The organism is Roseateles sp. P2_H4 (genome assembly GCF_056403315.1).
This window is the reverse complement of record NZ_JBFUFR010000015.1, coordinates 1-53,901: the sequence shown is the minus strand read 5'-3', so window position 1 is coordinate 53,901 and position 53,901 is coordinate 1. Positions and strand designations below refer to the sequence as shown.

The following is a 53,901-nucleotide window of genomic DNA, read 5'->3' as shown; positions in this document are numbered from 1 at the left end:
GCTGGACGAAGCCCGCATCCGCACCCGCTTCCCGCCCGAGCCCAATGGCTACCTGCACGTGGGCCACGCCAAGGCCATCTGCCTGAACTTCGGCCTGGCGCGCGACTTCGGCGGTGCCTGCCACCTGCGCTTCGACGACACCAACCCCGAGAAGGAGGAGCTGGAGTACGTCAACGCCATCAAGGAGATGGTGCAGTGGCTGGGCTGGTCCTGGGGCGACAACCTGTTTGAAGCCAGCAGCTATTTCGACTTCATGTACGCCGCCGCGGAAGCCCTGGTCAATGCCGGCCACGCCTATGTGGACGAGCAGAGCGCCGAGGACATGCGCGCCAACCGCGGCGACTTCGGCCGCCCCGGCGTCAACAGCCCCTTCCGGGATCGCACGCCGGCCGAGAACCTGGCCCGATTCCGTGAAATGCGTGATGCGCGACACGCCGATGGCGCCATGGTGCTGCGCGCCAAGATCGACATGGCCTCGCCCAACATCAACCTGCGCGACCCGACGCTGTACCGCATCAAGCATGCGGAACACCACGCCACCGGCAACAAGTGGTGCATCTACCCGATGTACACCTTCGCCCATCCCATCGAGGACGCGCTGGAGCGCATCACCCACAGCATCTGCACGCTGGAGTTCGAAGACCAGCGGCCCTTCTACGACTGGCTGCTCGAGCACCTGGCCGACCTCGGCATGCTGGCTCGCCCGCTGCCGCAGCAGATCGAATTCGGCCGCCTCAACCTGAACTACGTCGTCACCAGCAAGCGCAAGCTGCGCCAGCTGGTGGAAGACAACCACGTCACCGGCTGGGACGACCCGCGCATGCCGACGCTGGTGGGCCTGCGCCGCCGCGGCTTCACGCCAGCCAGCGTGCGCGCCATGGTCGAGGCCACGGGTGCGAGCAAGCAGAACGCCTGGATCGACGACACGGTGCTCGACCAGGCCCTGCGCGCCGACCTCGAGCCGCAGGCGCCGCGCGCCTTTGCCGTGCTGCAGCCGCTGAAATTGAAGCTGACGAACTACGCCGAAGTCTTCGGCTCCACGGAGCACCGCGAGCCCTGCGAAACGGCGGCGCATCCGCACAAGCCTGAACTGGGCCAGCGCAAGTTCTCTCTCGGCCCCGAGCTGTGGATCGAGGCGGAAGACTTCGTCGAGGTGCCGCCCAAGGGCTACTTCCGGCTGTTCCCGGGCAACAAGGTGCGCCTGAAGGCCGGCTACATCATCGAATGCACCGGCGCCGAAAAGGACGCCGCGGGCAACATCACCGCCGCGCTGGCCACCGTCATTCCCGACACCAAGAGCGGAACGCCGGGCGCCGACGCCGTCAAGGTCAAGGGCACCATCGGCTGGGTCGGTGCGCACGAGGCCGTTGCTGCCGAGGTGCGCCTGTACGAGCGCCTGTTCGCCGAGGCGCAGCCCGATGCCGGCGGCCGTGACTTCATCGAATTCCTGAACCCGAATTCGCTGCGCGTTGTGCAGGCCTTTGTGGAGCCTTCGCTCGCGAATGCAGCGTCAGATGTGCGCTGGCAGTTCGAGCGCCACGGCTACTTCGTGACCGACCGGGTGGATCACAAGGCAGACAAGCCGGTGTTCAACAAGATCACCGGGTTGAAGGACAGCTTCGCGAAGTAACGCGGCTCAGGCAGCCAGCAGGCTCGCTCCGCCACCCGTACTGATGACGCGATTGCGCCCTTCGCGCTTGGCCGCATAGCTGCGCGCATCGGCCAGCGCCTGTGCGTCCGCAGCTTCGCTGCTGTGGGCCACGCCGATGCTGGCGGTGATGCGCAGCTCCTGCTCCCCGACGGGGATGCGCAAGGCCTCGATGGCCGCGCGCAACTCGCCGGCCAGCGTGGCCGCATCGGCCGCGGGTGTGTGCGGCAGCAGCACGCCGAATTCTTCGCCGCCAACGCGCGCGACCGCGTCCAGCTTGCGGAAACTTCGCGCCAGCAAAGCGCCAACGGCCTTCAGCACCGCGTCGCCGGCCGCGTGGCCATGCGTGTCGTTGATCTTCTTGAAGTGGTCCAGGTCCAGGGCGATGACGGCATGGCCCTCGCCCCAGCGCTTCTCGCGCTCGCCCTCCAGCGCGTTGGCCTCGTCCCAGGCGCGGCGGTTCAGCAGGCCGGTCAGTGCGTCGGTGAGGGCCAGGCGCTGCAACTCTCCTTGAGCCTGTTGCAGCTCGCGCTGCTTGCGGCGCAGCTCCAGCAAGGCCATGGCCTGCTGGGCGAGTTGCTCCAGCCAGTCGAGCTGGCGGTCGGTCAGGCGGCGTGGGATGGTGTCCAGCACGGCCAGCGTGCCAATCGGATGGCCGCAGGAGGCGCATAGCGGCACGCCGCTGTACATGATGTAGCCCTTGTCCGCCGTCAGCGGCAGATCCCGGGTGCGCGGGTCGGCGCGCAGGTCGGCGATGTGCAGGCCCTCAGGCGCATCGATGACGAGGGAGCAATAGGCTTGATCGCGGCCCATGTCGCCGCGCGGCACGCCCACCGAGGCCTTGGTCCAGACGCGGTCGTTGGCGACCAGGTTGATGACGGCCACCGGGCTGCCGGTCAGTTCGCTGGCCAGGCGGGCGATCAGGTCGAACTGGGGCTCGGCCTCGGTGTCGAGGATGTCGTAGTGCGACAGCGCCGCGAGCCGCTGCGCTTCGGGGCTGGGCGTGGCGGCCACGGGCCGGCTGGGCGCCGTCTCGCCACGGAACCAGCGCAGCGTCGCCGACGTCGTGGGTGTCTGTTGGGGCAATCGGGCGGTGGCGGGCATGGCGTCAGTCCTCGCGGCGGATCACGATGCCGGCATCTTGGGCCTCGGCCGCGCGCCGCGAAAGCCCACCCGGCGCAATTCAGCGGTGCGCCGGCGTCATCAATCGCGGGCCCCGCCGCAGCGCAGCACGATGGGCGTGGCGTATTCGCGGCCGACGACGGCGCGGGCGAACAGATAGTTCTGCCGTGCCCGGTCGCTCAGGGAATCCAGCCGCACGCCGCCCTGCGCATCACAGGGGAAGGTGAGTCCGCGGCCGGCCTGGAACAGGGACTCGAAGCGCAACTCGTAGTTGTCGCTCATCAGGGGCATGGGGCGTGAGTTCATGGGGCACCTCGTCTTGATTGCAGACTAGGCGCCGCACCCCCTCCCTGCGCGTGAAAAGGTCGCAGCTGGACTCGCCGCCCCCCGCAGTTGCCTGCCCGGGCGCCAAGATGTCACGCCTGTAGCAGCTGCTAACGCGGCGCCGCGCGCAGCACGTCCATCTGGAAGGGCCGGTCGTTCATCTCGACGACGGCCGGGCTGGGCACGTTCAGCGTCATCAGGCGGCGCTGTGGCAGGTTGAGCAGGGCCAGTGAAGGCTGCAGATGCTGGCGCATGACGGCCTGCAGCGAGCCGTCGGCAAACGCCTGGCGCAGCCCCCGCGTTATGCGGTCGAGGGCGACGGTGTTGCCCGGATGGGTATAGAGGTATTGCGGCAGGTCATAGGACAGCAGCAGGCTGTCGTCCAGGGCCAGGCCCTTGAGCCCGGCATGGGCCTGCACCTCCTGGCCGATCTCCAGCACGCTGCGGCAGAACAGGTCGGCCCGCCCGAGCGCCACCATCTGGAACAGCGCCTCGTAGGTGTTGATCTCGGCGACGGTGAAGCCGTTGGCGCGCAGGATGTCGGCGTCCGCCCAGCCGCGGCCCTGCACATGGCGCAGCCGGGCCACGGCGCCCAGCGTGTCGGCTTCGCGCACGAGGGCGCGGTGCGGCGCATGCACGAAGCAGGCGCGGTAGCGGTTCACGCCCAGATGGATGGGAAAGAGCACCGGCACCAGGCCGGCGGCGCGGCCGGCGTCGGGCCCGGTGACGACGAGGAAGTTCGGCGCGGCCTGCTGGGCGGCCTCCAGCAGCGCGCGCCGCTTGTTCATGGGTGCAGACAGCTGCAGGCGGTAGGGGCCGTCGGTGGCGCGCGTCTTCTCCAGCGCCAGTTGCACCGCATCGCGGACGTAGGCGTTGCGCAGATCGGTCTCGCTGTCCGGCGCACGCAGCGTCAGCGTCAGCTCCTGCGCATGAGCCACTCCGGCCGCTGCCGCGAGCAGAGCGGGCAGGCCCTTCAACAGGCGGCGTCTTGGCAGGTTCGGCAGGTTGGACACTGGCTGAATGTAGCCCTGCCCGGCGCGCACGGGAATGGTGCCACCCCTGAGTCGACGCGTTATGGCGGCAGCCAGCCGCCGTGACTTTCTCCACGCAATTCGGCCCACCGCGCGGCGCGCTTGCAATTGCTCACATTCCGGCCGCGGCGGCCTCCCTAGCATCTCGTTCGGCCTTTCCAAAGGCTCTCGAACCCCATGCCGACCACCTCCACCACCCCACCCAACCGCCCGGCCCAGGCCCGGCTGCTCAGTGGCGCGGGCGGCCGCAGCGGCACCCGCACGGCGACGGACGCAACCACCTTCACCGCCACCATCCCCTTCACGCGACCCCAGCCGGCGACGGCACGCCCGGCCGTGCCGCCCGCGCCCGCCTCGAACGCCCTGCCACGCTGGGCCAAGGGCGTCGTCATCGGCGGCGTGCTGCTGGCCGTGGCCATGCCGGCCACGGTGCTGATGTCGCGTTCCATGATCGTGCAGGAAGCGCTGGCCGAGCAGAGCGGCTCCAAGGCCGCCATGGTCTGCACGGCCGGCGAAGGCAAGGCCGTCGACGACTCCAGCCTGCTCGGCTGGCTGTTCGGCGGCTCGTATTTCAGCTGCGGCGACTGGGAGACGCGCGAGGCGCGCGTGCAGCGTGATCGCGATCGCGATCAGGCCAACTACATGGCCCGCGAACGGGCCAAGCAGGGGCTGAATTAGTCGGTTGCCAAGTCCGCCATGCGGCGGACCTTGACCTTGCGGCCCTTCAGCTTGCCGAGCGACAGCCGGCGCACCGCCTCCTTGGCAATGCCACGTTCCACGGCGACATAGCTGTGGAAGTCGGTCACGTTGATCTTGCCGATCTGCGTGCCGGCAAAACCGGCCTCACCGGTCAGTGCACCAAGGATGTCGCCGGGGCGGATCTTTTCCTTGCGCCCGCCCAGGATCTGCAGCGTGTCCATGGCCGGCAGCAGCGGGCCGCCGGGGGCGTCCTTGAGGCCGTCCAGAGGCTCCCACTTGAACTCCTGACCCTGCAGCTGCTCGATGCGGCCGATGCGGCCCATCTCGTCCAGGCTGGCCAGGCTCAGCGCCAGGCCTTCCGCGCCCGCGCGGCCGGTGCGGCCGATGCGGTGCACATGCTGCTCGACGTCGGCACTGATGTCGACATTGATGACGCAGGCCAGGTTGGCGATGTCCAGGCCGCGTGCGGCCACGTCAGTGGCCACCAACACCGAGGCGCTGCGGTTGGCGAACTGGATCAGCACCTGGTCGCGGTCGCGCTGCTCCAGGTCGCCATGCAGGGCCAGCGCGATGAAACCCTGAGCGGCCAGCACGGCCTCCAGGTCGCGGCATTGCTGCTTGGTGTTGCAGAAGGCAATCGTCGATTCGGGCCGGAAGGCGCGCAGCAGCTTGGGCACGGCGTCCAGGCGCTCGGCCTCGCCCACTTCGTAGGCGATCTGGCGGATGGTGGAGGCCGCGGCGCTGGCCGAGCCGGCGACCTTGACCGTCTGCGGATCGCGCATGAACTTGGCGGCAATCTCGGTGACGCCTTCTGGGAAGGTGGCCGAGAACAGCAGGGTCTGCCGGTTGGCGGGCGCTCGCTTGGCAATCGCCTTGATGTCGTCCAGGAAGCCCATGTCCAGCATGCGGTCGGCTTCGTCCAGCACCAGGGTGTTCAGCGCCGACAGGTCCAGGGTGTCACGCTCCAGGTGGTCGATGAGGCGGCCCGGCGTGCCGACGACGATGTGGGCGCCGAAGGACAGGCTCTCGATCTGCGGCTTCATGGGGTTGCCGCCGCACAGGCTCAGTACCTTGATGTTGTCGGCCGCGCGGGCGAGGCGGCGGATCTCCTGGGTGACCTGGTCGGCCAGCTCGCGCGTGGGACACAGCACCAGGGTCTGAACGCGCGGCAGGTCGGCCTTCAGCCGGTGCAGCAGGGCCAGCGCGAAGGCGGCCGTCTTGCCGCTGCCGGTCTGCGCCTCGCCGATGACGTCCTTGCCGGCCAGGGCCAGCGGCAGGCTGGCGGCCTGGATGGGGGTCATGTGCGCATAGCCGAGCTGGCCGAGGTTGGCCAGCATGGCGGGGCTGAGGGGCAGGCGGTCGAAAGCGGTATCGGTCATGCCGCGATTGTCGTTGGGGCTCAACCGCCCGCTCGTTTGACCGTCCAGCCCTCGGGCCGCGCCTTCAGCCAGGCCAGCACCTTGTCGAGGTGGTCGCCTTGGATTTCGACGACGCCGTCCTTGACCGTGCCGCCGCTGCCGCACAGTGCCTTGAGCTGTTTGCCCAGCGTCGTCAGCGCCGCGTCGTCCAGCGGCAGGCCCTTGATGACGGTGACGCCCTTGCCCTTGCGACCGGCCGTTTCACGGCTGACACGCACGATGCCGTCGCCCACCGGGCGGACCTTGGCCTTGCAGGCGCATTGCGCAACAGGTTGGCCGCAGCCGGGGCAGACCCGGCCGACGTCGGTGGAATAGACAAGGCTCATGGCGCAGGCTTCAGATGCCGCTCGAAGAAGGCGTCCATCGTGCGGTAAAGGTGCAGGCGCGCAGCCCGGCCGGCGATGCCATGGGCCTTGCCGGGGTAGATCTGCAGGTCGAAGGTCTTGCCGGCCGTCTGCAGCGCCTCGACCAGGCGCAGCGTGTGCTCGAAGAGCACGTTGTCGTCGGCGGTGCCGTGAACGAGAAGCAGGGGTTTGGCCAGCAGCGCGGCGCGTGGCGGCAGGTTGAAGCCGGAGTCGTCATAGCCGAGGCACAGTCCGGCACAAATCTCTGCTTTTGGCAGGCCGAGATAACGCTCGGTGTAGGCGGTGTCGTAGAGCGTCCAATCGGTCACCGGCGCCACGGCCACGGYAGCGGCGAACGGCGTGTCGGCATCCAGCACAGCCCGCGCGCCGAGGAAGCCGCCGTAGCTCCAGCCGAAGAAGCCGATGCGCGCCGCGTCCACGTAGGGCACGGTGCCGGGCAGCTGGCGCACCGCCGCAAAGAGGTCGGCCACCTCCACCGTGCCGAAGGCCTTGCTGTGCGCCCGCGTGAACTCGCGATCCCTGTGCGCCATGCCGCGCGTGTCCAGCATCAGTACGCCGTAGCCGCGCTGCTGCCAATAGGCAATCAGCGGCATGTCACGGCCCCAGCCCCAGCTCACCGTCGCGCTACCGGGGCCGCCGTAGGCCAGGACGATGACCGGATGCTTGCCCTCGCGGCGGTCTTGCGCCTGGAAGAAGAAGGCGTTCAGCGGCGTGCGGCCGTCGGCGGCCATCAGGTCCAGGGCCAGCGGCACATTGGTGAAGGCCTCCAGCGCCGGGTCGGGGGCGTCACCGGCCAGCGTAATGACGCCTTGCTGGTCCAGGCCGCGCAATTCCAGCCGCGGCGGCTGACCCCAGGCGGAGCGGGTGACCAGCAGGCGGGCGCAGGCGCTGTCGGCCTTGGCATCGCGCCACTGGCGCTCGGCCCCGCCCGCCAGGGCCTGGGCCTTGCCGCCGGCCAGCGGCTGCAGATAGAGCTCGCGAGCCTTGCCGCGGTCGCCGGCGGCCGCGAAGACGACGCCACGTTGGCCCACGCAGACCGCATGCGCGACCGCCTCGGCCTGGCGGGTCAGCGGTGTGCGCTGCCCGGTCGCGCGGTCGAGCAGCAGCAACTGGCGCCGGCCCGAGGCTTCGCTGGACCAGAGCAGGCCGCGCGGCGTCTCGATGAGGTCGTCATGCACGTCGACCCAGGCGGCATCGGTCTCGACGGTAATGTCGCGTGGCGCGGCCTTGAACTCGGTCAACGTCAGCCGTGTCTGGTCGCGGTTGAACCATTGCAGCCAGGGCGTGCCATCCGCAAACCAGCCGGCGCGGCTGATGTACTCGGCCGTCGCGGGCAACGGCAGCTCGCGGCGCTGGCCGGTCGTGGCATCGATGACGAAGGCCGTGACCTTGGCATTGGCCTCGCCGGCGGCAGGGTAGCGCTGCTCGGTCATGGCCGTGCGGTCGGCAAAGATCTGAGCCCGCGTCTTGACGGCCACGCCGGACTCGTCGGCGCGCAGGGCCAGCAGGGACTTGCCGTCCTTGGACCACCAGAAGCCGCGCTGGCGCCCCAGTTCCTCGGCGGCAATGAACTCGGCCAAGCCCCAGCTCAGGGTGTCGCTGCCGTCGGTGGTCAGCTGGCGCGGCTTGACGGCCTCGCCCAGCGGCAGCACGAAGAGGTTGCCGCCCTGCACATAGGCCAGGGTCTTGCCGTCGGGGGCGCAGCGTGGGTCCTGCTTGGGCGCGTCGGGCGTGCTGGTCAGGCGCTGGGCTTGCGGGCCACCGAGGCCCAGGCGCACCAGGTAGAGGTCGCCCGACAGCGGGAAGAGCAAGGCGCTGTCGCCAGCACCGCACCATTGGTAGCCGGTGATGCCGCGCTGGTTGATGCGCTGGCGCTCCAGCGCCATCTTCTCGGCCTCGCTGAGCTTCTGCGCCGTGCCGCCGAGCAGGTCGGCGGCGGCCACCAGCTTGCGCGGCTCGCCGCCGGCGCTGGGTTGAGCCCACAGCTCCAGCACCTCGCTGTCGGCGGCGGAAGGGCGCAGGAAGCTGACCCATTGCCCGCCCGGCGAGATCTCGGCCTGGCGCGGCAGGCGGCCAGCCAGCGGCGGGTCGGCGGTGATGCGTTCAAGGGTCAGCGCCGGAGGCTGGGCCAGGGCTGCGCTCGTGACGCAGACGCTGGCAAGCAGGGTCAGAAATGTCTTCATCCCCGCATGCTAGCGGCGTGGCTTCAGGCGGCGACTGCAGCCTCCCTCGCGAGCTCGAAGCCCTCATCCAGCCAACCGGTGACGCCGCCGGCCATGATCTTCACCGGCCGGCCCAGGCGCGCCAGGCGCAGCGCGCCGCGCGCGGCGCCGTTGCAATGCGGGCCGGCGCAGTAGGTCACAAAGAGGGTGTCCATCGGCCAGGCAGCGAGCTTGCTCTCGACGAGCTTGCCGTGCGGGAAGTGGATGGCGCCGGGCACATGGCCGCGGGCATACAGCTCGGCCGAGCGCACATCCAGCAGCACGAAGTCGGCGCCGCCCTGGGTCAGCGCGTCATGCACGTCCCAGCAGTCGGCCTCGAAGGTGAACTCGGCGGCGAAGTGGGCCTCGGCCAGATGGGCAGGCGCGGCGGGGATGGCGGTGACTTGGCTGGGCATTTCGGGCTCCTGTTGATGAGTGCCGTCATGGTGCCGAGCGGCGCACTGCGCCACAATTGGCGCATATGACAAGCATCGCCAACATCACGCCAAAGACGACGGGGCCGCTTGTCGTCGCGCCGGTCTATGACGGCCTGTGCACCTTCGAGTTCGCCATCGCCGCCGAGATCTTCGGCCTGGCGCGGCCGGAGATGGGACCGGGCTGGTACCGCTTCGCCAGTGCCGCCATCGAGCCCGGGCCGCTGCGGGCGCATGGCGGCCTGAGCGTGACGAGCGACGGCGGCATCGAGCTGCTGGACCGCGCCGACCTCATCGTCATGGCCGGCTGGAAGGGTGCCGACGTGCCGGTGCCCGAGGCCTTCGCGAAGCGATTGCGCCAGGCCTGGCAACGCGGCGCGCGGCTGGCGTCGATCTGCTCGGGCGCCTTCGCGCTGGCCGCCACCGGCCTGCTGGACGGCCGGCGTGCGGCCACGCATTGGCGCTACGCCGACAAGCTGCGCGAACGCCATCCCTCGATAGCCGTCGACGCCGGCGTGCTCTACGTCGAGGAAGACCGCGTGCTGACCTCGGCCGGCAGCGCCGCCGGCATCGACCTGATGCTGCACATCGTGCGCGGCGATTTCGGCGTGAAGGCCGCCAACAGCGTAGCGCGCCGCCTCGTCATGCCGGCCCACCGCAGCGGCGGCCAGGCCCAGTTCATCGAGCGGCCCGTGCCGGCCGACCGCGGCCATCGGCTGGCCGGCGTGCTGGAGCAGGTGCGCGCCGACCTGCGCGCGCCTTGGACGGTGGAGCGCATGGCCGAGGCCGCCCTGATGAGCCCGCGCACCTTCCTGCGCCGCTTCACCGAGGCCACGGGCCAGTCACCCGGCGACTGGCTGATCGCCGAACGGGTGGCCGAGGCCCAGCGCCTGCTGGAGGCCAGTGCCCTGCCCGTCGAGCGCGTGGCGGCCGAGGCGGGCTTTGGCAGCGTGCAGGCGCTGCGCCACCATTTCCAGGCGCGGCTGGGCCTGGCGCCCCGCGCCTATCGGGCCGCTTTCGGCGCCGCCGCATAGACGCTGCGCGAACAAGCTCATGCGCAACAGGTCCTTGCTTCGTTCCTATGATCCACGTCTTCCCCCGGCCACCTAGGAGAGCCCCATGTCCCTGCGCATCAATGACATCGCCCCCGACTTCACCGCCCAGACCACCCAAGGCGAGATCAAGTTCCACGACTGGATCGGCGACAAGTGGGCCGTGCTGTTCTCCCACCCCAAGGACTTCACGCCGGTGTGCACGACGGAGCTGGGCTATATGGCCAAGATCGAGCCCGAGTTCACCAAGCGCAATGCCAAGCTGATCGGCCTGTCGGTGGACCCGGTGGACAACCATCACCGCTGGGCCGCCGACATCGAGGAGACGCAAGGCCATCTGCCCAAGTACCCCATGATCGGCGACCATGACCTCAACGTCGCCAAGCTCTACAACATGCTGCCGGCCGACATCGACGGCACGTCCGAGGGCCGCACCGCGGCGACCAATGCCACCGTGCGCTCGGTCTTCATCGTCGGGCCGGACAAGCGCATCAAGCTGATGCTGACCTATCCGATGACGACGGGTCGCAACTTCGACGAGATCCTGCGCGTGCTGGACAGCATGCAGCTGACCGCCAAGCACAAGGTCGCCACGCCGGTGAACTGGAAGCAGGGCGACGACGTCATCATCGCCGGCTCGGTGTCCGACGAAGACGCCAAGACGCTGTTCCCGCAGGGCTGGAAGGCGCCCAAGCCCTATCTGCGCATCACCAAGCAGCCGAGCTGAGCACCTGCGCGATCTGTTACCACCCGGGGGCGATGCCGGCCGACATCGGAGTTAGGCTTTCTGGCCTGACTGGAGATTGCACATGGCCCAGCTCACCCCCGCCACCCAGCTGGCCGACAAGGCCAACATCCCCTTCCCCGGCGCCTCGGCCGAGTACCTGAAGGCTCGCAAGGCCCTGCTTGCCGAGGAGATCGAGTTCCGCCGCCACATGACGCGCCTGGCCGAGCAGCGCCGCGCGCTGCCGCCCGGGCCGGTCATCGACAAGGCCTATCGCTTCAAGGACGAACAGGGCTTCGAGGTCAGCCTGCTCGAACTGTTCGGCACCCAGCAGGCGCTGGTGACCTATTTCTGGATGTACGGCCCGCAGCGCGAGCGGCCCTGCCCGATGTGCACCAACTGGCTGGGCGCCGTGAATGGCAATGCGGCCGATATCAAGCAGCGCGTGGCGCTGAAGATCCTCGGCCGCTCGCCGGTCGAGCGGCAGTACGCCTTTGCGCAGCAGCGCGGCTGGCGCGACCTGAACTTCGTGCAGACCGTCGGCGACGACTACGCCAAGGACCTCGGCCTGCTGAACCCCGACGGCAGCGAGAACCCGGCCCTCGTCGTGTTCAAGCGCGACGGCGACCAGGTGCGCCTGTTCTGGTCCAGCGCCATGACCCGGGAGATGGCCGACCCGGACCAGGACCCGCGCGACGCGCCGGACATCGCGTCGCTGTGGTCCATGCTGGACCTGACGCCCGAGGGCCGCGACAAGGACTGGTACCCCAAGCTGCAGTACTAGGCGAAGAGCCGGCGCGCCAGCTCGCCGGCGTCGTTCACCGTGCGCAGCTCGGCATAGGCCGCGTCGGCCTCGGGGTAGGCGCGCTTCAGATAGTGCAGCCACTGTTTGAGCCGCCCGCCCTGGTGCTTGGCCGCGACATGGGCGCGCACCTGGTCGAAGAAGACCTGCATCAGCGGCAACAGCTCGCGCCAGGGCACCGGCTCGGTGCTCCGGCCCGCCACGCGCAGCGCCAGGCCGGGGTCGGCCACCATGCCGCGGCCCAGCATCAGGTGCTCGCAGCCGCTGCGTTCGCGCGCCAGCTCGGCATGCTCGACGCTCCAGATCTCGCCGTTGGCAATGATGGTCAGCGGCACGGCTTCGCGCACGGCGGCGATGCGCTCCCAGTAGGCCGGCGGCTTGTAGCCATCGGCCTTGGTGCGGGCGTGGACGACGATCTCCTGTGCGCCCGCCGCATGGATGGCGCGGGCGACGTCCAGCGTCCTGCTGTCGTCCAGATAGCCCAGGCGCATCTTGGCCGACACCATCACGTCGGCCGGCACCGCGCGGCGCACGGCGGCCACGATCTCGTGGATGAGCTCCGGTTCGTCCAGCAACACGGCGCCGCCGCGGTGGCGGTTCACGCACTTGGCGGGGCAGCCGAAGTTCAGGTCTATGCCCTCGGGCTGGAGCTCGGCCAGGCGGGCGGCGTTCTCTGCCAGGCAGTTCACGTCCGAGCCGAGCAGTTGCGGGTGCACCGGCACGCCGGCGGCGGTGCGGCCGCCGTTGTTCAGCTCCGGCACGATGCGCGTGAAGACGCGCTTGGGCAGCAGCTGGTCGGTGACGCGGATGAACTCGGACACGCAGCGGTCCACGCCGCCAACGCGGGTCAGCACGTCGCGCAGGATGTGGTCGAGCAGGCCTTCCATCGGGGCGAGGAGGATCATTTCGATTCCTCGAGATGCATGAGGTAGAGCCGCAGGTCGAACTCGAGCTGGAAGTAGTCCGGCTCCATGTGCTGACAGAGCTGATAGAAGGCCTTGTTGTGCTCCAGCTCGCGCAAATGGGCCAGCTCGTGAACGACGATCATGTTCAGCAGCGCGGCCGGCGCCTCCTTGAACAGCGTGGCGACGCGGATTTCGCGTCGCGTCTTGAGCTTGGCCCCCTGCACCTGTGTGCGGCGGGTGTGCGTGCCCAGCGCCTGCTGCAGCACGCGCAGCTTGGCGTCGAAGCCGACGTGCTGCAGCGGACCGGCATTGCGCATGTGGCGGTTCTTCAGCTCCTGCACCAGCTCGAACAGGGCCGTGTCGCTGCGCACCTCGTGGCGTTCGGGCAGGCGGCGGGCGAGATGGTCGGCAAGGCGGCCGTCCAGGCGGAGTTGCTCGGCTTGAGCGATCAGTTCCGGCGGGTAGCCGGCGAGGTAGCGGGCGGCGAGCATGGGGCGATTCAAATGGCGCGGCGCCAGGGAGGGCACGCGCCGGGGGCAAGATCAGGCGGAAAGCGTGTTCAGCTGGTCCAGGCTCGCTATTGTCGCGAGGCAGGCGCGCGCCACCTCCTGGCCCTTGGTGGAGAAATGCTCGGCGAAGAAGCGCTTGTGCTCGCCATGCTCGTGGAAGTGGTGCGGCGTCAGCACGGCGGAGAACACGGGCACATCGGTTTCGAGCTGCACATCCATCAGCGCCTGGATGACGGTCTGGGCGACGAAGTCGTGGCGGTAGATGCCGCCGTCGACGACCAGCGCGCAGGCGATGACGGCGTCGAAACGACCCGTGCGCGCGAGGCGCTGCGCATGCAGCGGGATCTCGAAGGCGCCGGGCACGTCGATGACGGTGACCTGTTCGGCGGGAATCCGACATCGGCCGAACTCGCTGCGGATGGCCGACACGGCGACGCCGACGATGTCCTTGTGCCAGCTGGCGGCCAGGATGGCCACGCGCGGCAGGCGGGTCAGATTGAAAACGGGATTGAGGGTCTGATTCATGGTGTCCTCTTGAAAGACGGTTTTTCCAGAATCAGGGCAAGCGCACGCAGCAGCGGCGTGCCCGCTCAACGCAAGCACGCCGGGAAACGCCGGGCGAGTTCATTGCGAGGCGGCGCGCCCTGGTTTGGGATGAGCTGCAAGGCGCAAACCACAGCCATGGCCGCTGCCATGGCGAGGATTTGCAACGCCGCAGATCGCCCAAAGCAGGGATGCGCAGCCCGCAAGGGACTCGTTCGGCGTTTCCGCCACGCGATCTCTTTCATCCGGACTGTGACCGTCGGCCCTGGCATCGCACCAGGTCTGCTGACCCTTCGCCGATTGCGCGGCAAAGGCGCTCGCGGGCTCGCGCTCAACTTCTTTTCATCGAGCGCATACCGCCGGTGGGGAATTCCGCCCCGCCCTGAGAACGCTGCCGGTCTTGCGAACCGGCACGGCCATATTAGGGCCGGGACGGCATGATGGCGGTCATGTCCGAGACATTCCGAGTGACGCTGCAACCCGGCGGCGAGACCTTCACGGCCGCGGCCGACCAGACGCTGCTGCTGGCCGGCCTGGCTTCCGGGCTCAAACTGCCCTGGTCCTGCCGCACGGGCACCTGCCGCAGCTGCATCTCGCGCCTCGTCGAGGGACGCATCGAATACCGCGTCGAATGGCCGGGCCTGTCCTACGAGGAAAAGGCGGATGGGTTCATCCTGCCCTGCGTCGCGGAGGCGCGCAGCGATGTGACGATCACTTCCGCGGCATGAGCAGCTTCTGCCCACCCTGGAGCAGCGTCACCGAAGCGGCCTGCCCCTCCTCGGCACCGAAGTCGAGCTGGGCGTCGACCTGGGGCACATGGGCGCGGCGCGGCGTGCTGGCCTTCAGCTCGAAAGCCGGTTGACCCGGCGCCTGGCCCTGCAGGCGTCCCCGTTCATCGATGAAGACACGCACCGAGAACTGCGGGGAGCTGTAGTCGCCCACCAGGGCCTGCATCTGGGCGGGGCTCAGCGTGATGAAGGCCAGCTCGGGCGGCAACTCGCCGTTGCGCACCCAACGCTCGGCCTCGTTCTCGCCATTGTTGAAGACGCGGGCGGCGACGGGCCTGCCATCGGCGCCGCGCTCGATCTGCAGCCAGGTCAATGAATCGGGAAAGGCAAAGCGGTCACCGCCGAGAGCGATCAAGGCGTTGCTGCCACCGCTGCTGCGCTGGCTGTGCAGCACGCCCTCCTTCACGCGCAGCAAGCGCGTCTGCTTGTCTTCGCGGGCATAGATACCTTCCGCGCTTTTCAGCTGCTCGGCCGGCACGGCCGCGGCCTTGGGTTCCGCAAAAGGCTCGCCGATCGCGAATGCCGCCAGCTTGCGCGCCACCAGGTCCATGTTGAAGCCCGGGCCGTCGGTGTTGCGCAGGATGGCAACCGTCGTCTGGCTCTGCGGCAGATAGTTCAGCGTCGACACGAAGCCGTGGATGCCGCCGCCGTGCGACAGCATGGGCTGGCCGCGCAGCGTGCCGGTACCAATGCCGAAGCCGTAGTTGAAGGCCTTGGCCGGGCTGACGGGCGTGATCATGCCGTCGTAGCTGGCCTTGCTGATCAGCTTGCCGCCGTGCAGGGCCTGGTTCCAGCGCCACAGGCCTTCGGTGTTGGCGATCAGCGCGCCGGCCGCATGGGGCTGGGTCATGCTGAGGAGGCCCGCTGGCGCCACTTCACGCCGCCCGTTCAGCGTGTAGCCCTGGGCCATGCCCTTGAAGAGCTTGTCGCCGGCCTGGTAGTGCACGCTGGTGATGTGGGCCGGCTGGAGCAGCAGCTCGTCGATGGATTGGTGCCAGCTCTTGCCCGAGATGGCCTCGACGACGGCGCCGAGCAGCACATAGCCGGAGTTGTTGTAGGCCCACTTCTCGCCAGGTGCGAAGTCCACCGGCTGGTCCTTGAACTCCTTGATCAGCTCGGCCGTGCTGAGGTCGCGGCGCACCGGGTTGCCCATATAGCCGGCGATGCCGGTGTAGCTCTTGACGCCCGAGGTGTGGTTGAGCAGTTGCAGCAGCGTGATCTGGCTGCCGTTGGGATAGTCGGGCAGGAATTTGGAAAGCGGGTCGTCCAGGCGGGCTTTGCCCTCGTCGATCTGCTTGAGCAGGGCCGCAGCGGCGAACTGCTTGGTGACGGAGCCGATGCGCATCAGCTGGTCGGGCTGCAGGGGCACGCCGAGCTCGACGCTGGCCATGCCGCGGGCGCCCTTGTAGAGCAGCTGGTCGCCGCGCGCCACCAGCACGGTCACGCCAGGGCCGTCCTTGCCGAGCTTGCTCTCGTCGAGCAGCTTGTCGGCATACGCGGCCATGGCCGCGGGCGTGGCGGGCTGGCCGGCCTGGGCCGCAGTGATCAACAACGACAGCAGGACGGCGACGGAAATCGATGAGTGGCGCATGGGGGGCTCGCGAGTGGCGGGGACGGCGCGCAGCATCGCGGCAGACCGTGCTCCCGGCAAGCGGGCGTGCGACCAACGGCAGGAAGCGCGGCATGAGCCGCAACGGCCGTCCACAGCCGCTGTGGACAACCCCGTGAACAGCCTGCGGGCTGCAAGCCCAAGTCCTTGGCAGAACAGCAGTTTTATTGCTCTGCCTCAGATTGAGGCAGGCCGGCGCGGCGGGACAATCGCGGCCATGCACCGAACCATCTTCACGACTCCCGGGGTCAGCACCGTGCTGCGCGGCTTGTCCGTGGCCTGGCTCAAGCTCGCCGGCTGGACCGTGCAGGGCGAGTTGCTGCCCGAGGCGCGCAAGAGCGTCTTCATCGCCGCACCGCACACCAGCAACTGGGACCTGCCCTACACCCTCTTCACCGCCTTCGCGCTGCGGCTGACGCCCTACTGGATGGGCAAGGCCTCGATCTTCAAATTCCCGTTCGGGGGGCTGATGCGCTGGCTGGGCGGCATCCCGGTGGACCGCAGCCAATCCAACAATCTCGTCGCGGCCTCGGCCGAGGCCCTGCAGGCCGCCGACGGCCCGGTGCAGCTCATCGTGCCGCCCGAGGGCACACGCAGCAAGACCATCTACTGGAAGACCGGCTTCTACTGGATCGCCGTCACGGCCAAACTGCCCATCGTGATGGCCCACATGGACTACCCGCGCAAGCTCGTCGGCCTGGGACCCATCTTCAGGCCGACCGGCGACGTCGATGCCGACATGGCGGAGATCAAGCGCTATTACGCCCAGTACAAGGGCAAGAACTCAGACCAGTTCACCCACGAATAGACAAGCCCCTCGCCGAGTCTCGCGCCGCTGAACGCGGGCGGGCCTGGTCGGTCCCCCGAGGGGACGGCGATTGACCGGGCATCAAGCCCGGTCAACATCGCCAGGCGGGCCGGCTTGGGGCGGCCCGGCGCTCGGCCCGAACACCAACGAAACTACCGATTTTGCTTCACGCAAACGATGCCCGCCACCCCTTCCAAAGACCCGCTGCACGGCCTCACGCTCGAGGCCATCGTGACCGCGCTGGTCGAGCATTTCGGCTGGGCCGAACTGGGCCAGCGCATCGAGATCAAATGCTTTCGCATCGACCCCAGCGTGGCGTCGAGCCTGAAGTTCCTGCGCAAGACGCCGTGGGCGCGCGCCAAGGTCGAGAGCCTCTATCTCTTCATGCGGCGCGAGCAGGCCCGCGCTGCGCAGACACGCGCTTAGCGACCTGTATTCGGGCCGAGCGCCGGGCCGCTCCCAAGCCGGCCCACCAGGGCGATGTGCGCGCGGCTCGATGCCGCGTGCATCGCCGTCCCCTCGGGGGCCGAGGCCGGACACATGACGCCCAGTGGGCGTCGTGTGCCTGCCGAGGAGCTGCGGCACTGCAGCAGCGCGGTCTGCAAGACCGACCAGGCTCGCCCGCGTTCAGCGCGGCGAGACTGGGCGAGGGGTCAACGAGTTTCCGGGAGTTCGATCTTCACTTCGAGCACTTCCAGGTCGCCCTGGCGCTCCATGTGGACCTTGATGTCGTCGGGGTTGATCGACACGTATTTGCTGATGACGGCGACCAGCTCCCTCTGCAGCTGGGGCAGATAGTCGGGGCTGGAGCTGCGGCCGTTGCGCTCGTGCGCCAGGATGAGCTGCAGCCGCTCCTTGGCGACGCTGGCCGAGCTCTTCTTCTCGCCGAGGAAAAAGTTCAGGAATCCCATTGCGCGGCTCCCATCACTTGGCGCCGAAGACGCGCTTGAACCAGCTCGGCTTCACGGCTTCGGTGAAGCGCATGGGCTTGTCCTCACCCAGGAAGCGCGCGACGACGTCCTTGTAGGCCTCGGCCACGTCGGTCTCGGCCAGGTGGATGGCCGGCGTGCCCTGGTTGGAGGCCTGCAGCACGCTCTCGCTCTCGGGGATGACGCCGATCAGCGGCGTGCGCAGGATCTCGTGGATGTCGTCCAGGCTCAGCATCTGGCCGCCCTCGACCCGGTTCGGGTTGTAGCGCGTGATGAGCAGGTGCTCCTTGACCGGGTCGCCGCCTTCGATGGCGCGCTTGGTCTTGCTGCTCAGCATGCCCAGGATGCGGTCGCTGTCGCGCACCGAGGAGACCTCGGGGTTGGTCACCACCAGCGCCTCGTCGGCGTAGTGCATGGCCATCAGCGCGCCGGTCTCGATACCGGCCGGCGAGTCGCAGACGATGAAGTCGAACTCCATCGCCTTGAGTTCGTTCAGCACGCGCTCGACGCCTTCCTGCTTGAGCGCATCCTTGTCGCGCGTCTGCGAGGCGGCCAGGATGTAGAGCTTGTCGAGCTGCTTGTCCTTGATGAGCGCCTGGGTCAGCTTGATCTCTTCGTTGACGACGTTGATCAAGTCGTAAACGACGCGACGCTCGACACCCATGATGAGGTCGAGGTTGCGCAGGCCGACGTCGAAGTCGATGACGCAGGTCTTGTGGCCGCGCATGGCGAGGCCGGTGGCGAAGCTCGCGCTGGTGGTGGTCTTGCCGACCCCGCCCTTGCCGGAGGTGACGACGACGATCTTGGTCATCTGGAGCTTTCCTGTTCGTTCAGTTCAATCGGTTTCAGAAGGCCAGCGGCAGCATCAGCAGCTTCTCGCCATCCAGCAGGACCTGGGCCGGCTTGCCCGCCACATCGGCCGGCAGCGGGTTCTCGGTCGTGCGGTAGATGCCGGCAATCGACAGCAGCTCCGCCTCGAGGCTGTGCGCGTAGATGCGTGCCGAGGTGTCGCCACGCGCACCGGCGATGGCTTTGCCGCGCAGTGGCGCATAGACATGCACGCTGCCGTCGGCGATGACCTCGGCACCATGGTTCACGAGCGCCAGCACGACCAGGTCGCCGCCTTTGGCGTAGATGCGCTGGCCGGAGCGCAGCGGCTTGTCGATGACCATCGTCGGCGCGGGCGCGGCAGGCTTCTCGATGAATTTCTCGACGGTGATCTCACGCACCACCTCGCGCACGGTCTCGGCGGGCGCCACGGCAGCGCGTTCGCTGACCGGCTCGTCGGCCGCGTCGGCCAGGCCCAGCTCGTGCGCCAGGGCCAGTTCCTCGGCCGTTGCACCCGCCACGGCGACGGGTTGCAGCTGGCTGTTGCGCAGCAGGTCGACGATGGCCTTCAGGTCGACGGGGGCCGGGCCCTCCAGCGCCAGCGGTGCCTGGCCTTCAACGGGTGCGGTCGCGGYGGCCGGTGCGCGCGTCAGCTGGCTCAGGTCGATGACGACCGGCTCATGCTCGAAGCCGCCGGCACCGGCACGCTGGGCCCAGTCGGCCGCCAGCTCGGCCATGTCGGCGCTGTGCAGCACCAGACCCAACAGGCTGAAGCGGCGCGACTTCAATTCGAAAGTGCCGGCGCGCGCAGCGCTCTTGCCGCGCCCGCCACTTTCCCTCGTCAAATCCGCCATTGCGCCGCTGCCGCCCGTTCAAAAGGGCGCGAGTTTAGCTGCCGGCCCCAGCCTGCCTGTTGGGGACTGCCCCCAGACCGCGATCGCCGCGACGCCTCAAAAACGGGCATTGCAAGCGCCGGGCAGGCCGATCAAGCACTTAGCGTCGATGTCGTCAGTCGGCCCACAGACTTGTCCACAGCGGGCGGGGACAAAGCGCATCGAAATGTCATTCCAACCCGTGACATCTGCACTTGGCGGCTTGACTTATCCCCAAACCTGGAAGGCGTCAAGCCCCGCCAGCCCTCCTGCCCCCTGCCGCATGGGCTCTCCGTGCCATGACGCTAAGTTATTGATTCATATAAACGAACCGCAGCTGCCTAGAAATTGAGCAACCTAAGCGGACCCGCATTCCATAAGGGCTTGGCTGCGATGGAGAGGGGTTCTCCACAAAGTTTTCCACAGAGTCGGTGGATAGCTTTCAGAAGCGTTACAAATCAGTGACTTAAGCGCGATCCTTGATGCGCTGCCGAGCTTTCGGCTGCAACTTGGTAGCGCTGCCGGCGCCATCGCAAGCTACATTGGGCCGGCCACCTCAAGGAGAGTCCATTTTGGCTACCCCGAACTACAGCTACGAAAAACGCCAGCGCGAGCTGGCCAAGAAACGCAAGGCCGAAGAGAAGCGCCAGCGCAAGCTCAGCGGCAAGCCCGATGAGCCCGACACCCCGGATGAGCCGCAAGCCGATGGTGAGGCCGCCGCCGACCCGGCCGCCCCCGCCAACCCGCAAACCTAGAATCCGCAGTTCCGTCCGCATCCTCCCGCTCTCAGCGCCCATGCCCCGCCAGCTCTTCGTCACCACCGCCCTGCCCTACGCGAACGCCGGTTTCCACATCGGCCACATCATGGAGTACACCCAGGCCGACACCTGGGTGCGCTTCCAGCGAATGGCGGGCCACGAAGTGCATTTCGTCTGCGCGGACGACGCCCACGGCGCGCCGATCATGATTTCGGCCGAGAAGGCCGGGAAGACGCCGCAGGACTTCGTCGCCGGGATCGCGGCCGGCCGCAAGCAATACCTCGACGGCTTCCACATCAGCTTCGACAACTGGCATTCGACGGACGGGCCCGAGAACCACGAGCTGTCCAAGGCCGTCTACCTCGCGCTGCGCCACAACGAGCTGATCTCGACCAAGACCATCGAGCAGTTCTTCGACCCGGCCAAGTCCATGTTCCTGCCGGACCGCTTCATCAAGGGCGAGTGCCCCAAATGCGGCGCGAAGGACCAGTACGGCGACTCCTGCGAGGTCTGCGGCGCCGTCTATGCGCCGACGGAGCTGAAGAACCCCTACTCGGTGCTGTCCGGCGCGACGCCGCTGCTCAAGACCAGCGAGCACTACTTCTTCAAGCTGAGCGACCCGCGCTGTGTCGACTTCCTGACCCAGTGGACGCAGGAGGCCGGGCGCCTGCAACCCGAGGTGCTGAACAAGATCCGTGAGTGGTTCGAGACCGACGAGGACGGCAACAACAAGCTCAGCGACTGGGACATCAGCCGCGACGCGCCCTACTTCGGCATCGAGATTCCCGACGCGCCGGGCAAGTATTTCTACGTCTGGCTGGACGCCCCCATCGGCTACCTCGCCTCGCTGAAGAACTACTTCGGCAAGACTGGCAGGGACTACGACGCCTTCATGGCCGACCCGTCGGTGGAGCAGATCCACTTCATCGGCAAGGACATCACGTATTTCCACACGCTGTTCTGGCCGGCCATGCTGCACTTCAGCGGTCGCAAGACGCCCAACCACGTCTTCGTGCATGGCTTCATGACCGTCAACGGCGGCGAGAAGATGAGCAAGAGCCGCGGCACCGGCCTGGACCCGCTGAAGTACCTCGCCCTCGGCCTGAACGCCGAATGGCTGCGCTACTACATCGCCGCCAAGCTCAATGCCAAGGTCGAGGACATCGACTTCAACCCCGAGGACTTCGCGGCCCGCGTCAACAGCGACCTGGTCGGCAAGTTCATCAACATCGCGTCGCGCGCGGCGGGCTTCCTGACCAAGCGCTTCGACGGCCACTTGAGCGGCGACCTCGGCGTGGAAGGCCGCATGCTGCTGGACGCGCTGCGCGCCCAGAGCGGCGCCATCGCCGAGCTCTACGAAGCGCGTGAGTTCGGCAAGGCCATCCGCGAGATCATGCTGCTGGCCGACAAGGTCAACGAGTTTGTCGACCAGCACAAGCCCTGGGAGCTGGCCAAGCAGGAAGGCATGGACACGGCCCTGCACGACGTCTGCAGCGTCTGCATCGAGGCCTTCCGCCTGCTGACCCTCTATCTCAAGCCCGTGCTGCCGGCACTGAGCGCCCAGGTCGAGTCCTTCCTGAAGATCGCGCCGCTGCAGTGGAGCGACAGCGCCCGCGCCCTGGGCGCCCACCAGATCGGCGTCTACCAGCACCTGATGCAGCGTGTCGACCTCGCCAAGGTCGAGCAGCTGTTCGAGGCGCCGCCGGCGCCCAAGGTCGTGCCCGGCGGCGAGGACATCGCGGCCGAGATCAAGATCGACGACTTCGCCAAGGTCGACCTGCGCATCGCCAAGATCGTCAAGGCCGAACTCGTCGAAGGCTCGGACAAGCTGCTGCGCCTGACACTGGACGCCGGCGAAGGCCGCCTGCGCAATGTCTTCAGCGGCATCCGCAGTGCCTACAAGCCGGAAGACCTGGAAGGCAAGCTGACCGTGCTGGTCGCCAACCTCGCGCCGCGCAAGATGAAGTTCGGCGTCAGCGAGGGCATGGTGCTGGCCGCCAGCCACGCCGACGAGAAGGCCCAGCCGGGCATCTTCGTGCTGGAGCCCCACAGCGGCGCCCAGCCTGGCATGCGGGTGCGCTGAGCACCATGCGCCGGGCAACGCCCCGTTCGCTGCTCGGCCCTTCTCGGCGCCGGCGTTTCATCGCCGAGCGCTACCACTGCGGACCTCCAGCCGCGACCTCGCCCACCGCGTCGTCGCCACCTCGGAGGTTCCATGCCACTACCCAAGCTCCACCCCTTCCGGCCCCGCGCGCTTGCGCTGCGGTCGGGCTACACGCGGGAGCGCTTCCTCGCTGACCTCGGCGCCGGCCTGACCGTCGGCATCGTCGCCCTTCCCTTGGCCCTGGCCTTCGCCATCGCCTCCGGCCTGCGACCCGAGCAAGGCCTGGCCACGGCCATCATCGCCGGCCTGCTGATCTCGCTGCTGGGCGGCTCCAGCGTGCAGATCGGCGGCCCGGCCGGCGCCTTCATCGTCGTCGTCTACGGCATCCTGCAGCGCCACGGCCTGGCCAATCTGCTGCTCGCCACCATGGGTGCCGGTGTGCTGCTGTTCGCCATGGGCGCTCTCAAGCTGGGCGTGCTGGTGCGCTACATCCCGGTGGCCATCGTCACCGGCTTCACCAACGGCATCGCCGTGCTGATCGCACTGGCTCAGTTGAAGGACGCGCTGGGCCTGTCACGAGTGCCCATGCCGGCCGACTTCTTCGGCCAGATCGGCGTGCTGGGCGCGCACGCGGCAGGCTTCAATCCCTGGGCCGTTGCGACGACTGGCGCGGCCGTGGCCGTGGTGCTGCTCTGGCCCAAGAACATCGGGCAGCAGGCCCTGAGCGGCGTACGGCGCTGGTTGGCGCTGCTGCCCAGCACCGTCATCGCGCTCGTGGGCGCCACGCTGGCCACCGCGCTCTTGAACCTGCCGCTGGAAACCATCGGCAGCCGCTTCGGCGGCATCCCCCGGAACCTGCCCGCGCTGGCCTGGCCCGACGTCAGCTGGGACGGTCTGCGCCAGCTCGTCATCCCGACCCTGACCTTGGCGCTGCTGGGCGCCATCGAATCGCTGCTTTGCGCCCGCGTGGCCGACAAGCTGACGCCCGACCTGCCCCGCCACGACCCCAACCAGGAGCTGATGGCCCAGGGCATCGCCAACCTGGTGGCGCCGCTGTTCGGCGGCATGCCGGCCACCGGCACCATCGCCCGCACGGTCACCAACATCCGCGCCGGCGCCAGCAGCCCCGTTGCTGGCATCGTGCATGCGCTGAGCCTGCTGCTCATCCTGCTCGTGGCCGCGCCCCTGGCCATGCACGTGCCACTGGCCGCCCTGTCCGGCATCCTGCTCGTGGTGGCCTGGAACATGGGCGACTGGCACGAGTTCGCCCGGCTGCGCCGCTTCAAGCTCAGCTATCGCACGCTGCTGCTGGGCACCTTCACGCTGACCGTCGTAACCGACCTGACCGTCGCCGTGGAAGTAGGCCTGATCGCGTCCTGCGTCTTCTTCGTCTGGCGCATGGGCCAGCTGTTCACGATCAGCCGCTTCGACGCCGGCCCCCTGCCTGAGGGCGTGGTCGCCTATGAGCTCTACGGCGCCCTCTTCTTCGGCGCGGTCGGCAAGATCGAGTCGCTTCCCGAGCAATTACCCATGGGCACGCGAGCCGTCGTGTTCGAGATGCACCGCCTCGTCGTCATGGACACCTCGGGCATGGAAGCCCTGCGCGAGCTGCACCGCACCCTGGCAAAGGGCGGCGTGGCCCTGGTGCTCGCCCACGTCAACACCCAGCCCCTGGATCTGCTGCGCCGCTCCGGGCTGGCGGCCGAGTTGGGCGACGCCGCCATCGTGCCCGGCATCGCCGATCTAAAATCAGTCCCTTAGCCCAAGAGACCGCCATGCCCCTGTTCTGGAAGCCCTACAAGTCCGAAGTCACCTCCTTCATCGAGCAGCTGAAGGCCCAGCGCCCGACGCTGGAGGCCGAACAGCGCGCCGGCCGTGCCCTGCTGTGGGACAAGGCGCAGGATCGCAGCGCGCAGGCCGACTTCGACGACGCCCGCGTGCCCCAGCAGCCCTACGTCTACCAGACCTCCGGCAAGTAAACCTTGACCGTCATGGCTGAGGAATCCAGCCACGCCGAGTCCGCCGCCCCGGATATGCCCGAGGTGGTCGACGCGGTGGCGGTGGCGCGCCTGTATGGCGAGCCGCTGTTCCAGATGCCGCTGGACCTCTACATCCCGCCGGATGCGCTGGAGGTCTTCCTGGAGGCCTTCCAGGGGCCGTTGGACCTGCTGCTGTATCTGATCCGCAAGCAGAACTTCAACATCCTCGACATCCCGCTGGCCGACGTGACGCGCCAGTACCTCAGCTATGTCGAGCAGCTGCGCAAGCACAACCTCGAGCTGGCCAGCGAATACCTGCTGATGGCCGCGATGCTGATCGAGATCAAGTCACGCATGCTGCTGCCGCCCAAGCGCAGCGAAGACGGCAAGGAAGTCGAGGACCCGCGTGCCGAGCTGGTGCGGCGCCTGCTGGAGTACGAGCAGATGAAGCTGGCCGCCGCGCGGCTGGACCGCCTGCCGCAGTTGGGCCGCGACTTCCTGCGTGCCCAGGTGCACATCGAGCAGTCGCTGACGCCCAACTTCCCCGACGTCAATACCGACGACCTGCGCGAAGCCTGGCTCGACATCCTCCGGCGCGCCAAGCTCAACCAGCACCACAAGATCAGCCGCGAGCAGCTGTCGGTGCGCGAGCACATGAGCATCGTGCTGCGCCGGCTGCAGGGCCAGCGCTTCGTCGAGTTCGAGGCCCTGTTCGACGTGACCCGCGGCCACGCCGTCCTCGTCGTCACCTTCATCGCGATGCTGGAGCTGGCCAAGGAACGCCTGCTCGAGATCACGCAGGCCGAGGCGTTTGCGCCGATCTACGTCAGGCTGGCCTACAGCGCCAGCTAGCCCCTGCCGCGGGTTTGCGTTGAGCTTCGGTCGGCGCCACTGCTGGCAACATGCCGCCCCAAAGATCAGGCCGCGGCCAGGGAGCAAGCAAGATGTTCATCGTCTGGGGGAGAAAGATTGTCCGCAGGAAGCTCGGCCAGGTGGCCGATTTCTGTCCCATCTGCCGCAAGACGACGGCCTTCACACTAGTGCGCGTGGGCTCGGCGGGCCACGTCTACTACATCAGCTCCGGCGAGGGCGAGCTGGTGGGACACGAGCGCGCCTGCACCGAGTGCGGCACGACGCTGCGGGCCGAGCCCGCCACCTACGCTGGCGTGGGCAAGGCACGCACGCCGCTGGCGGAGCTGGTCGCGCAGACCTATCCGGGCATCGACGACGCGCGGAGCGAGCGTTTCGCGCTGGAGGCGCGCATTGCGGGCGACCTGCAATCGCTATCCGCCGATGAACGCGGCGCGCTCATCCGGGAGCCCTTCATGGTGCTGTCGGGCAAGGTCGAGGAACACTTCTCCACGACCCACCTCGACAAGGAAATGTTGCTGGCCATCGTCGCGGCATTGGTGCTGTTGGTCGTGGGGCCGGCATCGCTTCACGGCCTCATGCCGGAAGAGGAAGGCACGCTGTTCCTGGTGTTCGGGCTCATCGGCCTTGCTCTCGTCGTGTGGCAAGGCATTCAGTCCGGCCAGCGCTTCATGCGCAAAGCCATACTGCCGCAGCTGGCGCGCGCACTGCATCCGCTGCGACCCACGCAAGGCGAACTGGACGAGGTGCGCTCGGCGCTGCGCACCCATGGCCACAAGCTGGGCCGCCGGTTGCGTACCGAAGACCTGATGGCGCAGCTCGAACGCCGCGAATCCCGGACGAGATCTGCGAGCCTGTCGCCCGACCCGGCTTAACGCCCGCGCAGCTTCTGCACCGCCGTCACGCCGGCCAGCACCAGCGCCCCGGCCACCACGCCCACCAGCCCGTTCGCGCCGTTCTCCAGCACGGCCGACACAACCCAAGCCCGGCCCTCGGCCAGATGCGCGATGGCATGGTGCAGCGGCGCGATGCCGTGCGCCAGGATGCCGCCGCCGACCAGGAACATCGCCGCCGTGCCCAGCACCGTCAGCAGCTTCATCAACTGCGGCGCTGCGGCCAGCAGGAAACGGCCCACGGCCTGCGCCGCAGCGCCGGCCTTGCGCGACAGCCACAGCCCGGCGTCGTCCATCTTGACGATGCCGGCCACAACACCRTAGACGCCCACCGTCATCGCGAAGGACACCGCCACCAGCACGGCCAACTGGGTCTGCAGCGGCGCGCTGGCCACCGTACCCAGGGCGATGACGATGATTTCGGCGGACAGGATGAAATCGGTGCGGATGGCGCCCTTGACCTTGTCGCGCTCGTAGGCGGCCATGTCGACCTTGGGGTCGGCAATGGCCTTGACCAGCTCGTCGTGATGCGCCTTGTCTTCCTCGGCGCTGTGCAGGAATTTATGCGCCAGCTTCTCGAAGCCCTCGAAGCACAGATAGGCGCCGCCCACCATCAACAAGGGCGTGATGGCCCACGGGGCAAAGGCCGAGATGGCCAAGGCCGCGGGCACCAGGATGGCCTTGTTCAGCAGCGAGCCCTTGGCCACGGCCCACACCACCGGCAGTTCGCGATCGGCATTGACGCCGGTGACCTGCTGGGCATTGAGCGCCAGGTCGTCGCCCAGCACGCCGGCGGTCTTCGTGGCGGCGACCTTGGTCATGGTCGCCACGTCGTCGAGGAGGGTGGCGATGTCGTCGAGAAGAACAAGCAGGCTGGAGGCCATGGTGGAGCGGGCGTTGAAAGCCCGCGATGCTAGCGGTAATGCCGCGCCAGGCTCTCCGCGACACACACCGGCCTGGACATACCCTCGGCTTCAACAGCCACTTCCACCGTCAATTGCACCGCGCCACCGGCGACATCGTCCATGGCCAGCAGCTTGAAACCCGCGCGCAGCCGGCTGCCCACCGGCACCGGCGCCGTGAAGCGCACCTTGTTGAGGCCGTAGTTCAGCACCATGCGGCTCTCGCGCACCGCAAAGCCGGTCTCGAAGAAATAGGGGATCAACGACAGCGTCAGGAAGCCATGCGCAATCGGCCCGCCAAACGGCCCCGCCTTGGCGCGTTCGGGGTCGACGTGGATCCATTGCCGGTCCTCGGTAGCCTCGGCGAAGGCATTCACGCGGGCCTGGTCGACGCCGATCCAGTCGCTGTGGCCCAGGGGCTGGCCGATCAAGGCTTGAAGATCGGCAAGGGTCTCGAAGATGCGCATTCGGGGTGGCCAGAGTGGAGCGGTCGTGCTGCCACGTTACCCTCGCGCGCCCCGCCCGACCGTAGCCCAGGCGACATCGCCATCCATTTCCCATGCACATTCTGTTGATCGAGGACGACCTCGACCTGGGCGCCGCGCTGCAAACCGCCCTGCACGCCGAAGGGCACAGCAGTCTCTGGCTGCGTCGCTGTGCCGATGCGCCCCTGCAACTCGCCCCCGCCGCGCAGGATGCCGTGCTGCTGGACCAGACCCTGCCCGACGGCGACGGCCGCCAGTTGCTGACGCGCTGGCGCCGCCAGGGCAGCACGGTGCCGGTCCTCGTCATCACCGCGCGCGCCGCACTGGAAGACCGCCTCGCCGGCTTCGATGGCGGCGCCGACGACTACGTGATCAAGCCCTTCGAGATGCCGGAGCTGATCGCGCGGCTGCGCTCGGTGCTGAGGCGCTGCGCCCAGCAGGCGAGCGACCAATGGACGCTGGGCGGCCTGACGATCGAACCGCGCCGCCAGCGGGTGTTGCTGGAGGGTGTGGAGCTGGCGCTGTCACCACGTGAATTCCAGCTGCTGCTGGAACTCGCTCGCGAGCGTGGTGGCGTTGTCGCCAAGCACCAGCTCGCGCAGCGCCTGGCGCCGCTGGGCGAGCCGATGGAGTTCGGCACGCTGGAGGTGCACCTGGCCAACCTGCGCCGCAAGGTGGGTGCGACCCGCATCGGCACGTTGCGCGGCGTGGGTTACTGGCTGGAATGCGCATGAAGCTGCAGTGGCTGCAACCCACGCTGACGCGCCGGCTCATCCTCGCGCTGCTGCTCGCCTTCACACTGTGCTCGGTGCTGCTGCTGTTGGACGACCAGCTCGACATCCAGCACCAGCTGGCCACCGACCCCGGCGTGCGCCAGTTGGGCCGGCAGCTGGCCGCGGGGTTGGAGGAGATCGACGATGCCGTGCTGGCAGCCCGCGTGCTCAATGGCCACACGCGCTACATCAACGGGTTGCGCGCGGGGTTGAGCATGACGACCGGCCCGCTGCTCGTGCAGTTGCTGGACCGCGAAGGCCGGCAGGTCTACGCGTCGGCAGCCGGCGACGCCATCGCCAAGCCAGGCGTCGGTGAGCAGACCATCGCCGGCCGCATGCACTGGACCTACCGGCAGGACGGGCCGCGCTGGTCGCTGCGGCTGGCCGAGCCGGCCTTGTCGCGTACACAGCTGCTCGGCTTTGCCAGTGGGGCGCTGGGCATGCAGCTGCTGGTGGGCTTCCCGCTGATGCTGCTGCCGCTGTGGATCGCCGTCTACACGGGCCTGGCGCCGCTGCGCCGCTTTGCGCGCCGCTTGCACGGCCTGGACTTGCGGCAGGACCTGGCACCGCTGGACGTGGACCTGCGCTACCGCGAACTGCGCCCGCTGGGCCAGGCCTTCGACGCGCTGCTGCAGCGCCTGCGCCAACGCCGCGCCCGCGAACGCGCCTTCGTGCACGAGGCCGCGCACGAGCTGCGCACACCGCTGGCTGTCGTCGCTACGCAGACTCACGCCCTCGTACGTGCGGGCGACGCCGAGGCGCGCGCGACCGCCGCCGCCGAACTGCAACGCGCCATCGCGCGCAGTGCCCACCTGTCGCGCCAGTTGCTGGACCTGGCCAGCCTCGACAACGATCAGCCCACCACGCCGGCCGCCCTCGACCTGGCGCACTTCTGCGCGCAGCGGCTGGCCGAACAGGCGGGCGCCGCGCGCGAGCGAGGCATCGCGCTGGCGCTGGACGCGCCGGACCACCTGCCGGTGCGGCTGGACACCGTGGCGCTGCAGTCGGCACTGCAGAACCTGCTCGACAACGCGCTGCGCTATGTGGGCCGCGGCGGCCGCGTCGAGGTGAGCCTCGACATCACCCCCGATGGCCCGCGGCTGGCCGTGGCCGACGATGGCCCGGGCATTGCGCCCGACGACCGCGCACTGGCCTTCGAGCGCTTCTGGCGCGGCGCCGGCCATGACGTGCAGGGCAGCGGGCTGGGCCTGGCCATCGTGGCGCGGGCGGCCGAGCGGCTGGGCGGCCAGGTCATGCTGGGCGACGGCCTCGCACGGCCCGGCGGCTGCGGCGCGCGCTTCGCGCTGCAGCTGCCAGCCTCCGTCTTGGGCGTTCCTTAAGGCGCGGCTTTCAACAATGGCCGGTCACTCCCTCAACGACCCGGAGCCTTGTTTGAAAGCTGTGCTGTTCCTCACCGTTGCCGCGCTGGCCACTTGCTGCGCGCATGCCGCCGACCCCTACGTCGGCTTCAACCTCACCACCCCCGGCGAGGCGAACTTCAACATCAACGGCCATGACGTGGCCAACGACAACAAACCGCATGCGATGAAGCTGTACGCCGGGCTGCAGTTCACGCCCACCTGGGCGGCCGAGCTGGGCTACGGCGCCTTCGGCCGCTACCACGCCACCGACCCCACGCCAGGTTCTCCCTACCAGCTGAAGATGTCCACCAGCGTCACCTACCTGGCCGCAAGAGCCACCACCTCGCTCGGCGATTCCTTCGCGCTCTTCGGCAAGGTCGGCCTGGCCTTGAACCGGCTGAAGGCCAGCGACTCGCTGGGCCACACCGATCGCGAGTCCTTCGTGCGGCCCATGTTCGGCAGCGGCCTGGAGTGGAAGCTCTCACCGCAGTTGTCAGCCACCGTTGAATACAACCGCTACGGCTCGCGCCGCAGCGACGGCGACCGCTTCACGCAGCAGAAGGCGGAAGTGGGACTGAGCTTCAAGTTCTAGGAGCAAGTTAACCTCGCGGGCCATGCCCGACGCCAACGCCCGCGACATCCTCGTCCTCGCCGCCCATCCCGACCTCGCCCGCTCCCACGCGACCCGCACCGTGCTCGACGCACTGCGCGCTTCGCCCGCGGCCGACCGGGTCGAGTTGCGCGACCTCTATCGCCTCTACCCCGACTTCCACATCCACATCGACGCCGAGCAGCGCGCCCTCGAAGCGGCGCGTCTGGTCGTCATGCTGCATCCCATCTACTGGTACAGCATGCCCGCCCTGCAAAAGCTCTGGCTGGACGAAGTGCCACGCCTGGGCTGGGCCTATGGCCCGGGCGGCACGGCCCTGCATGGCAAGGATTTCTGGCTGGTGGCCTCCACCGGCGGCGGTGCCGAGGCCTATGCGCCCGGTGGCCACAACCATCACCCCATCGAAGAGTTCCTGCTGCCCTACCAGCAGTCGGCCAAGACCTGCGGCATGCACTATCTGCCGCCGCAGATCCTGCACGCCGCCCACCGCGCGACAGACGCCGAGATCACCGCGCATGCCGAGTTGTTCGTGAAGCGGCTGGCGCACTACCCCGAGTGGTGCCATGACCTCGCGGCGCCGGAGGTCGGCGACGAGGAGGCCGTGGCGCTGGACGAAAGGCCGCCGCTGTTCTCGACGATCGGGGGTGCCGAATGACCCACGGCGCCTGGCTGCAACTGCCCCTCGTCTTCCTCGCCGCCGCGGTGCTGGCAGTGCCGCTGGCCCGCTATCTCAGGCTGGGCTCCATCCTCGGCTACCTGGTCGCAGGCCTGCTGATCGGCCCGGCGGTGCTCGGCCTCATCCCTGAATCCACGGCCATCCCGGAAGTCGCCGAACTCGGCGTCGTGCTGATGCTCTTCCTCGTCGGCCTGGAGCTGGAGCCCAAGCGCTTGTGGGCCATGCGCCGGCCGATCTTCGGCTGGGGCAGTGTGCAGTTGCTGGGCTGTGCGGCGGCGCTGACCTTTGTCGGCCTCGCTCTCGGCTACCCCTGGCGACTCGCCGTCGTCGTCAGCCTGGGCCTGGCGATGTCATCCACCGCCGTCGCACTCGCGGTGCTGGCCGAGCGCAATCTCGGCCGCACGACGGCGGGAGAAAGCATCCTTTCGGTGGCGCTGCTGCAGGACATCGCCGCCATCCCCGTGCTGGCCCTGGTGCCGGTGCTGGCCCTAAGCGGAACGTCGGACGACGGCGATGGCCGCACCTGGCTGGCCGGCGCCAAGGCCGTGGGCGCCATCGTCGTCATCATCTTCGGCGGCCGCCTGCTGCTGCGGCCCGCCCTGCGCTGGATTGCCCACAGCAAGACGCCCGAGATCTTTACCGCCGCGGCCCTGCTGCTGGTGCTGGGCACGGCGGCCCTGATGCAACTGGTCGGCCTGTCCATGGCCCTGGGCGCCTTCCTCGCCGGCGTGCTGCTGGCCGAAAGCGAATACCGCCGCGAGCTGGAGACCGACCTGGAGCCCTTCAAGGGCTTGCTGCTTGGACTGTTCTTCATCGCAGTCGGCATGGGGCTGGACTTGAAGGCCGTGGCGGCCCAGCCGGGTTTCGTGGCCCTGCTCGTGCTGGCCCTGCTGGGCTGCAAGATCTTYGTCCTCGTTGCGATGTCCAAGGCGATGAAGATCCCGCTGGTGGAGCGGCCGGCCTTCGTCATCCTGCTGGCCCAGGGCGGCGAGTTCGGCTTCGTCGTCTTCCAGCTCGCGCAGAGCGAGGGCATGATCAGCGCGGTGCAGAACTCGGCCTTGGTCGCGGCCGTCGCACTGTCCCTCGCGCTGACGCCACTGCTGCTGACCGGCGGCGACCGGCTGATGTCGCAGAAGCTCGCCCGCCGCGGCCTCAAGAAGCGCGCCGAGGCCACGCCGCCGCCGCCCTCGCCCATCATCATTGCCGGCAGCGGCCGCTATGGCCAGGTCGTCGCCCGCATGCTGCGCGCCAATGGGTTGGAAGCCACCGTGCTGGACCATGACTCCGAGGCCATCGAGAGCCTGCGCCGCTTCGACTGGACGGTCTACTACGGCGACGCGACGCGCCTGGACATGCTCAAGACGGCCGGGGCAGCGACGGGGCGCATCCTCGTCATCGCCATCGACGACATCGCGCAGAGCGTCGAGATCGCCGAGCTGGCGCGCGAACACTTCCCGCAACTCACCGTCGTCGCCCGGGCGCGCAATGTGCAGCACTACTACCAGCTGCACGAAGCCGGCGTGCGCCACATCGAGCGCGAGACCTTCGACGCCGCGCTGATGAGCGCGCGCAGCGTGCTGGAGCTGACCGGCATGGAGCCGCACGCCGCACGCCGCCAGGCCATGCGCTTCAGGCGCCACAACATCGACGTGCTCAACACCATGGTGCCGCTGCAGGGCGACGAGGGCGCGCTGATCGCCGCCGCCCGACTGGGCCGCCAGCAGTTCGAGCAGTTGATCGCCGCCGAACGCGAGGCCGAGGACGCCCACCGCAAGGCCCAGCGCGGCGGCTGGGACAGGCAGGACGCCGACGCATCCTCATGAAGGAGGCGCTGGACCAGGCCGCCGAGCTGATCACCCAGGCCGACGCCCTGGTCATCGCCGCCGACGCCGGCATGGGTGTCGACTCCGGCCTGCCGGACTTCCGCGGCCGCGAGGGTTTCTGGCGCGCCTACCCGGCCCTGGGCCGCGCGGGGCTGGACTTCACCACGGTCGCGTCGCCTCGCACCTTCGAGACCGACCCGCGGCTAGCCTGGGGCTTCTACGGCCACCGCCTGGCGCTGTACCGGCGCACCGTGCCGCATGCCGGCTTCGGCCTGCTGCAGCGCTGGGGTGAACGCCTGCCGCAGGGCCTGGCGGTGTTCACGAGCAATGTCGACGGTCAGTTCCAGCGCGCCGGTTTCGACGCTGCCCCTCTCCACGAATGCCACGGTTCGCTGCATTGGCTGCAATGCCTGCGCGGCTGCGGCCAGGCGCCGCTGCCGGCCGAGGGTCTCGAGCCACAGATCGACGAGGCCGAGTGCCGCTGGCTGGGCGAATTGCCGGCCTGCCCCGGCTGTGGCGGGCTGCTGCGGCCCAACCTGCTGATGTTCGGCGACTGGGGATGGATCGCCGACCGCTACGACGCGCAGGAAGCTCGCCTGGCCCGCTGGCTGGCGCAGGCCGAACGCCCGGTCGTCATCGAGATCGGCGCCGGCACGGCGGTGCCCTCGGTGCGCCATTTCAGCCAGCACGTGGCCGTCCATCATGGCGGCCAGATCCTGCGCCTGAACCCGCGCGAGCCGGCCGTCGCCGCGTCGCTGGGCATCGGTATCGCGATGGGCGCGCTGGCCGCGCTGCAAGCCCTGGCAGGCCGACTGGATTGAGGCCGGCGGCGACAATCGCGCCATGTTCGCTCCCTCCCAGCTCGAAGTCCGCCGCTTCTTCTGCGCCACGTATCGCAAATGGCGCGACGGCGCGCCGTTGATCCCCATGGAGGCCATCGCGGCCGACTGGATCGCCGAGCACCCCGAGTACCACGAGGAACTCGCCGACGAGGCCGCCGCGCTGGACAAGGTCTACACGGTCGAGGAAGGCCGCACCAACCCCTTCCTGCACCTGTCCATGCACCTGACCATCACCGAGCAGCACGCCATCGACCAGCCCTCCGGCATCCGCCAGGCCATCGACCTGCTGGCGGCCAAGCGCAATTCCCGCCATGACGCCCACCACGTGGCCATGGAGGCGCTGGGCGAAATGATCTGGGCCTCGCAACGCAGCGGCCTGCCGCCGGACGGCCACACCTATCTGGACAAGGTGCGCCAGGCGGCAACCCGCTGAGTTCCGCCGGGCCTCGGCAATTCCCTCTTTTTTCGGCATGACGGCAAACAGCCGCCGATGATTGTTTTCCTTTTGGGAACGACGCATTGCTCGGTTACTGGTGTTTCTACTGAGGCGAGCTGCCTACAGTTCAACCCATGGACACCGCGGTCGCGATGCCCAAGCAAACCAGGCGGAACAACCCGCCACGGAACTTGAAGGAAATCATCATGAGCAAGCTGTCTACCGTTTTCGCCACCGCCCTGCTGATCGCCGCCGGTGCTGCCTCCGCCCAGACCACCCGCGAAGCCGTCATCGCCGACCTCGTGGCCGCCCGCAACAACGGTGAACTGGCCGCCCTCCAAGGCGAGAAGGGCATCGAAGTGACGGCACCGGCCGCCGCCAAGAGCGCCGCCGTCGCGACGACCAAGCTGCCCCGCCAGGCCATCCTGATGGTCAAGGCGACGGAACTGCAAACCGAGCAGACCGCTGCCCTGGCCGCCGACCATGGCGAAAATGCCGCTCGCGAACTGGGCGACTTCCCGGCCCCGGTCGCACGCCGCGCCACCGCCCTGGCTGCCAAGTAAACAGCGCCTTGCGCAATGACAAGCGGCCCTGGGGGGCCGCTTTTCTTTTGGCCTTCCCGACCGATCGGGCACAAAAAAGCCACCTCGCAAGGTGGCTTCTTTCATTCGAAGTCGCTCAGGCCTGGTAGCTGCCACCGCCAACGCTGCGGCGCTCTGCCTTGCCGCCGGCACCGTAGAGGCCGGTGGGCTCGCTCGGGATCAGCACGTCCAACGCACGGTCCAGCGAGGCGTTGCCGCGGGCCAGGGCTTCGCGCTGGGCGGCCAGCAGGCCACCGGCACGCACGAGGCGGTTGCGCAGGGCACTGGGCACGCTGCCGGTGCGGGCGGCTTCGCTGAAGCTCTGCACGGCGCGGGCCAGATGCTGGTGCAACTCGGCCGCATGCTGTTCGATGGCCGCGGCGTCACGGCGGGCCAGCGCGTCGCCGAGCTGGTTCAACGCGGCCTCGACAGCCAACAGAGGCTGTTCGAGTTCGGTGCCGAGAGTGGACGGAGCGATGGCGGTCATGGGTTCAGTGCTTGTTCAATGCTTGTTGACGCGGCTGTCCAGCAATTCTTGCGCATTCGAGACCAGCTTGTCCGCGATCGCGTCTGCATTGACCGTGAACTTACCCTCACTGATGGCCTGGGAGATGCGGGCGACCTTGGCGGCGTCGAAGCTGCCATCGTCGGCGCCACCACTGGCGGCGAGCTTGGCGGTGCTGGAAATGTCGACCTGGGCGCTGGGCGCCGAGGTGGCGGCCTGGGCGGTCTGACGGACGACGTCGGTCGCGGAGGCGGTCTCGGCCTTGCGCGGGGCAGGCCGTTCGGCCTTGGGCGGGCTGACGCTGCCTTCTGGGCTGTTACCGATCTTCATGAGCTTCTCCAGGGTGCGGGGCGGGCCCCGCAGAGGGCATTGCAGGGGAGTTTCCCCCTGTATCGGCCCCTGGCCTAGGAACTTGAGCGGGAACTGGCCGGTTTTTCCGGCCAGTTGTTGCGATTCGTGGCAGTTTGCTCACAGCAACACATCCACGCGGCGTTCGGCGACGGCCCGGCCGCTGGCAACGCGGCCACTTTCAAACCTCACCCTGACCTCCTGGCCCTCGATGCCGGCCGACAGGGCCTGGGCCTCGGAGGCGACGGCAAATCCCTCACCCGCCACGCGGACCTGGACGGTCTCTCCGGCGGCAAACCACTGGCGCGACTTCAGCGCCGGCGCGCGCACCGCCTCGGCGGCGCCGAGCGGGCGCGCCAGCGTACGCCCGATCAGCAAGGCCGGATCGGTGAAGACAGCGCCAGGTTCGGCTGCGATGTCAATATCGGCCAGGGCCAGTTGTTCTTGAGACAAATTCACGCCCGCCGGCAAGGGGCCGTTGGCGACCACGGCGCGGCCGAAGACGGCGACCCGCACCGGCAGCGTCACATTCCAGCGCGCGGCGCCGTCCGTGCAGCGCAGGCCGATGCGGCTCTTGCCCCAGACGGCCATGCCGGCTGGCAGATAGGGCTGGACCTGCTGGCAGGGGGCCAGGCGCAGGCGGGCATCCAGGGCGCCGATCTCGACGGCGACGCGGGTATTGGGGGGGGCGGCGGCACGCGCGGCCGTTTCGGCCAGCACGCGCACGCGCTCCAGCAGCGCCGGATCGAGCACGGTCTGCGCCCGCCCAGGCAGGGCAGCGAGCAGGCAGACGAGGAGCAGGGTGGCACGGAGCATGGCCGCCACTCTAGAGATGGGAGTGGCCGCCCCTAGGTCGGAATTGAGCGGCTTTGGCCCCGTTAATCCCGCTCATGTTTTCTGGCCTGCTTCAGACAATTTGCGCAAGAGCCATCCCGGCCCTGCACCTCGAAAGAGGCCCCAGATGTTGAACCGACTTACAGACACGCTGAACTTCCAGACCCAGGCGCTCCAGCTCCGGGCGGAGCGTCAGCGCCAGCTCGCCAGCAACATCGCCAACGCCGACACGCCGGGCTACCAGGCCCGCGACATGGATTTCGCCAAGGCGCTGCGTGAAGCGACCGGCGAAGTCGCCACCAACGGCGCCCTGCAGGCGACGCAGCGCGGCCATATCGCCCCGCTGGCCGGTGCACGCGGCGAGAGCGGCAAGGATTACGCGCTGCAGTCCCAGACCAGCCTGGACAGCAACGGCGTCGACATGGACCGCGAGCGCGCCAGCTTCGCCGACAACTCGGTGAAGTACGAAGCGACGCTGCGTTTCATCAACTCGTCCGTGCGCACGACGCTGGACGCGATGAAGTCGCACAACCAGAGCTGATGGAGGACTGAATCATGTCCATGTTCCAGATCTTTCACGTCGCCGGCAGCGCGGTCAGCGCGCAGAGCCAGCGCCTCAACGTCGTCGCCAGCAACCTGGCCAATGCCGACACCGTGGCCGGCCCGGATGGCCAGGCCTACAAGGCGCGCCAGGTCGTCTTCCAGACCCAGCTGATGGGCGCGGGCAACGACAGCGGCGCCGCCGGCGTGCGCGTGACCAATATCAGCGAAGACCAGACCCCCGGTCGTCGCGTGCACGACCCCAAGCATCCGCAGGCCGATGCCGACGGCTATGTGACCTATTCCAACGTGAACCCGGTGGAAGAGATGGTCAACATGATCTCGGCCTCGCGTTCCTACCAGAACAACATCGAAGTCATGAGCACGGCCAAGAACCTGCTGCTCAAGACGCTCCAACTGGGTCAAAGCTGATGGACATCACCGCACTCAACGGCAGCTCGACGAGCACGCCGACCACCTCGGCCAAGAACGCCGCCGAGACCCAGGATCGCTTCCTGAAGCTGCTCGTCGCGCAGATGAACAACCAGGACCCGCTCAACCCGATGGACAACGCCCAGGTGACGAGCCAGATGGCGCAGATCCAGCAGGTGACCAGCCTGTCCACTCTGGACACCAGCATCAAGGGCCTGGGGTCACAACTGGGCCAGATGCAGGCCCTGCAATCCATCTCGCTGGTGGGCCGCGAGGTCAGCGTGCCCAGCGACAAGATCCAGGTCCAGAGCGGCGTCGCCGAAGGCAGCTACGAGCTCGACGGCGCGGCCCAGACCGTCAAGCTCGAGATCCTCGGCGGTGCAGGCAACGTCATCGACACCGTGCAGCTCGGCGCCCAGGGTTCGGGCCGCCAGACCTTCTCCTGGCCCGCCGGCAGCAAGGCGGCCGACGGCACCGAGCTCAAGTACCGCATCACGGCCACCAACGGCGCCAAGGCCGTCACGCCGACGCTCTACGCCCACGACAAGGTGGAAGCCGTCTACAGCGAGAACGGCAGCCTCAAGCTCAATCTCGAACGCCTCGGCCCCRTGGACTACACGGCCGTCTCCTCGGTCAACTGATCACTCCCCGCACGACAGCAAGGACTCCCTCATGAGCTTCCAGCAAGGCCTTTCCGGGCTCAACGCCGCCTCCAAGAACCTGGACGTCATCGGCAACAACATCGCCAACTCCGGCACCTTCGGGGCCAAGAGCTCGCGGGCCGAGTTCTCCGACGTCTACGCGGCCGCGCTGAACGGCGCCGGTGCCAACCAGATCGGCATCGGCACCAGCCTGCAGTCCGTCGCCCAGCAGTTCACGCAGGGCAACATCACGACCACCGAGAACCCCATGGACCTCGCCATCAACGGCGGCGGCTTCTTCCAGGTCAGCGATGGCGTGAACCCGACGCGTTACACCCGCAACGGCCAGTTCAAGGTCAGCAAGGATGGCTTCATCGTCAACAACGACGGCCTCAAGCTGATGGGCTACCCGGCCAATGGCGCCGGTGTCATCCAGCCCGGCACGGCCCAGCCGCTGCAACTGCCCACCGGCGGCATCCCGCCCGCCGTGACGACCAAGGTCTCGATGGAGTTCAACCTCGACTCCCGCCTGAAGACCACCGCCCCCGGCGGTGGCGCTGGCACGGGCATGGACCTGAAGGACAGCACGACCTACAACAACGCGACGTCCATGACGACCTACGACGCCAAGGGCCAGGACGTCGCCGTGACCTTCTACTTCCAGCGCGCGGCCGACCCCAGCGGCGCGGTGCCGCCCAACGACGTCTGGAACGTCTACGCGACGGCCAACGGCACGCCCTTCGACACCGACGCGTCCGGCAACGCCATCGCGCTGGATGCCAACGGCAACCCGACGACGCCCTACACCACCATCACCTTCCCGCCCACCGGTGGCGCGCCTTCCGCCATCGCCGGCAGCGCAACGACACCGCCCGGCACGATCTCCATGCCCGTGCCGGCCGGCACCAGCACGCGCGGCAACCCGACGCTGGCCATTGCCGGCATCCAGCTCGACCTGACGGGTGCGACCGAGAACGGCAGCAGCTTCGCGGTGACCGCCCTGACCCAGGACGGCTATGCCCCGGGCCAGCTGACCGGCATCCAGGTGGCCAACGACGGCATCGTCCAGGCCCGCTATTCCAACGGCCAGAGCAAGCCGGCCGGCCAGGTCGAGCTCGCCAGCTTCCGCAACCCGCAGGGCCTGCAGACCATGGGCGGCAACGTCTGGATCCGCACGGTGGCCTCGGGTGACGCCGTCGTCGGCGTGCCGGGCGACGGCAATATGGGTGCGCTGCAGTCCGGCGCGCTGGAGGAAAGCAACGTCGACCTGACCGCCGAGCTCGTCAACATGGTGACGGCCCAGCGTGCCTACCAGGCCAATGCGCAGACGATCAAGACGCAGGACCAGGTCCTGCAGACGATCGTGAATCTGCGCTAACGACTGAAGGCGAGGACGCGCGATGGACCGCATGATCTACCTCTCGATGGCCGGCGCCAAGGCGGCCATGCAGCGGCAGGACGTGCTCTCGCACAACMTCGCCAACGTGACGACCAACGGCTTCCGCGCCGAGCTGCAGGCCTTCCGCGCCGTGCCGGTGCGCGGCGACGGTGCGTCCACGCGCGCCTACGCGCTGGAAACCACCATCGGCTACAACGACGCCCAGGGCCCGCTGACACCGACCGGCCGCAACCTCGACGTCGCCATGCAGGGCAACGCCTGGCTGGCCGTGCAGGCCAACGACGGCACCGAGGCCTACACCCGCGCCGGCTCGCTGGACGTCAACGCCGAGGGCCTGCTCGTCATGCGCAACGGCATGCCGGTGCTGGGCGACGGTGGCCCGATCAATGTGCCGCCCAACAGCGAACTGACCATCGGCAGCGACGGCACGGTCAGCGCCAAGGCACCCAACCAGAAGCCGACCACGGTGGGCCGGCTCAAGCTCGTCACGCCCGAAGCGGCCAACCAGCTCACGCGTGGCGACGACGGCCTGTTCCGCGCCGCGGATGGCGACCTGCCCGCCAACCAGGCAGCGCGCCTGCAGGACGGTGCGCTGGAAGGCAGCAACGTCAGCCCGGTCGAGACCATGGTCGCCATGATCGCCGCCGGCCGCCAATTCGAGCAGCAGATGAAGCTGCTGCAGATTGCCCAGACCCAGGGTCAGCAATCGGCCAAGCTGCTCGGCAGCACTTAAGGAACCCAAGCCATGATGCGCTCGCTCTGGATCGCCAAGACCGGCATGGAAGCCCAGCAGACCCAGCTGGACAACATCTCGCACAACCTCGCCAACGTGGCCACCAATGGCTACAAGCGTTCGCACGCCGTCTTCGAGGACCTGATCTACCAGAACATGCGCCAGGCCGGTGCCAACAGCACCGACCAGACCACGCTGCCCACCGGCCTGCAGGTCGGCCTGGGCGTGCGCCCGGTGGCCACCGCGCGCATCTACACCCAGGGCAATCTGCAGCAGACCAGCAACAACCTGGACCTGGCCATCAAGGGCGACGGCTTCTTCCAGATCCAGCAGCCCGACGGCACGACTGCCTACACACGCGACGGCTCGTTCCAGCTCAATGCCAATGGCCAGATGGTCACCAACAACGGCTACACGCTGCTGCCGGGCATCACCATTCCCGCCAACGCGCAGAGCCTGACCATCGGCAACGACGGCACCGTCAGCGTCACGCTGCCCGGCCAGGCCGCGGCGCAGACCGTCGGCCAACTGCAGCTGGCCACTTTCGTGAACCCGGCCGGCCTGGACCCCAAGGGCCAGAACCTGTTCACCGAGACGGCCGCCAGCGGCACGCCCAACACCGGCGCACCCAACAACAACGGCATCGGCGCACTGCAGCAGGGCTTCGTCGAGACGTCCAACGTCAATGTCGTCGAAGAACTGGTGCAGATGATCCAGACCCAACGCGCCTACGAGTTGAACTCCAAGGCCGTTCAGACCTCCGACCAGATGCTGCAGAAGCTGGCCCAGATCTAAGTTTTAAGGCGCGCCATGAAGTACCTCGCCCTGATTGCCCTCCCCCTCCTGCTCGCCGGCTGTGCGACGCCCTACCCCGAGCCGCATGTGGAGATGGCCGCCACGCCGGTCGTCAACCTGCCGGCGACGCAGCCCATGGCCGCGAGCAACGGCGCCATCTACCAGTCGGCCAGCTACCGTCCGCTGTTCGAGGACCACCGTGCCCGCCTCGTCGGCGACACGCTGACCATCAACATCACCGAGCGCGTGTCGGCGTCGCAGACCAGCACCAGCGAGCTGAGCAAGACGGGCAGCCTGTCCGCCGGCATCACGGCGGTGCCGGGCATCTCGCCCAAGGCCTTCGGCCGCGCCAGCGCCGAGGCCACATCGGCCAATGACAACAAGGGCAAGGGCAGCAACCAGAACACCAACGAGTTCACCGGCGCCATCACGGCCGTCGTGACCGGCGTGCTGCCCAACGGCCATCTGATGATCAGCGGCGAGAAGCAGATCGGCGTGAACCGCAATGTCGACGTGCTGCGCTTCTCCGGCCAGGTGGACCCGCGCATGATCGCCCAGGGCAATGCCGTCGCCTCGACCTCGGTCGCCAATGTGCGCATCGAGCAGCGCGGACGCGGCGCCGCGGCGGACGCGCATGCCGTGGGCTGGCTGTCGCGCTTCTTCCTCAACCTCGCGCCGAGCTGATCACCCCGCCTTGCTGGCCAGGTAGTCCACGGCCAGGTTGGCCAGGGCCCTGACGCCCACCTCCAGGCCGCGCTCATCGACGATGAAGCGCGGCGAGTGGTTCGAATAGGCCTTGCTCGGCTCGATCTCCGGCGGCGTGACGCCGACGAAGAAAAACAGGCCGGGGATCAGGCGCTGGAAGAAGGAGAAGTCCTCCGCGCCTGTCGCCTTGGGCACCACCTCGATGCCCATGGGCCGCGGGCCGGTGCTGGCCACGCGGGTCAGCGTCGGCACCATCTGCTCGGTCAGCACCGGGTCGTTGCGCGTGACCGGGTAGTTGCGCGTGATGCAGACCTTGCATGAAGCGCGTGACGCCGCCGAGATGCCCTCGGCCAGCTGCGTGACGCGCTCGTGGATGGCCTCGCGCATGCCTTCGTCGAAGCTGCGGATGGTGCCGCGCATCTCTACCGTGTCCGGGATGATGTTCTCGCGCACGCCGCCCTTGATGGCGCCGATGGTGACGACCGCGGGTTCGCGGTTCAGGTCCAGCGTGCGGCTGACGATGGTCTGCAGGCCCAGCACGATCTGGGCCGACGTGACGATGGGATCGATGCCCAGCCAGGGCGCCGCGCCATGGGTCTGCTTGCCCTGCACGGTGATCTTGAGCTTGTCGCTGCTGGCCATCGTCGGCCCCGGCCGGTAGCCGATGACGCCGGCCTGCTGGCGCGACGTGACGTGCAGTCCGAAGATGGCGCTGGGCGTCGGACTCTCCAGCACGCCCTCCTTGATCATCAGCGCCGCGCCGCCCTCCTCGCCCTCGGGCGGCATCTCCTCGGCCGGCTGGAAGATGAACTTGACCGTGCCGGGGATGTCATCGCGCAGCCCGGCCAGGATGCTGGCCACGCCCATCAGGATGGCGACATGGCAGTCATGGCCGCAGGCATGCATGACGCCGACCTCCTCGCCGTTCCAGACCGCACGGGCCTTGGACGCGAAGGGCAGCTCCACCTCCTCGGTGACGGGCAGGCCGTCCATGTCGGCGCGCAGCGCCACGACGCCGCCGGGCCGGCCGCCCTTGAGCAGGCCGACGACACCGGTGTGGGCGACGCCGGTCCTGACCTCGTCGAAGCCCAGGTTGCGCAGATGTTCGGCGACGACGGCGGCGGTGCGGAACTCGCGGTTCCCCAGCTCGGGATGCTGGTGAAGATCGCGCCGCCAGGCGATGACCTGGAGCTCCAGGGCCGCGGCGGCGGCGGTGATGCGGTCGGCGAAGTTCATGCAGGAGGGCCCGAGTGCGATGCCCTCCAAGTATGGCGTCAGGACGGCTGCGCGAGCCGGTTCAGGTCCTGCCGCGACCATGCGCGTTGCGCGGCCACCGCAAAGGCCAGCGCGAGCGTCATCTCGATGGCCAGCAAGGCCAGGCCGCGCTGCGGCACCCCGCCCGACGCCAACACCGCGCCCAGCAGCAGCACGCTGACCATCGCCAGGGCCAGGCCTGCCAACACCTGCGCGAAGCCGTTGTTGCGCAGGCCGCGCATCCACAGGATCCAGGTCATGGCCAGCAGCACGTCGGACATCACCGGCGCCCAGGCGCTCAGCTGCACGGCACGCACGTCGGCCGGGCTGACGGCCATGCTCAAAGCCATCACGGCCGACATCCAGGCGATCGCATTCAGCATCGAGCCCGCCACCATGCGGCGCGCCCAGCCGGCAGCCGACGACCCGCGTGGCGCCAACCGCGCCCGCCAATGCAGCGGCGGGCCGACGACGACGGCGTTGACGAACAGGCCGAGCAGCAGCATCCACAAGCCTGCCCAGGCCAGGTCCGCGCCGCTGGACAGGGTCTTGCCCCAGGCATGGAAGCGCCATTGCGGCGCCTGCATCAGCGCCTGGGGCAGCAGGAACCACATCCACAGCGTAGTGCCGCGCACGTTGGTGGCGATCTCGTGCGGGGTCGCCACATGACGCCAGCGTCGCCAGCCGCCCTTCCAACGCCATGCCGAAGCCGACCGCGGGCGCTGCACGGCGGCGAGCCAGGCCAAGGCCCGGCGCTGCAGGCCGGCGCCCAGCAGCGCGCCGACGAGCAGCGCGGCGGCCAGCACCAGCAGCACCTCGGCGGCCATGCCCAGCAGGTCCCAGCCTGGGCGCAACCACGCGAGGCTGGCCACCATCACCAGCGGGCCCGCCAGCGCGCGGGCGGCGAGGCGGCTCAGCATCTTCAACAAGACCTGGCGCACCCGCCGGGCGGCCGCCGAGGGCGCCACGCGACGCCGCCAGCAGCCCGCATTGGCCGCTTGCGTGCCGGCAATCACCGCCGCGCCGAACAGCGTCAACAGCGCCTGGATGGCGGAGACGACCTCCAGCGGCGCGCTGCTGGCGATGCCGGAGACCCCCATCGCCCAGGCCAGCAGGATGCCGAACAGTGAGGCGATGCTGGGCAGCAGCAGGGTCGGGCCGAGGTAGCGCTCCTCGGCCGCGGCCCGGCGGCGGCGTGCGGCAGAGACATTGACCAGCTTCATGAGTTGAGCAGCTCCAGCAGGTCTTCCATGCCCAGGGCCGGCAAGGCGGCAGCCTCGCGATGCTGGCGCGCATCCACCAGCAGCTGGCCCTGCGTCCAGTGCAGTTCGCCCGCCCGCAGTTGCAACGGCTGCTCGGGGCTGGGCAGGCTGCGCAGGTGCTCGACCGCCTCGTCCCATTCGACGAAGAGCTGCAGCCGGCCTTCACGCAGAAACATCACATGGCTGACGACACGCTCCAGGTCGCTGAGCAGGTGGCTGGAGACCAGCACCGTGCGTGGCGCCGGCTTGCGGCGCAGCGCGAACAGCGCGCGCATGAAGTCGCGCCGGGAGATCGGGTCGAGGCTGGCGACCGGCTCGTCCAGCAGCAGCAGGTCGGGGTCGTGGGCCAGCGCCAGCACGACGGCGAGCTTCTGCTGGTCGCCCAGGGACAGCGACGACGCCCGCTTGCCCAGGCTCAGGTCCAGCCGGGCCGCGAGCAGGCCGGCGTCGGCCAGGTTCAAGTCTGGATAGACCGCCGCCATTTCCTCCAGATGTTCCAGCCCGGTCAGGCGCGGGAACAGGTCGGGCGTCTGGGCCGCATAGCCCAGGCGCTCCAGCACCGCATCGGGCAGGTCGCGGCTGGGCGCGCCGAGCAGGCGGGACTCGCCCGAGCTCGGCGTCGTCAGCCCCAGCAGGCAGCGCATCAGCGTGCTCTTGCCGGCGCCGTTGCGGCCCACGAGGCCGACGACGGCGCCCTCGGGGATGGCGAAGTCGATATGGTCCAGCAGGCGCGGCCGCGCCACGCTCCACTGCTGCTCTTGGACGTCCAGGCAGAGCTGGCGGGCTTCGAGTGCGGGGCTCATGTCGGGGTGTCCTCCTGGGGGGTTTGTTGCAGCGCCAGCTCGAAGGCCGCCAGGGCCGCCTCGGGCGCGATGCCGAGCTGCAGGGCCTGGCGCGCGGCCATCTGCAGGGCCGGCGCCAGCAGGGCCATGCGGTCGGCCGAAGCACCCGCGGCCTGCACACCGGCGGCCACCACCATGCCGACGCCACGGCGCCGCTCCAGCAAGCCTTCGGCCTCCAGCAGGCTGTAGGCCTTGCTGACGGTCATGGGGTTGATGGCATGCCGCTCGGCGACGGCCCGCACGCTGGGCAACTCGTCGCCAGGGCGGAGCTGGCCGCCGGCGACGCGGCGCTGCACCTGCTCCACCACCTGGCGGTAGATGGGCGTGGCCAGTTGCGGCTGGATGTCGAAGAAAGCCTGGGGGCTGGGCATGCGTATTAGTGTATTACACACACAATACACATAACAAGCCCCGGTTTGCTAGCCGCCGATGACTCGCCTCAGCCGGCGCTTCAAGTCCAGCCATTGCCTGCCGCGCGAGCGGTCGATGCGCTTCACATCGATGAGGGTGAAGCCACCACAGCCCGTCAAGGTGTGCAGGCCCGCGGTGTGGCTGTCGCTGGCCAGGTCGCCGGTCAGACGCTCGGTGCCGGCTTCGATCTCGACATGCTCGGGCGTCAGCCTGGGAAAGCGCAGCAGCCGCGTCGCGCTGCCATAGCCGGCCGAACTGTCCTGTACGGGCAGGGTCAGCACGCCGTCACGGCCGATGAAGGGGCGGCCGGCCGGGCGGGCGCCCTCGCGGTTGACGCGCACCGGGTTGGCGGCCAGCGGCGTCCACGGGCCGACCAGGGCCGGCGCATGCGCGATATGCAGTTCCCGCTGGTCGCGCGCGCCGGGCCCGACCAGGGTGTAGAACATCCACCAGCTGCCCTGGTGCTCGATGAGGGAGGCGTCGGCACCGGGCAGGCGGCCCAGCAGCGCGCACTCGCGCTCCCAATGGTTAAGGGAGCCGTCGGTGGCGCGGTAGAGGGCGATCTCGCCGGCCTGGTAGCTCTCCGGCACCATCCAGGTCTCGCCGTCGTGCTCGAAGACTTGCGGGTAGGACAGGTGGAAGGGCTTGTCCAGCACCGTGGCCTGCCCGCGCCAGGCCAGGTCGTCCAGGCCGAATTCGTGGCGTTCGATGGTGGCCCGCTTGACGCGGTAGTCGAAGGCCTCGACGAAGACATGCAGGGCGTCGCCCCGCACCAGGCCGAAAGGGTCGGCCAGATAGCGCCAGCGGCCGGCACCGGGCAGCCAGGTGATGCGCTCGCGCACGGCGCTCAGCCGGTGGGCGTCGATGTCCTCGACGGGAACAGGAACGATGCCGACCTGCCAGAAGTCGGTGCGTGGCGGCTTCAACATCAAACGTGCCAGGCGGCGTAGCCCTCTTCCCCGTCGTCGAAGCCCTTGGCCTGGGCTGCCTGGTGGAGCATCACGTCGCGATAGAAACCCAGCGTGCGGGCAACGGCGTTGGCGCGGTCGTAGGCGGCCGTGGCATAGCGCACCCCGCGCTCCTGCGGCGTCAGGCGGCGCAGCCGCGCCAGTTCCTCGGCGACGGCGTGGCCCAGGGCGTTGGCGTCGCCCACCGGCACGAGACGGGCGGGCTGACCGGCCAGCATCTCCTGCGGCCCTTGGGTTGCCGTGGACAGCACCGGCCGGCCGGCGCGCATGGCTTCCAGGATGGCGAGCGGGAAGGCCTCCTCGCGCGACGGCGACACGAAGAGATCGAAGGACTTCAGCGCTTGGTCGACATCGCTGCGGTAACCCAGCAGGCGCACGCGCGGATCGCCCGCCGCCAGTGCCTTCAGGGCCGCCTCATCCGGGCCTTCGCCCAGGATGGCCAGCACGGCGTCGGCCGGCGCATGCGCCTTGAAGGCGGCGATCAGCAGGTCCATGCCCTTGCTGCGGTGCAGTCGGCCCACGCTGCCGACCAGCAGCTGGCTGGGCGCCAGGCCCAGTTCGGCGCGCAGGTCGGTATGCCGTGCCGCGGCCGCGGCGTCGCGTTCGGGCGCCCAGTTGTAGATGAGGTTGGCCAGCGCACCGCCTTCCGGCAGGCTTTCGTGCTGGGCGCGGTTGACGCAGACGAGGCCGTCCAGGCGCGCATGGTGATGGGCCTTGTAGCCGACGTGCAGCGTGCCGATGCGCGCCGAGCGACGGGCATGGGCGACGGCCTTGCAGGCCGGGCCGAGGTGGCCATGGCAGACGTCCGCACCCAGGCGGCGGGCCAGCGCAGCGACACGCCAGCCGCGCATCAGCGGCAGGGCCAGGCCATGGAACTGCACGCCGGACGCCAGTGCGCCGGCGACGGCCGAACCGGCCGTGCCGATGACGTGGACGCGGTGACCCAGGGCGGCCTGGGCGTTGGCGAGATCGATGCAATGCCGCTCACCCCCCGCAATGCGGGAGGAAAAGACGACATGAACCAGGGTCAACGGTTCGAGGGGCGGAGGCATGGCAGGTCTTGCAAACGAATGCAGCTCGGATCGGTAAGCAAAACTTTACCGACAGACACATTCAGAAACCTGTCATCAACCCCTGCGATTCGGGGTGCCAGAAAGCCGGAATTTCGCTGAAACGCCCGCAAACGGCGGGAAATCCCGGTAAACGTGAACTAGTTTCGCCCACATGCGCCGATCACAACGACTTCGCGGCACGCTGGCGGCGGTCTGGGATCGGGATTGACAGGATGTCACGTCAGTTGGGACAAAGCTGAGCAGGAGCTTGCTGGTGGCCCACAGCAAAATGCCCGACCGGGCGGTCGGGCATTCCTGAGGCGAACGCGGGCCGTGAGTGGCTCAGCGCATCTTGCTGATCCATTCGTTCCGCTGCTCGTCGTAGCGGTACATCATCAGGAAGCGCAGCGTCTCCATATTGACCTGCTCGCGCGTCAGCGTGCTCATGTCGCGCGGCGCCTTGATCGGCACCCAGCTGCCGACGGTGTCGTCGTAGACATTCATGCGCAGGAACTGGTCGCGCATGGCCAGCACCTCGGCACGCGACATGACGCCCTTGGGCGGCTCCATGCCGGACTTCAGCACCCACATGCCGGTCAGTTCGTCCCAGCGCATCAACGCCAGGAAGGTGTCGCGCTCCATCTTGACCTGTTCGCGGGTCAGGCCTTGGGCCTGGGCGGGTGCCGAGACGGCGGCGAGGGAGGTGGCCAGCACCAGGGTCAGCAGGGAAAGGCGTGTCATATCGGTCTCCAAAAGGATGGTGGAAGAGGGGTTGCTGTGCTGACTGGGCGCCTCAGTGCTCACAGGTGGTGAGTGGTCGGGCAGACCGCCTTGGCCTTACAGCGTGAAAAATCCCCGCCCGACAGCGCAGGACGACCGACGGTTCAGAAAAGCGGGGCTGACCGCGCCCTTTTCGTTGGCTTCGCGGGCTCAAGGATCCGCAGAATCGGTCGAGTGAAGTACCTGCAAGCCCTCCTCCTCAGCCTGGCCGTCGTGCTGGCGCCCGTTGCCCCTGCCCATGCCGCGCGCATCAAGGAGGTCGCGTCGGTCGCCGGCGTGCGTTCCAATCCGCTGACGGGCTACGGCCTCATCGTCGGCCTGGACGGCACCGGCGACCAGACGACGCAGGCGCCCTTCACCGGCCAGAGCCTGAYGGCCATGCTGCAGCAGTTCGGCGTGCTGCTGCCCCAGGGCGTCACGATGCAGCCGCGCAATATCGCCGCCGTCATGGTGACGGCCTCGCTGCCGCCCTTCGCCCAGCCCGGCCAGCAGCTGGACATCAACGTCTCCTCCATCGGCAACGCCAAGAGCCTGCGCGGCGGCACGCTGATCGCCACGCCCCTGCGCGGCGCGGACGGCCAGATCTACGCCATCGCCCAGGGCAACCTGGTGGTCGGCGGCGCCGGTGCATCGGCCGGTGGCTCCAAGGTGCAGATCAACCACCTCAGCGCCGGCCGCATCCCGGCGGGCGCCCTCGTCGAGCGCTCGGTGCCGACACCGATTGCCCAGGGCGACACCCTGCAGCTCGACCTCAACAGCAGCGACTACGCCACCGCCCGCGCCGTGGCCCAGGCCATCAACAAGGCCAAGGGCGCCGGCACGGCCCAGGCCCTGGACGGCCGGGTCGTGCGCGTGAAGGCGCCGGCCACGCCGGACGAGCGCGTCGGCTTCCTGGCCGATGTCGAGAACCTCGCCATCGACATGGCCACGCCGGCCGCCCGCATCGTCATCAATGCACGCACCGGCTCCATCGTCATGAACCAGGCCGTCACGCTGTCGGCCTGCGCCGTGGCCCACGGCAGCCTGTCGGTGACCATCAGCTCCACGCCCATCATCAGCCAGCCCAATGCGCTGTCCGGTGGGCAGACGACGGTGGCCGAGAAGGCCGACATCTCCATCCGCCAGGAGCCCGGCAGCCTCATCCAGCTGGCCGCCGGCGCGCGGCTGGCCGATGTCGTCAAGGCGCTGAATTCCCTTGGCGCGACGCCCCAGGATCTGCTCGCGATCCTGCAGGCCATGAAGAGTGCGGGCGCCCTGAATGCCGAGCTCGAGGTGATCTGATGGCCAACAGCTTCCAGTCCATTTCCGGCCAGAGCCTTGGCAGCGTCGACGCGCTGAACGGGCTCAAGGCCCAGGCCGCGCGCGATCCCAAGGCCACCATCCGCGAGACCGCCAAGCAGTTCGAGTCGCTCTTCATGCAGGAAGTGATGAAGAGCATGCGCGCGTCCACGCTGTCCAGCGGCATGCTGGACAACAACGCCACCCAGCTCGGCACCGAAATGCTGGACACCCAGTTCGCCGGCAAGATGAGCGGCCTGCCCGGCGGCCTGTCGGAAGCCATCCAGAAGCAGCTGCAGCGCCAGATGGGCGTCCAGGACCTGTCGCCCGAAAACATCAGGAAGAACAGCCAGACGACGCTGGCCCAGGCCCTGCCGGCCCTGGCCACCAAGGGCATCCCCAACCACGTGCAGGGCTTCATCCAGAAGCACGACGCCGCCGCCCGCGCGGCATCGGCCGCCACGGGCATCCCGGCCAGCTTCATGGTGGCCCAGGCCGCCCACGAGAGCGGCTGGGGCAAGCGCGAGATCGTCGGCGCCGACGGCAGCAACTCGCACAACGTCTTCGGCATCAAGGCCACGCCAGCGTGGACGGGCAAGACCGTCGACGTGAAGACCACCGAGGTCATCAACGGCCAGGCCGTCAAGGTGACGGCCAAGTTCCGCGCCTATGGCAGCTATGACGAGGCCTTCAAGGACTACGCCAGGCTGATCAGCAGCAACGACCGCTACTCCAAGGTCGTCGCGCAAGCCCAGAGCGGCAACGCCGCCGGCTTTGCGCGCGGCCTGCAACAGGCCGGCTACGCCACCGACCCGGCCTATGCCGAGAAGCTGGCCAAGACGATCCAAACCACCCAGCGCGTGCAAAGCACGATGCTGGCCTGACATGAAGCCCCTCGCCCAAGAAAAATCTTGGTCGGTCCCCCGCGGGGACGGCGATGCTTGCCGGTTCGACCGTCAAGCACATCGCCAGCGCGGGCCGGCTAGGGAGCGGCCCGGCGCTCGGCCCGCAAATCTGATGCACCGCAACTGCCGCGAGTGCGGAACGGAGAACTGAGATGGCAGGCTTGCTCACCCTCGGCGCCCGCGCGATGTTCGCCAACCAGGCGGCATTGCAGACCATCGGCCAGAACATCGCCAACGCGAACACGCCGGGCTATTCGCGCCAGTCCGTCGTGCTGACCACGTCGCCTGGGCAATACACCGGCGCCGGCTTCTTCGGCAAGGGCGTCGACGTGCAGACCGTCGTGCGCTCGCACAACGAGTTCCTGACCAAGGAGGCGGCATCCTCCAAGGCCACCGCGGTGGCCGATTCCACGCGTGCCGAGCAACTGTCGCGCATGGAAAAGATCTTCCCGCCCGGCACCGACGGCCTGGGCTACGCGGCCAGCCAGTTCCTGAACGCCATGGTCGACGTGACCAGCCGCCCCAACGACCCCTCCGCCCGCCAGGTGGCCCTCGGCCGTGCCAACGAGCTGGCCGTGCGCTTCTCCAACGCCGGCCAGCAGGTCACCGACCTGCAGGCCGGCGTCGTCAGCGACCTCAAGGCCAATGTCGTCGTCGTCAACCAGCTGGCGCAGCAGATCGCCAACATCAACGACCAGATCTCCAAGACCCGCGGCAGCGGCCACACGCCCAACGACCTGCTGGACCAGCGCGAGCGCCTGATCTCCCAGCTCGGCGAGCATGTGGCGGTCACGACGCTGACGGCCGACGACGAGACCGTCGGCGTCTTCATCGGTGGCGGCCAGCGCCTCGTGCTGGGCAACCAGGCGTCGTCGCTGCAGGTCTCACCCGACGCCTACGACCCGGCGCGCGCCGTGGTGTCGCTGAACGAAGGCGGCCAGACCCGCCCGCTGGACGAGAGCGTGCTGACTGGCGGCTCGATGACGGCCCTGCTGAGCTTCCAGAACAAGGACCTGCAGGACGCCAAGAACCTGCTCGGCCAGCTCGCCGCGGCCATCGGCACGCGCGTCAACGAGCAGAACGCGCTGGGCCTGGACCTGTCCAACCCGCCCGGCAAGGGCGCGGCCATCTTCAGCGTCGCCACGCCCAATGTGCTGCCGGCGGCCAGCAACCAGCGCAACCCCGGCGGTGGCTTCACCAATGGCGTCGCGGCCAGCATCGTCGACGCCAGCCAGCTGCAGGCCAGCAGCTACAAGCTGACCTCGAGCACGCCCGGCGTCTACGAAATGACACGGCTGTCCGACGGCCTGGTACGCACCGTCAACGACGGCGACACCATCGACGGCTTCAAGATCACCTTCAGCCCGGCCGCACCGGCCGCGGGCGAGAGCTTCCTCATCGAGCCCGTGGGCTCCGCCGCCGTCAACATGCGGCGCACGCTGGACAATCCCAACGGCATCGCCGCCGCCTCGCCGCTGACGGCCTCCGCCGCCGTCACCAACAAGGGCACCCTCACCGTCGACAGCATCTACGCGGTCAACCAGAACTTCAGCGCGGCCAATGCGCCCATCACGCTGGACTTCGGCGGCCCCGACCCGGCCAATGCGAGCAACGTGCTGTACACGCTGACGCTGGCCAACGGCACGGTGCTTTCGGGGAGCTGGAGCTCCGGCCAGCCCATCGGCAACCAGCCGGCCGCCGGCATCGACCTCGGCTTCGAGATGCGCACCAACGGCGTGCCGCGCCAGGGCGACCGGATCTCCATCGACCCGACCATCTACACCGCCACCAACAACGGCAACGCCAAGGCCTTCCTGAACATCCAGGGCGAGGCCTTCGTCGGCCGCCAGCTGCTGGCCGGTGGCGGCTTCACGCCCGGCTCGACGATCAACGACACCTACGCCGCGGCGATGAGCGACATCGGCGCCCGCGTGCAGAGCGCCAACTACCTGTCCGACGTGTCCACCAACGTCGCCGGCGACGCCGAGTCCAGCCGCGCCGGCCAGGCGGGCGTCAACCTCGACGAGGAAGCCTCGCGGCTGATGCAGTTCCAGCAGGGCTACCAGGCCGCCGCCAAGGTACTGCAGACGGCCCAGACACTGTTCGATGAATTGATGAGGATTGCCCAGAGGTAAGCCATGAGACTTTCAACCGCCAACCTCTTCGACGCCTCCATCGCCAATCTGCAGCGCCGCCAGACGACGATGCAGAACCAGCAGGAGCAACTGACCTCGGGCAAGCGCATCGCCATGGCCAGCGACGACCCCACCGGCGCCGCGCGCGCCGAGCGGGCCCTGGCCTCCATCGGCCGCGTCGAGGCCAACCAGCGCGCGCTGGAAGCCAGCCGCAACAGCATGACGCTGGCCGAATCGGCCCTGGGCGACGCCAACGAACTGCTGCAGCAGGCCCGCGAAACCATGGTCTCGGCCGGCAATTCCAGCTATTCCGACGCCGAGCGGGCCGGCCTGGCGACCAAGCTCAAGGGCATCCGCGACCAGTTGCTGTCCATCGCCAACCGCTCCGACGGCGCCGGCGGCTTCATCTTCTCCGGCCAGGGCGCCTCCACGCCGCCCTTCCTGGACCAGGCCGGCGGCGTCGCCTACATCGGCGTGCCCGGCACCATCCAGACCGGCAACCTCGACAGCTTCCAGCTCACCGTCGACGGTCGCGGCGCCTGGGAGCAGGCCGCCAGCGGCAACGGCAGCTTCGAGACCGGGCCACGCATCCTGACGACCGACCCCGCCACCGGCAAGCCCGTCGTGCAGCTGATCGACCCCGTCAGCGGCGGCCCCCTCGTCAACGGCATCACCGGCAACCCCGCCTCGGGCTGGATCGACGCCGGCCGCACCGTCAACCCCGCGCTGCTGACCGGCCACAACTACCGCGTCGACATCGCCGGCACCACACCCAACCAGACCTACGCCCTGACCGACACCGACCTCGGGGCAGTCGTCACCAGTGGCGCCTTCAAGCCCGGCCAGGCCATCACGGCCGACGGCATGGCCTTCACCATCTCCGGCACCCCCGTCGACGGCGACGCCTTCGCCATCGCCGGCTCCAAGACCGGCCTCAAGGTCTTCGACGTCATCGACAAGGCCATCACCGACCTGAACACGCCGCTGCGCACCCCCGTGCAGGTGACGCAGAGCAACACCGCCAGCATCCGCGACATCGATGCCGTCATGGGCAATCTGCAGAGCGGCCGCAGCCAGGTCGGCGAGCGCCTGAACAACCTCGACGGCACCGAAACCCGCCTCGCGGCCCTGAAGCAGTACAGCTCCGAGGAGAGGAGCGCCGCCGAGGATCTGGACATGGTCCAGGGCATCTCCGACTTCCAGAACCAGCAGACCGGCTACGAAACCGCGCTCAAGACCTATGCCATGGTGCAGCGCATGACGTTGTTCCAGTACATCCAGGGTTGAGGCCCCTCGCCCAGTCTCGCCCCGCTGGACGCGGGCGAGCCTGATCGGTCCCCCGAGGGGACGGCGATGCTTGCGGCATTGAGCCGCAAGC

Annotated in this window: 59 protein-coding genes and 1 riboswitch (1 of these 60 only partly in view); of the genes, 33 read left to right on the top strand and 26 right to left on the bottom strand. The window is 68.6% G+C overall.

Features of this window, described 5'->3' with window-relative positions; all coding sequences use genetic code 11:
• A protein-coding gene (locus AC1DW3_RS13140) for a glutamine--tRNA ligase/YqeY domain fusion protein (RefSeq protein ID WP_477931762.1) crosses the window boundary here: on the top strand, positions 1–1,630 show its 3' portion. 149 nt of this gene lie to the left of the window's left edge; the window shows 1,630 of its 1,779 coding nt (coding positions 150–1,779); the start codon falls outside the window, past its left edge; it ends in the stop codon at positions 1,628–1,630.
• 6 nt (positions 1,631–1,636) lie between these two features.
• Here the strand turns inward: AC1DW3_RS13140 and AC1DW3_RS13135 are convergent, their stop codons facing one another.
• From AC1DW3_RS13135 to AC1DW3_RS13125, 3 genes are all read right to left on the bottom strand, one after another.
• The gene (locus AC1DW3_RS13135; protein ID WP_477931761.1) at positions 1,637–2,752 is read right to left on the bottom strand and encodes a sensor domain-containing diguanylate cyclase; all 1,116 of its coding nucleotides are present in this window, start codon (positions 2,750–2,752) and stop codon (positions 1,637–1,639) included.
• A 99-nt stretch (positions 2,753–2,851) separates the two neighbouring features.
• Positions 2,852–3,076, bottom strand: coding sequence for a hypothetical protein (locus AC1DW3_RS13130; protein WP_477931760.1), 225 nt, complete (start codon positions 3,074–3,076; stop codon positions 2,852–2,854).
• 128 nt (positions 3,077–3,204) lie between these two features.
• Positions 3,205–4,107 carry a hypothetical protein gene (locus AC1DW3_RS13125; RefSeq protein ID WP_477931759.1) on the bottom strand — a complete coding sequence of 301 codons (903 nt, stop codon included), beginning with the start codon at positions 4,105–4,107 and terminating at the stop codon, positions 3,205–3,207.
• A gap of 195 nt (positions 4,108–4,302) precedes the next feature.
• Here AC1DW3_RS13125 and AC1DW3_RS13120 point away from each other — a divergent pair, with 195 nt between their 5' ends.
• Positions 4,303–4,803, top strand: a complete 501-nt coding sequence (locus tag AC1DW3_RS13120; protein ID WP_477931758.1) for a hypothetical protein — start codon at positions 4,303–4,305, stop codon at positions 4,801–4,803.
• Here AC1DW3_RS13120 and dbpA read toward each other — a convergent pair.
• Genes dbpA through AC1DW3_RS13100 form a run of 4 tightly spaced genes read right to left on the bottom strand, consistent with a single transcriptional unit; the run spans position 4,800 to position 9,224 of the window.
• Positions 4,800–6,203: an ATP-dependent RNA helicase DbpA gene (gene dbpA, locus AC1DW3_RS13115; RefSeq protein WP_477931757.1), complete on the bottom strand. Its 1,404-nt coding sequence runs from the start codon at positions 6,201–6,203 to the stop codon at positions 4,800–4,802. The genes AC1DW3_RS13120 and dbpA overlap by 4 nt on opposite strands.
• 20 nt (positions 6,204–6,223) lie before the next feature.
• Complete coding sequence (locus AC1DW3_RS13110) at positions 6,224–6,568, bottom strand: translation initiation factor Sui1 (protein ID WP_477931756.1); 345 nt, start codon at positions 6,566–6,568, stop codon at positions 6,224–6,226.
• Positions 6,565–8,790, bottom strand: coding sequence for an alpha/beta fold hydrolase (locus AC1DW3_RS13105; RefSeq protein WP_477931755.1), 2,226 nt, complete (start codon positions 8,788–8,790; stop codon positions 6,565–6,567). The genes AC1DW3_RS13110 and AC1DW3_RS13105 overlap by 4 nt, the downstream gene beginning before the upstream one ends.
• Before the next feature lie 23 nt (positions 8,791–8,813).
• The gene (locus tag AC1DW3_RS13100; protein ID WP_477931754.1) at positions 8,814–9,224 is read right to left on the bottom strand and encodes a rhodanese-like domain-containing protein; all 411 of its coding nucleotides are present in this window, start codon (positions 9,222–9,224) and stop codon (positions 8,814–8,816) included.
• A 65-nt stretch (positions 9,225–9,289) separates the two neighbouring features.
• Here AC1DW3_RS13100 and ftrA point away from each other — a divergent pair, with 65 nt between their 5' ends.
• From ftrA to AC1DW3_RS13085, 3 genes are all read left to right on the top strand, one after another.
• Positions 9,290–10,276 (top strand): transcriptional regulator FtrA, encoded by a 987-nt coding sequence (gene ftrA, locus AC1DW3_RS13095; protein ID WP_477931753.1) that lies wholly within the window; start codon positions 9,290–9,292, stop codon positions 10,274–10,276.
• Positions 10,277–10,361: 85 nt separating this feature from the next.
• Entirely contained in the window at positions 10,362–11,021 is a 660-nt protein-coding gene (locus AC1DW3_RS13090; RefSeq protein ID WP_477931752.1) for a peroxiredoxin, read from the top strand.
• Positions 11,022–11,103: 82 nt separating this feature from the next.
• Positions 11,104–11,802, top strand: a complete 699-nt coding sequence (locus AC1DW3_RS13085; protein ID WP_477931751.1) for a DUF899 family protein — start codon at positions 11,104–11,106, stop codon at positions 11,800–11,802.
• Here AC1DW3_RS13085 and AC1DW3_RS13080 read toward each other — a convergent pair.
• The 3 genes from AC1DW3_RS13080 to AC1DW3_RS13070 are packed head-to-tail and all read right to left on the bottom strand — an operon-like array spanning position 11,799 to position 13,759.
• Positions 11,799–12,725: a tRNA dihydrouridine synthase gene (locus AC1DW3_RS13080; protein ID WP_477931750.1), complete on the bottom strand. Its 927-nt coding sequence runs from the start codon at positions 12,723–12,725 to the stop codon at positions 11,799–11,801. The two genes, AC1DW3_RS13085 and AC1DW3_RS13080, sit on opposite strands and share 4 nt — an antisense overlap.
• Positions 12,722–13,216, bottom strand: coding sequence for a YgjP-like metallopeptidase domain-containing protein (locus AC1DW3_RS13075; RefSeq protein ID WP_477931749.1), 495 nt, complete (start codon positions 13,214–13,216; stop codon positions 12,722–12,724). Before AC1DW3_RS13075 ends, AC1DW3_RS13080 begins: the two co-directional genes overlap by 4 nt.
• Before the next feature lie 51 nt (positions 13,217–13,267).
• Positions 13,268–13,759 (bottom strand): 6,7-dimethyl-8-ribityllumazine synthase, encoded by a 492-nt coding sequence (locus tag AC1DW3_RS13070; protein ID WP_477931748.1) that lies wholly within the window; start codon positions 13,757–13,759, stop codon positions 13,268–13,270.
• 247 nt (positions 13,760–14,006) lie between these two features.
• Positions 14,007–14,171, bottom strand: a riboswitch (FMN riboswitch).
• Between the two features lie 55 nt (positions 14,172–14,226).
• Here AC1DW3_RS13070 and AC1DW3_RS13065 point away from each other — a divergent pair.
• Entirely contained in the window at positions 14,227–14,505 is a 279-nt protein-coding gene (locus AC1DW3_RS13065) for a 2Fe-2S iron-sulfur cluster-binding protein (RefSeq protein WP_477931747.1), read from the top strand.
• Here the strand turns inward: AC1DW3_RS13065 and AC1DW3_RS13060 are convergent.
• Complete coding sequence (locus AC1DW3_RS13060; RefSeq protein ID WP_477931746.1) at positions 14,489–16,156, bottom strand: serine hydrolase domain-containing protein; 1,668 nt, start codon at positions 16,154–16,156, stop codon at positions 14,489–14,491. The genes AC1DW3_RS13065 and AC1DW3_RS13060 overlap by 17 nt on opposite strands.
• A 235-nt stretch (positions 16,157–16,391) precedes the next feature.
• On the opposite strand from AC1DW3_RS13060, the gene AC1DW3_RS13055 reads away from it, so the two are divergent.
• Positions 16,392–16,982: a 1-acyl-sn-glycerol-3-phosphate acyltransferase gene (locus tag AC1DW3_RS13055; RefSeq protein WP_477931745.1), complete on the top strand. Its 591-nt coding sequence runs from the start codon at positions 16,392–16,394 to the stop codon at positions 16,980–16,982.
• 177 nt (positions 16,983–17,159) lie between these two features.
• Positions 17,160–17,408, top strand: a complete 249-nt coding sequence (locus AC1DW3_RS13050) for a VF530 family protein (protein ID WP_477931744.1) — start codon at positions 17,160–17,162, stop codon at positions 17,406–17,408.
• Positions 17,409–17,635: 227 nt separating this feature from the next.
• On the opposite strand, the gene minE is transcribed toward AC1DW3_RS13050, so the two are convergent.
• From minE to minC, 3 genes are read right to left on the bottom strand one after another with little or no spacing between them, the layout of a single operon-like run.
• Complete coding sequence (minE, locus tag AC1DW3_RS13045) at positions 17,636–17,893, bottom strand: cell division topological specificity factor MinE (protein ID WP_477931743.1); 258 nt, start codon at positions 17,891–17,893, stop codon at positions 17,636–17,638.
• Positions 17,894–17,906: 13 nt separating this feature from the next.
• Complete coding sequence (gene minD / locus AC1DW3_RS13040) at positions 17,907–18,722, bottom strand: septum site-determining protein MinD (protein ID WP_457354209.1); 816 nt, start codon at positions 18,720–18,722, stop codon at positions 17,907–17,909.
• A 34-nt stretch (positions 18,723–18,756) separates the two neighbouring features.
• Positions 18,757–19,593 carry a septum site-determining protein MinC gene (minC, locus tag AC1DW3_RS13035; protein WP_477931742.1) on the bottom strand — a complete coding sequence of 279 codons (837 nt, stop codon included), beginning with the start codon at positions 19,591–19,593 and terminating at the stop codon, positions 18,757–18,759.
• Positions 19,594–20,183: 590 nt separating this feature from the next.
• Here minC and AC1DW3_RS13030 point away from each other — a divergent pair.
• The 6 genes from AC1DW3_RS13030 (at position 20,184) to AC1DW3_RS13005 (ending at position 26,197) form a co-directional block, all read left to right on the top strand.
• Complete coding sequence (locus tag AC1DW3_RS13030; RefSeq protein ID WP_477931741.1) at positions 20,184–20,366, top strand: hypothetical protein; 183 nt, start codon at positions 20,184–20,186, stop codon at positions 20,364–20,366.
• 40 nt (positions 20,367–20,406) lie between these two features.
• Entirely contained in the window at positions 20,407–22,452 is a 2,046-nt protein-coding gene (metG, locus tag AC1DW3_RS13025) for a methionine--tRNA ligase (protein WP_477931740.1), read from the top strand.
• A 132-nt stretch (positions 22,453–22,584) separates the two neighbouring features.
• Positions 22,585–24,234, top strand: a complete 1,650-nt coding sequence (locus tag AC1DW3_RS13020; protein WP_477931739.1) for a SulP family inorganic anion transporter — start codon at positions 22,585–22,587, stop codon at positions 24,232–24,234.
• Between the two features lie 14 nt (positions 24,235–24,248).
• On the top strand, positions 24,249–24,452 hold the full coding sequence (locus AC1DW3_RS13015) for a DUF3460 family protein (protein ID WP_477931738.1): 204 nt from the start codon (positions 24,249–24,251) through the stop codon (positions 24,450–24,452).
• 12 nt (positions 24,453–24,464) lie between these two features.
• Positions 24,465–25,304: a segregation and condensation protein A gene (locus tag AC1DW3_RS13010; RefSeq protein ID WP_477931829.1), complete on the top strand. Its 840-nt coding sequence runs from the start codon at positions 24,465–24,467 to the stop codon at positions 25,302–25,304.
• Between the two features lie 92 nt (positions 25,305–25,396).
• Positions 25,397–26,197 carry a hypothetical protein gene (locus AC1DW3_RS13005; protein WP_477931737.1) on the top strand — a complete coding sequence of 267 codons (801 nt, stop codon included), beginning with the start codon at positions 25,397–25,399 and terminating at the stop codon, positions 26,195–26,197.
• Here AC1DW3_RS13005 and AC1DW3_RS13000 read toward each other — a convergent pair.
• Together AC1DW3_RS13000 and AC1DW3_RS12995 are read right to left on the bottom strand one after the other, a co-directional pair.
• The gene (locus AC1DW3_RS13000; RefSeq protein WP_477931736.1) at positions 26,194–27,099 is read right to left on the bottom strand and encodes a DUF808 domain-containing protein; all 906 of its coding nucleotides are present in this window, start codon (positions 27,097–27,099) and stop codon (positions 26,194–26,196) included. The two genes, AC1DW3_RS13005 and AC1DW3_RS13000, sit on opposite strands and share 4 nt — an antisense overlap.
• Before the next feature lie 29 nt (positions 27,100–27,128).
• Positions 27,129–27,584: a MaoC family dehydratase gene (locus tag AC1DW3_RS12995; RefSeq protein WP_477931735.1), complete on the bottom strand. Its 456-nt coding sequence runs from the start codon at positions 27,582–27,584 to the stop codon at positions 27,129–27,131.
• Positions 27,585–27,676: 92 nt separating this feature from the next.
• Here AC1DW3_RS12995 and AC1DW3_RS12990 point away from each other — a divergent pair, with 92 nt between their 5' ends.
• The 8 genes from AC1DW3_RS12990 (at position 27,677) to AC1DW3_RS12955 (ending at position 34,686) form a co-directional block, all read left to right on the top strand.
• Positions 27,677–28,336: a response regulator gene (locus AC1DW3_RS12990; protein ID WP_477931734.1), complete on the top strand. Its 660-nt coding sequence runs from the start codon at positions 27,677–27,679 to the stop codon at positions 28,334–28,336.
• Positions 28,333–29,715 carry a sensor histidine kinase gene (locus AC1DW3_RS12985; protein WP_477931733.1) on the top strand — a complete coding sequence of 461 codons (1,383 nt, stop codon included), beginning with the start codon at positions 28,333–28,335 and terminating at the stop codon, positions 29,713–29,715. Before AC1DW3_RS12990 ends, AC1DW3_RS12985 begins: the two co-directional genes overlap by 4 nt.
• 61 nt (positions 29,716–29,776) lie before the next feature.
• Entirely contained in the window at positions 29,777–30,328 is a 552-nt protein-coding gene (locus AC1DW3_RS12980) for an outer membrane beta-barrel protein (RefSeq protein ID WP_477931828.1), read from the top strand.
• 22 nt (positions 30,329–30,350) lie between these two features.
• Positions 30,351–31,001: a glutathione-regulated potassium-efflux system oxidoreductase KefF gene (gene kefF, locus AC1DW3_RS12975; RefSeq protein ID WP_477931732.1), complete on the top strand. Its 651-nt coding sequence runs from the start codon at positions 30,351–30,353 to the stop codon at positions 30,999–31,001.
• The gene (kefC, locus tag AC1DW3_RS12970) at positions 30,998–32,845 is read left to right on the top strand and encodes a glutathione-regulated potassium-efflux system protein KefC (protein WP_477931731.1); all 1,848 of its coding nucleotides are present in this window, start codon (positions 30,998–31,000) and stop codon (positions 32,843–32,845) included. The genes kefF and kefC overlap by 4 nt, the downstream gene beginning before the upstream one ends.
• Complete coding sequence (locus tag AC1DW3_RS12965; RefSeq protein ID WP_477931730.1) at positions 32,842–33,666, top strand: SIR2 family NAD-dependent protein deacylase; 825 nt, start codon at positions 32,842–32,844, stop codon at positions 33,664–33,666. Before kefC ends, AC1DW3_RS12965 begins: the two co-directional genes overlap by 4 nt.
• A 22-nt stretch (positions 33,667–33,688) precedes the next feature.
• Positions 33,689–34,120 (top strand): DUF1841 family protein, encoded by a 432-nt coding sequence (locus tag AC1DW3_RS12960; protein ID WP_477931729.1) that lies wholly within the window; start codon positions 33,689–33,691, stop codon positions 34,118–34,120.
• 209 nt (positions 34,121–34,329) lie between these two features.
• On the top strand, positions 34,330–34,686 hold the full coding sequence (locus AC1DW3_RS12955; protein ID WP_477931728.1) for a hypothetical protein: 357 nt from the start codon (positions 34,330–34,332) through the stop codon (positions 34,684–34,686).
• Between the two features lie 115 nt (positions 34,687–34,801).
• On the opposite strand, the gene AC1DW3_RS12950 is transcribed toward AC1DW3_RS12955, so the two are convergent.
• From AC1DW3_RS12950 to flgA, 3 genes are all read right to left on the bottom strand, one after another.
• Positions 34,802–35,191 carry a hypothetical protein gene (locus tag AC1DW3_RS12950; RefSeq protein WP_477931727.1) on the bottom strand — a complete coding sequence of 130 codons (390 nt, stop codon included), beginning with the start codon at positions 35,189–35,191 and terminating at the stop codon, positions 34,802–34,804.
• Positions 35,192–35,206: 15 nt separating this feature from the next.
• The gene (gene flgM / locus AC1DW3_RS12945; RefSeq protein ID WP_477931726.1) at positions 35,207–35,539 is read right to left on the bottom strand and encodes a flagellar biosynthesis anti-sigma factor FlgM; all 333 of its coding nucleotides are present in this window, start codon (positions 35,537–35,539) and stop codon (positions 35,207–35,209) included.
• 138 nt (positions 35,540–35,677) lie between these two features.
• The gene (gene flgA, locus AC1DW3_RS12940; protein WP_477931725.1) at positions 35,678–36,373 is read right to left on the bottom strand and encodes a flagellar basal body P-ring formation chaperone FlgA; all 696 of its coding nucleotides are present in this window, start codon (positions 36,371–36,373) and stop codon (positions 35,678–35,680) included.
• Positions 36,374–36,518: 145 nt separating this feature from the next.
• Here flgA and flgB point away from each other — a divergent pair, with 145 nt between their 5' ends.
• Genes flgB through AC1DW3_RS12905 form a run of 7 tightly spaced genes read left to right on the top strand, consistent with a single transcriptional unit; the run spans position 36,519 to position 41,615 of the window.
• Positions 36,519–36,932: a flagellar basal body rod protein FlgB gene (gene flgB / locus AC1DW3_RS12935; RefSeq protein ID WP_477931724.1), complete on the top strand. Its 414-nt coding sequence runs from the start codon at positions 36,519–36,521 to the stop codon at positions 36,930–36,932.
• 14 nt (positions 36,933–36,946) lie between these two features.
• On the top strand, positions 36,947–37,363 hold the full coding sequence (flgC, locus tag AC1DW3_RS12930) for a flagellar basal body rod protein FlgC (protein ID WP_477931723.1): 417 nt from the start codon (positions 36,947–36,949) through the stop codon (positions 37,361–37,363).
• Positions 37,363–38,004, top strand: a complete 642-nt coding sequence (locus AC1DW3_RS12925; RefSeq protein WP_477931722.1) for a flagellar hook assembly protein FlgD — start codon at positions 37,363–37,365, stop codon at positions 38,002–38,004. The genes flgC and AC1DW3_RS12925 overlap by 1 nt, the downstream gene beginning before the upstream one ends.
• Before the next feature lie 31 nt (positions 38,005–38,035).
• The gene (gene flgE, locus AC1DW3_RS12920; RefSeq protein WP_477931721.1) at positions 38,036–39,382 is read left to right on the top strand and encodes a flagellar hook protein FlgE; all 1,347 of its coding nucleotides are present in this window, start codon (positions 38,036–38,038) and stop codon (positions 39,380–39,382) included.
• 22 nt (positions 39,383–39,404) lie between these two features.
• Entirely contained in the window at positions 39,405–40,136 is a 732-nt protein-coding gene (flgF, locus tag AC1DW3_RS12915) for a flagellar basal-body rod protein FlgF (RefSeq protein ID WP_477931720.1), read from the top strand.
• Between the two features lie 12 nt (positions 40,137–40,148).
• The gene (flgG, locus tag AC1DW3_RS12910) at positions 40,149–40,931 is read left to right on the top strand and encodes a flagellar basal-body rod protein FlgG (protein ID WP_477931719.1); all 783 of its coding nucleotides are present in this window, start codon (positions 40,149–40,151) and stop codon (positions 40,929–40,931) included.
• 15 nt (positions 40,932–40,946) lie between these two features.
• The gene (locus AC1DW3_RS12905; RefSeq protein ID WP_477931718.1) at positions 40,947–41,615 is read left to right on the top strand and encodes a flagellar basal body L-ring protein FlgH; all 669 of its coding nucleotides are present in this window, start codon (positions 40,947–40,949) and stop codon (positions 41,613–41,615) included.
• Here AC1DW3_RS12905 and AC1DW3_RS12900 read toward each other — a convergent pair whose 3' ends face one another.
• The 7 genes from AC1DW3_RS12900 to AC1DW3_RS12870 all read right to left on the bottom strand — a co-directional run bounded on the left by AC1DW3_RS12900 (position 41,616) and on the right by AC1DW3_RS12870 (position 48,166).
• Positions 41,616–42,872 carry an amidohydrolase gene (locus tag AC1DW3_RS12900; RefSeq protein WP_477931717.1) on the bottom strand — a complete coding sequence of 419 codons (1,257 nt, stop codon included), beginning with the start codon at positions 42,870–42,872 and terminating at the stop codon, positions 41,616–41,618. It lies immediately after the preceding gene.
• 38 nt (positions 42,873–42,910) lie between these two features.
• Positions 42,911–44,113 carry a hypothetical protein gene (locus tag AC1DW3_RS12895; protein ID WP_477931716.1) on the bottom strand — a complete coding sequence of 401 codons (1,203 nt, stop codon included), beginning with the start codon at positions 44,111–44,113 and terminating at the stop codon, positions 42,911–42,913.
• Positions 44,110–44,955, bottom strand: a complete 846-nt coding sequence (locus AC1DW3_RS12890; RefSeq protein WP_477931715.1) for an ABC transporter ATP-binding protein — start codon at positions 44,953–44,955, stop codon at positions 44,110–44,112. Before AC1DW3_RS12890 ends, AC1DW3_RS12895 begins: the two co-directional genes overlap by 4 nt.
• Positions 44,952–45,365, bottom strand: a complete 414-nt coding sequence (locus AC1DW3_RS12885) for a GntR family transcriptional regulator (protein ID WP_477931714.1) — start codon at positions 45,363–45,365, stop codon at positions 44,952–44,954. Before AC1DW3_RS12885 ends, AC1DW3_RS12890 begins: the two co-directional genes overlap by 4 nt.
• Before the next feature lie 48 nt (positions 45,366–45,413).
• Complete coding sequence (locus AC1DW3_RS12880) at positions 45,414–46,334, bottom strand: glucosamine inositolphosphorylceramide transferase family protein (RefSeq protein ID WP_477931713.1); 921 nt, start codon at positions 46,332–46,334, stop codon at positions 45,414–45,416.
• Positions 46,334–47,425 (bottom strand): glycosyltransferase, encoded by a 1,092-nt coding sequence (locus AC1DW3_RS12875; protein ID WP_477931712.1) that lies wholly within the window; start codon positions 47,423–47,425, stop codon positions 46,334–46,336. Before AC1DW3_RS12875 ends, AC1DW3_RS12880 begins: the two co-directional genes overlap by 1 nt.
• A 342-nt stretch (positions 47,426–47,767) precedes the next feature.
• The gene (locus AC1DW3_RS12870) at positions 47,768–48,166 is read right to left on the bottom strand and encodes a hypothetical protein (protein WP_477931711.1); all 399 of its coding nucleotides are present in this window, start codon (positions 48,164–48,166) and stop codon (positions 47,768–47,770) included.
• Between the two features lie 213 nt (positions 48,167–48,379).
• Here AC1DW3_RS12870 and AC1DW3_RS12865 point away from each other — a divergent pair, with 213 nt between their 5' ends.
• The 4 genes from AC1DW3_RS12865 (at position 48,380) to flgL (ending at position 53,810) form a co-directional block, all read left to right on the top strand.
• Complete coding sequence (locus tag AC1DW3_RS12865) at positions 48,380–49,486, top strand: flagellar basal body P-ring protein FlgI (protein WP_477931710.1); 1,107 nt, start codon at positions 48,380–48,382, stop codon at positions 49,484–49,486.
• Entirely contained in the window at positions 49,486–50,367 is an 882-nt protein-coding gene (flgJ, locus tag AC1DW3_RS12860) for a flagellar assembly peptidoglycan hydrolase FlgJ (RefSeq protein WP_477931709.1), read from the top strand. The genes AC1DW3_RS12865 and flgJ overlap by 1 nt, the downstream gene beginning before the upstream one ends.
• A 173-nt stretch (positions 50,368–50,540) precedes the next feature.
• On the top strand, positions 50,541–52,523 hold the full coding sequence (flgK, locus tag AC1DW3_RS12855; RefSeq protein ID WP_477931708.1) for a flagellar hook-associated protein FlgK: 1,983 nt from the start codon (positions 50,541–50,543) through the stop codon (positions 52,521–52,523).
• 3 nt (positions 52,524–52,526) lie between these two features.
• Positions 52,527–53,810 carry a flagellar hook-associated protein FlgL gene (gene flgL / locus AC1DW3_RS12850; protein ID WP_477931707.1) on the top strand — a complete coding sequence of 428 codons (1,284 nt, stop codon included), beginning with the start codon at positions 52,527–52,529 and terminating at the stop codon, positions 53,808–53,810.
• Positions 53,811–53,901: the final 91 nt, after the last annotated feature.

Excerpts from the sequence above, each read along its gene's own strand:
- AC1DW3_RS13135 (WP_477931761.1), bottom strand. The coding sequence starts at position 2,752 with ATGCCCGCCACCGCCCGATTGCCCCAACAGACACCCACGACGTCGGCG.
- AC1DW3_RS13130 (WP_477931760.1), bottom strand. The coding sequence starts at position 3,076 with ATGAACTCACGCCCCATGCCCCTGATGAGCGACAACTACGAGTTGCGC.
- AC1DW3_RS13120 (WP_477931758.1), top strand. The coding sequence starts at position 4,303 with ATGCCGACCACCTCCACCACCCCACCCAACCGCCCGGCCCAGGCCCGG.
- dbpA (WP_477931757.1), bottom strand. The coding sequence starts at position 6,203 with ATGACCGATACCGCTTTCGACCGCCTGCCCCTCAGCCCCGCCATGCTG.
- AC1DW3_RS13110 (WP_477931756.1), bottom strand. The coding sequence starts at position 6,568 with ATGAGCCTTGTCTATTCCACCGACGTCGGCCGGGTCTGCCCCGGCTGC.
- AC1DW3_RS13100 (WP_477931754.1), bottom strand. The coding sequence starts at position 9,224 with ATGCCCAGCCAAGTCACCGCCATCCCCGCCGCGCCTGCCCATCTGGCC.
- ftrA (WP_477931753.1), top strand. The coding sequence starts at position 9,290 with ATGACAAGCATCGCCAACATCACGCCAAAGACGACGGGGCCGCTTGTC.
- AC1DW3_RS13090 (WP_477931752.1), top strand. The coding sequence starts at position 10,362 with ATGTCCCTGCGCATCAATGACATCGCCCCCGACTTCACCGCCCAGACC.
- AC1DW3_RS13085 (WP_477931751.1), top strand. The coding sequence starts at position 11,104 with ATGGCCCAGCTCACCCCCGCCACCCAGCTGGCCGACAAGGCCAACATC.
- AC1DW3_RS13080 (WP_477931750.1), bottom strand. The coding sequence starts at position 12,725 with ATGATCCTCCTCGCCCCGATGGAAGGCCTGCTCGACCACATCCTGCGC.
- AC1DW3_RS13075 (WP_477931749.1), bottom strand. The coding sequence starts at position 13,216 with ATGCTCGCCGCCCGCTACCTCGCCGGCTACCCGCCGGAACTGATCGCT.
- AC1DW3_RS13070 (WP_477931748.1), bottom strand. The coding sequence starts at position 13,759 with ATGAATCAGACCCTCAATCCCGTTTTCAATCTGACCCGCCTGCCGCGC.
- AC1DW3_RS13065 (WP_477931747.1), top strand. The coding sequence starts at position 14,227 with ATGTCCGAGACATTCCGAGTGACGCTGCAACCCGGCGGCGAGACCTTC.
- AC1DW3_RS13060 (WP_477931746.1), bottom strand. The coding sequence starts at position 16,156 with ATGCGCCACTCATCGATTTCCGTCGCCGTCCTGCTGTCGTTGTTGATC.
- AC1DW3_RS13055 (WP_477931745.1), top strand. The coding sequence starts at position 16,392 with ATGCACCGAACCATCTTCACGACTCCCGGGGTCAGCACCGTGCTGCGC.
- AC1DW3_RS13050 (WP_477931744.1), top strand. The coding sequence starts at position 17,160 with ATGCCCGCCACCCCTTCCAAAGACCCGCTGCACGGCCTCACGCTCGAG.
- minE (WP_477931743.1), bottom strand. The coding sequence starts at position 17,893 with ATGGGATTCCTGAACTTTTTCCTCGGCGAGAAGAAGAGCTCGGCCAGC.
- minD (WP_457354209.1), bottom strand. The coding sequence starts at position 18,722 with ATGACCAAGATCGTCGTCGTCACCTCCGGCAAGGGCGGGGTCGGCAAG.
- metG (WP_477931740.1), top strand. The coding sequence starts at position 20,407 with ATGCCCCGCCAGCTCTTCGTCACCACCGCCCTGCCCTACGCGAACGCC.
- AC1DW3_RS13020 (WP_477931739.1), top strand. The coding sequence starts at position 22,585 with ATGCCACTACCCAAGCTCCACCCCTTCCGGCCCCGCGCGCTTGCGCTG.
- AC1DW3_RS13015 (WP_477931738.1), top strand. The coding sequence starts at position 24,249 with ATGCCCCTGTTCTGGAAGCCCTACAAGTCCGAAGTCACCTCCTTCATC.
- AC1DW3_RS13010 (WP_477931829.1), top strand. The coding sequence starts at position 24,465 with ATGGCTGAGGAATCCAGCCACGCCGAGTCCGCCGCCCCGGATATGCCC.
- AC1DW3_RS13005 (WP_477931737.1), top strand. The coding sequence starts at position 25,397 with ATGTTCATCGTCTGGGGGAGAAAGATTGTCCGCAGGAAGCTCGGCCAG.
- AC1DW3_RS12995 (WP_477931735.1), bottom strand. The coding sequence starts at position 27,584 with ATGCGCATCTTCGAGACCCTTGCCGATCTTCAAGCCTTGATCGGCCAG.
- AC1DW3_RS12990 (WP_477931734.1), top strand. The coding sequence starts at position 27,677 with ATGCACATTCTGTTGATCGAGGACGACCTCGACCTGGGCGCCGCGCTG.
- AC1DW3_RS12985 (WP_477931733.1), top strand. The coding sequence starts at position 28,333 with ATGAAGCTGCAGTGGCTGCAACCCACGCTGACGCGCCGGCTCATCCTC.
- kefF (WP_477931732.1), top strand. The coding sequence starts at position 30,351 with ATGCCCGACGCCAACGCCCGCGACATCCTCGTCCTCGCCGCCCATCCC.
- AC1DW3_RS12965 (WP_477931730.1), top strand. The coding sequence starts at position 32,842 with ATGAAGGAGGCGCTGGACCAGGCCGCCGAGCTGATCACCCAGGCCGAC.
- AC1DW3_RS12960 (WP_477931729.1), top strand. The coding sequence starts at position 33,689 with ATGTTCGCTCCCTCCCAGCTCGAAGTCCGCCGCTTCTTCTGCGCCACG.
- AC1DW3_RS12955 (WP_477931728.1), top strand. The coding sequence starts at position 34,330 with ATGAGCAAGCTGTCTACCGTTTTCGCCACCGCCCTGCTGATCGCCGCC.
- AC1DW3_RS12950 (WP_477931727.1), bottom strand. The coding sequence starts at position 35,191 with ATGACCGCCATCGCTCCGTCCACTCTCGGCACCGAACTCGAACAGCCT.
- flgM (WP_477931726.1), bottom strand. The coding sequence starts at position 35,539 with ATGAAGATCGGTAACAGCCCAGAAGGCAGCGTCAGCCCGCCCAAGGCC.
- flgA (WP_477931725.1), bottom strand. The coding sequence starts at position 36,373 with ATGCTCCGTGCCACCCTGCTCCTCGTCTGCCTGCTCGCTGCCCTGCCT.
- flgB (WP_477931724.1), top strand. The coding sequence starts at position 36,519 with ATGTTGAACCGACTTACAGACACGCTGAACTTCCAGACCCAGGCGCTC.
- flgC (WP_477931723.1), top strand. The coding sequence starts at position 36,947 with ATGTCCATGTTCCAGATCTTTCACGTCGCCGGCAGCGCGGTCAGCGCG.
- flgE (WP_477931721.1), top strand. The coding sequence starts at position 38,036 with ATGAGCTTCCAGCAAGGCCTTTCCGGGCTCAACGCCGCCTCCAAGAAC.
- flgG (WP_477931719.1), top strand. The coding sequence starts at position 40,149 with ATGATGCGCTCGCTCTGGATCGCCAAGACCGGCATGGAAGCCCAGCAG.
- AC1DW3_RS12905 (WP_477931718.1), top strand. The coding sequence starts at position 40,947 with ATGAAGTACCTCGCCCTGATTGCCCTCCCCCTCCTGCTCGCCGGCTGT.
- AC1DW3_RS12900 (WP_477931717.1), bottom strand. The coding sequence starts at position 42,872 with ATGAACTTCGCCGACCGCATCACCGCCGCCGCCGCGGCCCTGGAGCTC.
- AC1DW3_RS12895 (WP_477931716.1), bottom strand. The coding sequence starts at position 44,113 with ATGAAGCTGGTCAATGTCTCTGCCGCACGCCGCCGCCGGGCCGCGGCC.
- AC1DW3_RS12890 (WP_477931715.1), bottom strand. The coding sequence starts at position 44,955 with ATGAGCCCCGCACTCGAAGCCCGCCAGCTCTGCCTGGACGTCCAAGAG.
- AC1DW3_RS12885 (WP_477931714.1), bottom strand. The coding sequence starts at position 45,365 with ATGCCCAGCCCCCAGGCTTTCTTCGACATCCAGCCGCAACTGGCCACG.
- AC1DW3_RS12880 (WP_477931713.1), bottom strand. The coding sequence starts at position 46,334 with ATGTTGAAGCCGCCACGCACCGACTTCTGGCAGGTCGGCATCGTTCCT.
- AC1DW3_RS12875 (WP_477931712.1), bottom strand. The coding sequence starts at position 47,425 with ATGCCTCCGCCCCTCGAACCGTTGACCCTGGTTCATGTCGTCTTTTCC.
- AC1DW3_RS12870 (WP_477931711.1), bottom strand. The coding sequence starts at position 48,166 with ATGACACGCCTTTCCCTGCTGACCCTGGTGCTGGCCACCTCCCTCGCC.
- flgJ (WP_477931709.1), top strand. The coding sequence starts at position 49,486 with ATGGCCAACAGCTTCCAGTCCATTTCCGGCCAGAGCCTTGGCAGCGTC.
- flgK (WP_477931708.1), top strand. The coding sequence starts at position 50,541 with ATGGCAGGCTTGCTCACCCTCGGCGCCCGCGCGATGTTCGCCAACCAG.
- flgL (WP_477931707.1), top strand. The coding sequence starts at position 52,527 with ATGAGACTTTCAACCGCCAACCTCTTCGACGCCTCCATCGCCAATCTG.